The 55,703-nt window shown below is 73.9% G+C and carries 51 protein-coding genes, 7 tRNA genes and 1 pseudogene (1 of these 59 only partly in view); 42 read left to right on the forward strand and 17 right to left on the reverse strand.

Annotated features, from left to right (window positions below; genetic code table 11):
* From A2U95_RS17680 to A2U95_RS17690, 3 genes are all read left to right on the forward strand, one after another.
* Nucleotides 1–1,104, forward strand: a 1,104-nt coding sequence (locus A2U95_RS17680; RefSeq protein ID WP_166023684.1) for a glycerophosphodiester phosphodiesterase, incomplete at its 5' end; no start/stop codon positions are given.
* A 170-nt stretch (nt 1,105–1,274) separates the two neighbouring features.
* Nucleotides 1,275–1,769 carry a sigma-70 family RNA polymerase sigma factor gene (locus A2U95_RS17685; protein ID WP_166025334.1) on the forward strand — a complete coding sequence of 165 codons (495 nt, stop codon included), beginning with the start codon at nt 1,275–1,277 and terminating at the stop codon, nt 1,767–1,769.
* 45 nt (nt 1,770–1,814) lie between these two features.
* A complete protein-coding gene (locus A2U95_RS17690) occupies nt 1,815–2,357 on the forward strand; it encodes a GNAT family N-acetyltransferase (protein WP_166023686.1) in 543 nt (180 codons plus the stop codon).
* Here A2U95_RS17690 and A2U95_RS17695 read toward each other — a convergent pair.
* Nucleotides 2,339–2,758 carry a hypothetical protein gene (locus A2U95_RS17695; RefSeq protein ID WP_166023688.1) on the reverse strand — a complete coding sequence of 140 codons (420 nt, stop codon included), beginning with the start codon at nt 2,756–2,758 and terminating at the stop codon, nt 2,339–2,341. The two genes, A2U95_RS17690 and A2U95_RS17695, sit on opposite strands and share 19 nt — an antisense overlap.
* Nucleotide 2,759: 1 nt before the next feature.
* Entirely contained in the window at nt 2,760–3,119 is a 360-nt protein-coding gene (locus A2U95_RS17700; protein WP_166023690.1) for a hypothetical protein, read from the reverse strand.
* A gap of 197 nt (nt 3,120–3,316) precedes the next feature.
* Between A2U95_RS17700 and A2U95_RS17705 the strand changes: the two genes are divergently transcribed.
* From A2U95_RS17705 to A2U95_RS17745, 9 genes are all read left to right on the forward strand, one after another.
* Nucleotides 3,317–3,970 carry an HAD family hydrolase gene (locus A2U95_RS17705; RefSeq protein ID WP_166023692.1) on the forward strand — a complete coding sequence of 218 codons (654 nt, stop codon included), beginning with the start codon at nt 3,317–3,319 and terminating at the stop codon, nt 3,968–3,970.
* Nucleotides 3,971–4,367: 397 nt separating this feature from the next.
* Entirely contained in the window at nt 4,368–5,420 is a 1,053-nt protein-coding gene (locus A2U95_RS17710; protein ID WP_166023694.1) for a methionine ABC transporter ATP-binding protein, read from the forward strand.
* The gene (locus A2U95_RS17715; protein ID WP_166023696.1) at nt 5,417–6,178 is read left to right on the forward strand and encodes a methionine ABC transporter permease; all 762 of its coding nucleotides are present in this window, start codon (nt 5,417–5,419) and stop codon (nt 6,176–6,178) included. The genes A2U95_RS17710 and A2U95_RS17715 overlap by 4 nt, the downstream gene beginning before the upstream one ends.
* A 94-nt stretch (nt 6,179–6,272) precedes the next feature.
* Nucleotides 6,273–7,118, forward strand: a complete 846-nt coding sequence (locus A2U95_RS17720) for a MetQ/NlpA family ABC transporter substrate-binding protein (protein WP_166023698.1) — start codon at nt 6,273–6,275, stop codon at nt 7,116–7,118.
* Between the two features lie 159 nt (nt 7,119–7,277).
* Nucleotides 7,278–7,886 (forward strand): GNAT family N-acetyltransferase, encoded by a 609-nt coding sequence (locus tag A2U95_RS17725; protein WP_166023700.1) that lies wholly within the window; start codon nt 7,278–7,280, stop codon nt 7,884–7,886.
* 111 nt (nt 7,887–7,997) lie between these two features.
* Entirely contained in the window at nt 7,998–9,218 is a 1,221-nt protein-coding gene (gene cbiE, locus A2U95_RS17730) for a precorrin-6y C5,15-methyltransferase (decarboxylating) subunit CbiE (protein WP_166023702.1), read from the forward strand.
* 367 nt (nt 9,219–9,585) lie between these two features.
* On the forward strand, nt 9,586–13,296 hold the full coding sequence (gene cobT, locus A2U95_RS17735; RefSeq protein WP_166023704.1) for a nicotinate-nucleotide--dimethylbenzimidazole phosphoribosyltransferase: 3,711 nt from the start codon (nt 9,586–9,588) through the stop codon (nt 13,294–13,296).
* 244 nt (nt 13,297–13,540) lie between these two features.
* Complete coding sequence (gene cobA / locus A2U95_RS17740) at nt 13,541–14,782, forward strand: uroporphyrinogen-III C-methyltransferase (protein WP_166023706.1); 1,242 nt, start codon at nt 13,541–13,543, stop codon at nt 14,780–14,782.
* A 13-nt stretch (nt 14,783–14,795) separates the two neighbouring features.
* Nucleotides 14,796–15,608, forward strand: a complete 813-nt coding sequence (locus A2U95_RS17745) for a TrmH family RNA methyltransferase (protein WP_166023708.1) — start codon at nt 14,796–14,798, stop codon at nt 15,606–15,608.
* 248 nt (nt 15,609–15,856) lie between these two features.
* On the opposite strand, the gene A2U95_RS17750 is transcribed toward A2U95_RS17745, so the two are convergent.
* Nucleotides 15,857–17,185 carry a serine/threonine-protein kinase gene (locus tag A2U95_RS17750; RefSeq protein WP_166025336.1) on the reverse strand — a complete coding sequence of 443 codons (1,329 nt, stop codon included), beginning with the start codon at nt 17,183–17,185 and terminating at the stop codon, nt 15,857–15,859.
* A gap of 531 nt (nt 17,186–17,716) precedes the next feature.
* On the opposite strand from A2U95_RS17750, the gene A2U95_RS17755 reads away from it, so the two are divergent.
* Complete coding sequence (locus A2U95_RS17755) at nt 17,717–18,631, forward strand: aminoglycoside phosphotransferase family protein (protein ID WP_166023710.1); 915 nt, start codon at nt 17,717–17,719, stop codon at nt 18,629–18,631.
* Nucleotides 18,632–18,755: 124 nt separating this feature from the next.
* Nucleotides 18,756–19,022, forward strand: coding sequence for a TFIIB-type zinc ribbon-containing protein (locus A2U95_RS17760; RefSeq protein WP_166023712.1), 267 nt, complete (start codon nt 18,756–18,758; stop codon nt 19,020–19,022).
* A gap of 66 nt (nt 19,023–19,088) precedes the next feature.
* Here the strand turns inward: A2U95_RS17760 and A2U95_RS17765 are convergent.
* From A2U95_RS17765 to A2U95_RS17785, 5 genes are all read right to left on the reverse strand, one after another.
* A tRNA-Val gene (locus tag A2U95_RS17765) sits at nt 19,089–19,160 on the reverse strand.
* A 37-nt stretch (nt 19,161–19,197) separates the two neighbouring features.
* A tRNA-Val gene (locus A2U95_RS17770) sits at nt 19,198–19,269 on the reverse strand.
* A gap of 19 nt (nt 19,270–19,288) precedes the next feature.
* Nucleotides 19,289–19,360 (reverse strand) — tRNA-Val (locus A2U95_RS17775).
* A gap of 1 nt (nt 19,361) precedes the next feature.
* Nucleotides 19,362–19,435 (reverse strand) — tRNA-Cys (locus tag A2U95_RS17780).
* A gap of 38 nt (nt 19,436–19,473) precedes the next feature.
* A tRNA-Gly gene (locus A2U95_RS17785) sits at nt 19,474–19,546 on the reverse strand.
* Nucleotides 19,547–19,734: 188 nt separating this feature from the next.
* Between A2U95_RS17785 and A2U95_RS17790 the strand changes: the two genes are divergently transcribed.
* Genes A2U95_RS17790 through A2U95_RS17800 form a run of 3 tightly spaced genes read left to right on the forward strand, consistent with a single transcriptional unit; the run spans nt 19,735 to nt 22,484 of the window.
* Complete coding sequence (locus A2U95_RS17790; protein WP_166023714.1) at nt 19,735–20,787, forward strand: chorismate-binding protein; 1,053 nt, start codon at nt 19,735–19,737, stop codon at nt 20,785–20,787.
* On the forward strand, nt 20,784–21,608 hold the full coding sequence (locus A2U95_RS17795) for an aminotransferase class IV (protein WP_166023716.1): 825 nt from the start codon (nt 20,784–20,786) through the stop codon (nt 21,606–21,608). The genes A2U95_RS17790 and A2U95_RS17795 overlap by 4 nt, the downstream gene beginning before the upstream one ends.
* A 42-nt stretch (nt 21,609–21,650) precedes the next feature.
* Nucleotides 21,651–22,484 (forward strand): GNAT family N-acetyltransferase, encoded by an 834-nt coding sequence (locus A2U95_RS17800; RefSeq protein WP_166023718.1) that lies wholly within the window; start codon nt 21,651–21,653, stop codon nt 22,482–22,484.
* A gap of 60 nt (nt 22,485–22,544) precedes the next feature.
* Here the strand turns inward: A2U95_RS17800 and A2U95_RS17805 are convergent, their stop codons facing one another.
* Nucleotides 22,545–23,066: a DsbA family protein gene (locus A2U95_RS17805; RefSeq protein ID WP_166023720.1), complete on the reverse strand. Its 522-nt coding sequence runs from the start codon at nt 23,064–23,066 to the stop codon at nt 22,545–22,547.
* Between the two features lie 169 nt (nt 23,067–23,235).
* Between A2U95_RS17805 and A2U95_RS17810 the strand changes: the two genes are divergently transcribed.
* Together A2U95_RS17810 and A2U95_RS17815 are read left to right on the forward strand one after the other, a co-directional pair.
* A complete protein-coding gene (locus tag A2U95_RS17810) occupies nt 23,236–23,667 on the forward strand; it encodes a hypothetical protein (RefSeq protein ID WP_166023722.1) in 432 nt (143 codons plus the stop codon).
* Between the two features lie 239 nt (nt 23,668–23,906).
* On the forward strand, nt 23,907–24,068 hold the full coding sequence (locus A2U95_RS17815; RefSeq protein WP_166023724.1) for a hypothetical protein: 162 nt from the start codon (nt 23,907–23,909) through the stop codon (nt 24,066–24,068).
* 77 nt (nt 24,069–24,145) lie between these two features.
* Here the strand turns inward: A2U95_RS17815 and A2U95_RS17820 are convergent, their stop codons facing one another.
* Together A2U95_RS17820 and A2U95_RS17825 are read right to left on the reverse strand one after the other, a co-directional pair.
* Nucleotides 24,146–24,703: a CGNR zinc finger domain-containing protein gene (locus tag A2U95_RS17820; RefSeq protein ID WP_166023726.1), complete on the reverse strand. Its 558-nt coding sequence runs from the start codon at nt 24,701–24,703 to the stop codon at nt 24,146–24,148.
* A gap of 283 nt (nt 24,704–24,986) precedes the next feature.
* The gene (locus A2U95_RS17825; RefSeq protein ID WP_004002642.1) at nt 24,987–25,400 is read right to left on the reverse strand and encodes an SsgA family sporulation/cell division regulator; all 414 of its coding nucleotides are present in this window, start codon (nt 25,398–25,400) and stop codon (nt 24,987–24,989) included.
* Nucleotides 25,401–25,730: 330 nt separating this feature from the next.
* On the opposite strand from A2U95_RS17825, the gene A2U95_RS17830 reads away from it, so the two are divergent.
* The 4 genes from A2U95_RS17830 (at nt 25,731) to A2U95_RS17845 (ending at nt 27,207) form a co-directional block, all read left to right on the forward strand.
* The gene (locus tag A2U95_RS17830; protein ID WP_166023728.1) at nt 25,731–26,159 is read left to right on the forward strand and encodes a TIGR02611 family protein; all 429 of its coding nucleotides are present in this window, start codon (nt 25,731–25,733) and stop codon (nt 26,157–26,159) included.
* A 53-nt stretch (nt 26,160–26,212) separates the two neighbouring features.
* Nucleotides 26,213–26,284: transfer RNA gene (locus A2U95_RS17835), tRNA-Val, on the forward strand.
* 344 nt (nt 26,285–26,628) lie between these two features.
* Nucleotides 26,629–27,096, forward strand: coding sequence for an SRPBCC family protein (locus A2U95_RS17840; protein WP_166023730.1), 468 nt, complete (start codon nt 26,629–26,631; stop codon nt 27,094–27,096).
* Between the two features lie 39 nt (nt 27,097–27,135).
* Nucleotides 27,136–27,207, forward strand: a tRNA-Val gene (locus tag A2U95_RS17845).
* A gap of 106 nt (nt 27,208–27,313) precedes the next feature.
* Here the strand turns inward: A2U95_RS17845 and A2U95_RS17850 are convergent.
* The gene (locus tag A2U95_RS17850) at nt 27,314–28,039 is read right to left on the reverse strand and encodes a 3'-5' exonuclease (protein ID WP_166023733.1); all 726 of its coding nucleotides are present in this window, start codon (nt 28,037–28,039) and stop codon (nt 27,314–27,316) included.
* A 179-nt stretch (nt 28,040–28,218) separates the two neighbouring features.
* Between A2U95_RS17850 and A2U95_RS17855 the strand changes: the two genes are divergently transcribed.
* The 3 genes from A2U95_RS17855 (at nt 28,219) to thrS (ending at nt 32,239) form a co-directional block, all read left to right on the forward strand.
* Nucleotides 28,219–28,785: a DUF4365 domain-containing protein gene (locus tag A2U95_RS17855; RefSeq protein ID WP_166023734.1), complete on the forward strand. Its 567-nt coding sequence runs from the start codon at nt 28,219–28,221 to the stop codon at nt 28,783–28,785.
* Nucleotides 28,786–28,940: 155 nt separating this feature from the next.
* Nucleotides 28,941–30,161, forward strand: a complete 1,221-nt coding sequence (locus A2U95_RS17860; RefSeq protein WP_240957475.1) for a hypothetical protein — start codon at nt 28,941–28,943, stop codon at nt 30,159–30,161.
* Nucleotides 30,162–30,262: 101 nt separating this feature from the next.
* Nucleotides 30,263–32,239 carry a threonine--tRNA ligase gene (gene thrS, locus A2U95_RS17865; protein WP_166023736.1) on the forward strand — a complete coding sequence of 659 codons (1,977 nt, stop codon included), beginning with the start codon at nt 30,263–30,265 and terminating at the stop codon, nt 32,237–32,239.
* 40 nt (nt 32,240–32,279) lie between these two features.
* Here the strand turns inward: thrS and A2U95_RS17870 are convergent, their stop codons facing one another.
* Nucleotides 32,280–32,930, reverse strand: coding sequence for a potassium channel family protein (locus A2U95_RS17870; protein ID WP_166023738.1), 651 nt, complete (start codon nt 32,928–32,930; stop codon nt 32,280–32,282).
* Between the two features lie 66 nt (nt 32,931–32,996).
* Here A2U95_RS17870 and A2U95_RS17875 point away from each other — a divergent pair, with 66 nt between their 5' ends.
* Nucleotides 32,997–33,557 (forward strand): HIT family protein, encoded by a 561-nt coding sequence (locus A2U95_RS17875; RefSeq protein WP_166023740.1) that lies wholly within the window; start codon nt 32,997–32,999, stop codon nt 33,555–33,557.
* A 15-nt stretch (nt 33,558–33,572) separates the two neighbouring features.
* On the opposite strand, the gene A2U95_RS17880 is transcribed toward A2U95_RS17875, so the two are convergent.
* Nucleotides 33,573–35,192, reverse strand: a complete 1,620-nt coding sequence (locus A2U95_RS17880) for a hypothetical protein (protein ID WP_166025338.1) — start codon at nt 35,190–35,192, stop codon at nt 33,573–33,575.
* A gap of 290 nt (nt 35,193–35,482) precedes the next feature.
* Complete coding sequence (locus A2U95_RS17885) at nt 35,483–37,681, reverse strand: elongation factor G-like protein EF-G2 (RefSeq protein WP_166023742.1); 2,199 nt, start codon at nt 37,679–37,681, stop codon at nt 35,483–35,485.
* A gap of 289 nt (nt 37,682–37,970) precedes the next feature.
* Here A2U95_RS17885 and pgsA point away from each other — a divergent pair, with 289 nt between their 5' ends.
* From pgsA to A2U95_RS17960, 15 genes and pseudogenes are all read left to right on the forward strand, one after another.
* Nucleotides 37,971–38,615, forward strand: a complete 645-nt coding sequence (gene pgsA, locus A2U95_RS17890) for a phosphatidylinositol phosphate synthase (protein ID WP_166023744.1) — start codon at nt 37,971–37,973, stop codon at nt 38,613–38,615.
* Nucleotides 38,612–39,538: a phosphatidylinositol mannoside acyltransferase gene (locus tag A2U95_RS17895; protein WP_166023746.1), complete on the forward strand. Its 927-nt coding sequence runs from the start codon at nt 38,612–38,614 to the stop codon at nt 39,536–39,538. The genes pgsA and A2U95_RS17895 overlap by 4 nt, the downstream gene beginning before the upstream one ends.
* On the forward strand, nt 39,535–40,698 hold the full coding sequence (locus A2U95_RS17900; RefSeq protein WP_166023748.1) for a glycosyltransferase family 4 protein: 1,164 nt from the start codon (nt 39,535–39,537) through the stop codon (nt 40,696–40,698). The genes A2U95_RS17895 and A2U95_RS17900 overlap by 4 nt, the downstream gene beginning before the upstream one ends.
* 245 nt (nt 40,699–40,943) lie before the next feature.
* The gene (locus A2U95_RS17905; protein WP_166023750.1) at nt 40,944–41,486 is read left to right on the forward strand and encodes a LemA family protein; all 543 of its coding nucleotides are present in this window, start codon (nt 40,944–40,946) and stop codon (nt 41,484–41,486) included.
* A gap of 151 nt (nt 41,487–41,637) precedes the next feature.
* The gene (gene pdxS / locus A2U95_RS17910; RefSeq protein WP_166025340.1) at nt 41,638–42,543 is read left to right on the forward strand and encodes a pyridoxal 5'-phosphate synthase lyase subunit PdxS; all 906 of its coding nucleotides are present in this window, start codon (nt 41,638–41,640) and stop codon (nt 42,541–42,543) included.
* Between the two features lie 8 nt (nt 42,544–42,551).
* Nucleotides 42,552–43,166, forward strand: coding sequence for a pyridoxal 5'-phosphate synthase glutaminase subunit PdxT (pdxT, locus tag A2U95_RS17915; protein ID WP_166025342.1), 615 nt, complete (start codon nt 42,552–42,554; stop codon nt 43,164–43,166).
* 48 nt (nt 43,167–43,214) lie between these two features.
* Nucleotides 43,215–43,967 (forward strand): YebC/PmpR family DNA-binding transcriptional regulator, encoded by a 753-nt coding sequence (locus A2U95_RS17920; RefSeq protein ID WP_166023752.1) that lies wholly within the window; start codon nt 43,215–43,217, stop codon nt 43,965–43,967.
* A gap of 212 nt (nt 43,968–44,179) precedes the next feature.
* Nucleotides 44,180–44,701, forward strand: a pseudogene (ruvC, locus tag A2U95_RS17925) (crossover junction endodeoxyribonuclease RuvC); the annotation flags it as partial.
* A 269-nt stretch (nt 44,702–44,970) separates the two neighbouring features.
* Complete coding sequence (gene ruvA, locus A2U95_RS17930) at nt 44,971–45,582, forward strand: Holliday junction branch migration protein RuvA (protein ID WP_166023754.1); 612 nt, start codon at nt 44,971–44,973, stop codon at nt 45,580–45,582.
* 9 nt (nt 45,583–45,591) lie between these two features.
* Nucleotides 45,592–46,692 carry a Holliday junction branch migration DNA helicase RuvB gene (gene ruvB, locus A2U95_RS17935; RefSeq protein WP_166023756.1) on the forward strand — a complete coding sequence of 367 codons (1,101 nt, stop codon included), beginning with the start codon at nt 45,592–45,594 and terminating at the stop codon, nt 46,690–46,692.
* A 177-nt stretch (nt 46,693–46,869) separates the two neighbouring features.
* Nucleotides 46,870–47,310, forward strand: coding sequence for a preprotein translocase subunit YajC (gene yajC, locus A2U95_RS17940; RefSeq protein WP_166023758.1), 441 nt, complete (start codon nt 46,870–46,872; stop codon nt 47,308–47,310).
* Between the two features lie 143 nt (nt 47,311–47,453).
* The gene (secD, locus tag A2U95_RS17945) at nt 47,454–49,235 is read left to right on the forward strand and encodes a protein translocase subunit SecD (RefSeq protein ID WP_166023761.1); all 1,782 of its coding nucleotides are present in this window, start codon (nt 47,454–47,456) and stop codon (nt 49,233–49,235) included.
* Between the two features lies 1 nt (nt 49,236).
* Entirely contained in the window at nt 49,237–50,331 is a 1,095-nt protein-coding gene (secF, locus tag A2U95_RS17950; RefSeq protein ID WP_166023763.1) for a protein translocase subunit SecF, read from the forward strand.
* Between the two features lie 4 nt (nt 50,332–50,335).
* Nucleotides 50,336–50,875 (forward strand): adenine phosphoribosyltransferase, encoded by a 540-nt coding sequence (locus tag A2U95_RS17955; protein ID WP_166023765.1) that lies wholly within the window; start codon nt 50,336–50,338, stop codon nt 50,873–50,875.
* Nucleotides 50,876–51,116: 241 nt separating this feature from the next.
* The gene (locus A2U95_RS17960; RefSeq protein ID WP_166023767.1) at nt 51,117–53,648 is read left to right on the forward strand and encodes a RelA/SpoT family protein; all 2,532 of its coding nucleotides are present in this window, start codon (nt 51,117–51,119) and stop codon (nt 53,646–53,648) included.
* Nucleotides 53,649–53,724: 76 nt separating this feature from the next.
* On the opposite strand, the gene A2U95_RS17965 is transcribed toward A2U95_RS17960, so the two are convergent.
* Entirely contained in the window at nt 53,725–54,954 is a 1,230-nt protein-coding gene (locus A2U95_RS17965) for a DUF349 domain-containing protein (protein ID WP_166023769.1), read from the reverse strand.
* A 145-nt stretch (nt 54,955–55,099) separates the two neighbouring features.
* Nucleotides 55,100–55,703, reverse strand: partial view of a peptidylprolyl isomerase gene (locus tag A2U95_RS17970; protein ID WP_166023771.1) — the 3' portion only. Its footprint extends 212 nt past the window's final position; only the last 604 of its 816 coding nucleotides appear in the window; its start codon lies beyond the right edge, outside the window; it ends in the stop codon at nt 55,100–55,102.

Here is a 55,703-nt window from a genome sequence, read left to right on the forward strand (position 1 = left end):
CTGGGCGCCTCGACGGCGGCGCTCGGCACGGGCGGCACCGCCGCGGCGGCCGAGGGCGGCAAGGGCCGCGGGCGCGGCGCCCACGGGCTGCCGAAGCCCGCCGTGATCGCCCACCGCGGCGCCAGCGGCTACCGCCCCGAGCACACCTTCGGCGCGTACGACCTCGCCCTGGACATGGGCGCGGACGTCGTCGAGGCCGGCGACCTGGTGATCACCAAGGACGGTCACCTGGTCTGCCGCCACGAGCCGGAGATCGGCGGCACCACCGACGTCGCCGACCACCCCGAGTTCGCCTCCCGCCGCACCACCAAGTCCCTCGACGGCGTCGCCACCACCGGCTGGTTCGCCGAGGACTTCACGCTCGCCGAGCTGAAGACCCTGCGCGCCAAGGAGCGGATCCCGGCCAACCGCCCGCACAGCACGCTCTACGACGGCGTCTGGGAGATTCCCACCTTCGAGGAGGTGCTGCGCTGGCAGGACGCGCAGACCCGCAGGCGCGGCAAGCAGGTCTTCGTCTACCCGGAGCTCAAGCACCCCACCTACTTCCGCGAGCAGGGCCTGCCCCTGGAGGAGCGCCTCGCCAGGCTGCTGCGGCGGCACGGCAAGGACCGCAGGAACTCGCCGGTGCTGCTCCAGTCCTTCGAGCCGACCAGCATCGAGCGGATGCGGAAGCTGGTGGACAACCCGCTCGCCGTGCTGCTCTCCTCGGCCGGCAGCCGGCCCTGGGACTTCCAGCGGCAGGGCGACCCGCGCAAGGTCTCCGACCTGATCACCCCGCAGGGCCTCGCCTGGATCGCCTCCTTCGCCGACGGCATCGGCCCCACCCTCGACCTGATCGTCCCGCGCGACGCCTCGGGCAACCTGACCTCGCCGACCACCCTGGTCGCCGACGCGCACCGGGCGGGCCTGGTGCTCCACCCGTACACGATGCGCAACGAGAACCCGTTCCTGCCCGCGAACTTCCGCCGCGGCACCGAGCCGGACGCCTACGGCGACGCCTTCGGCGCCTTCGCCGCCTACTTCGACACCGGCATCGACGGCGTCTTCACCGACCAGCCGGACACCGGCCTGCTGGCCCGCGAACTCTGGCGCGCCGCCCGCTGACCCGCCCCGCCCGCTGACCCGCCCCGCGCGAGGGCTCGCGAGCGCGCGAGGGCGCGGGCGCACGGCGTCAACCCGACGCCCTGGATACCATCCCGAAGGGTGAATCCGGGCCGGTGGCGGCAACCGCCGCCGCCGGCCCGTCGTCCTGTGCCCATGTGAAGCCGGACGACATGGTGGCCGAGCTGCGCCCCCTGCTGGCCGCCGAGGCGGCGGCCGAGGCCGCGGCGGCCGGAGGCGAGGCCCGGGACCTGGAACAGGGCGTCTGGCTGCGCCTGCTGGAACGCCTGGAGCGGTCGGACCCGCCGCGCGACCCCGCCCACTGGCTGCGCCAGGCGGTGCGCGCCGAGGTCAGGGCCCTGCGCCGGGCCGCCCGCCGGGAACACGCCCTGTGCCGCGATCCGGCCGACGAGACGCGCCCGGGCCCCGAACAGCTCGCCCTCGCCTCCGCCCGCCGCCGCACCCTCCAGGACGCCGTCCGGCGCCTGCCCGGCCGCTGCCCCCGGCTGCTCGCCGCGCTCTTCTCCCCGCACGACCTCACCTACCGGGAGATCGCCCGGGAGTTGGGAATGTCACAGGGCAGTCTGGGGCCGGAACGTTCCCGATGTCTCGGATGTCTGAGACGGCTGCTCGGTCCGGAGGTTGCGCCCCGCCCGAGGCGGGGATAGGTGTGGAGGACCACTGGTGAGCAAGTGAGCGGGAGGCATGCACACATGGGCATGAGCGTGACCATCTCCAGGGCGGCCGAGCAGGACGCCGAGCAGATCTTCCGGCTCAGGTATCTGTGCTTCCAGAGCGAGGCGGCGCTCTACGGCGACCACCGCATCGGCCCGCTGAGCGAGTCCCTCGCCGACGTCCGGGGCGAGATCGCCTCCGGCGTCGTCTGCGTGGCCCGGCTGGGCGACGAGGTGATCGGCTCGGTGTACGGCCGCGTGACCGCCGACGGAGCGGGCGAGATCGACGGCCTCTGCGTCCACCCCCGCCTCCAGGGCCACGGCATCGGCGCCCGGCTGCTGCGCGCCGCCGAGGCCGCGGTGACCGAGGCCGCCCCGGTCGGCGTCTTCCGGCTCAGCGCCGGCACCCGCAGCGAGCCCGGCCTGCGGCTCTACCGCCGCCTCGGCTACCGGGCCACCGGCCGCGCCGAGGGGCCCGACGGCATCCCGCGGATCGTCCTGGAACGCGCGACGGGCGCCGGCCAGGACCCCGCCGCGCAGGACCCCGACGCCGGGACGGCGGTCTACGCGGCGACCGCCTGACGGTCCGCGGCCCGGCCCCGGACCAGCCAGTACAGCGCGGTCACCGGCAGCAGCACCGGGATGAAGAGGTAGCCCATCCCGAAGTCGGACCAGACCGTCGCGTCCGGGAAGGCCCCGGGGTCGGCCAGCGTCCAGGCGCCGACCACCAGGACGCCGAGCAGCTCGGCGGCGCAGCACACCACCGCCGCCCGCCGGGCCCGCTCGCCGCCGCGCACCAGGGTGTAGGTGATGAAGCCGTAGACCAGGCCGGCCAGCGCGGACAGCGAGTAGGCCAGCGGGGCGCGGTCGAACTCGGTGGAGATCTGGTACGCCGACCGGGAGACCGCGCCCACCACCATCACCCCGTACAGCCAGACCAGGAGGATGCCGGGCCCGGAGATCAGCTTCTGCCGCGAGGTCATCTCAGGCTCCCCAGATGTCGTAGAGCCGCACCTGCAGCACGGCCAGGACGAAACCGCCCGCGGCCACCGTGAGCGAGCCCCAGCGGGTGCGCTCGGCCAGCGACATGAACCCCGCGACCGGCACGCAGGCGAAGGCGCCGAGCAGGTAGGCCACGAAGATCACGGAGTCCTGCCCGGGCCGCTCGCCACGGGCCAGCTGCACGATGCCGACCACCAGCTGCGCGGTGGCCATCAGCGCGACCACACCCATGCCGATGAAGTGCCAGTCCTTGGTCGGCTGGTCCCGCCAGGCGGCCCAGCCGCACCAGGCGGCGAGGAGGAGTGCGGCCACGGCGGTCGCCACGGTCAGGGCTACGAGCATGCGCAGACCTTATTACGGCGGGTATGTCCCCCCGCCGCCCGCCCCCGGGGTTCCGCGCGGGCCGGGCGGGCGCCGCGCGGGCGGGGGCGGCGCCCGGGGACCCCGGGGTTCCGCGCGGGCCGGGCGGGCGCCGCGCGGGCGGGGGCGGCGCCCGGGGACGCCGCGGCGCCGCCGCACCGCCTGGTTAGGGTCGACGCATGACGACCCTCCGTGCGGACGCGCTGCTCTTCGACAACGACGGGACCCTCCTCTCCTCCCTGGACTCCGTGACCCGCTCCTGGACCGCCTGGGCCCGGGAGCACGGCGTGACCCGCGAGCAGTTCGCGCGGATCGAGCTGCACGGCCGCCCCGCCGCGGAGATCGTGCGGGACCTGCTGCCCGCGCCGCGGGTGCCCGCCGCCGTCGCCCGCATCGAGGAGATCGAGATCGAGGACGTCCCCCACGGCGGCGTCGTCCCGCTCCCCGGCACGCGGGAGTTCCTGCACGGGCTCCCCGCCGGCCGGTGGGCCGTCGTCACCTCCGCCTCCCGCCGCCTCGCCGAGGCCCGGCTCGCCCTGGTGGGCCTCGCGCCCGCCACCCTGATCGCCGCCGACGACATCACCCGCGGCAAGCCGGACCCGGAGCCCTACCTGCTCGCCGCCAAGGCGCTCGGTGTCGACCCGGCCCGCTGCCTCGTCTTCGAGGACGCCCCCGCCGGCCTCCGCTCCGGCCGGGCGGCCGGGATGCGCACGGTGGCGTTGGCCACAACCCACCCGGCGCACGAACTGGAGGCCGATCTGGTGGTGCCGGACCTCTCCGCGCTGTCCGCGCAGGTCACCCCCGACGGGATAACGGTCTCCCGGCGCGCCTGAACCGGGCCGGGACGGACCCGGGACGCGCCGTCCACGGGACAGGGTGTCCGCATGCCGGACACCCTGTCCTACTTGCCAGTGATCGTCTGATTTACTTACCCGCATGACCACGACGAGCCGCACCACCCCTGCGACCGAGGCGACCCCGACGCCCGGTGCTCGTTGTACGTGTCGAATGCGCGCCTGTTAGAGGGCCCCTGCAAGACGTTTGGCCTCGCGCCCCGAAGCGAGCCCCGCGGCCTCACCGTGCCGCCCGCGCACCACGGATCCCCCGTCCTCCCTCCGCCGCGCAGACGCGCCCGGAGCCGGAGCGACGCGCCGTGCCGCGGTCCGACCGAATGCACCCGTGACCGGGGCGCCACCCCGCCCCCGGCACTCGACAGTGACGGAAACCCCTGTGATCACCACCTCGGGTCTGACCAAGATCTACCGCTCCGGCGGCCGTGAGGTCACCGCCATCGACGGCGTCGACCTCCACGTCCGCGAAGGCGAGGTCTACGGCGTCATCGGCCAGTCCGGCGCCGGCAAGTCCTCGCTCATCCGCTGCGTCAACCTCCTCGAGCGCCCCACCTCCGGCACGGTCACCGTCGACGGCCAGGACCTCACCGCGCTCGCCGGCCGCGGCCCGCGCGCCTCCAGGGAACTGCGCGAGGCGCGCAGCCGCATCGGCATGGTCTTCCAGCACTTCAACCTGCTCTCCTCGCGCACCGTGCAGGACAACGTCGAACTTCCGCTGGAGATCCTCGGCCGCTCCGGACGCGACCGCTCCGCCAAGGCGCTGGAACTGCTCGACCTGGTCGGCCTCGCCGACAAGGCCAAGGCGTACCCCGCCCAGCTCTCGGGCGGCCAGAAGCAGCGCGTGGGCATCGCCCGTGCCCTGGCCGGCGACCCCAAGGTGCTCCTCTCCGACGAGGCCACCAGCGCACTCGACCCGGAGACCACCCGCTCCATCCTCGAGCTGCTGCGCGACCTCAACCGGCAGCTCGGCCTGACCGTGCTGCTGATCACCCACGAGATGGACGTCGTCAAGACGGTCTGCGACTCCGCCGCCCTGATGGAGCGGGGCCGCGTCGTGGAGTCCGGCACCGTCGGCGAACTGCTCGCCACCCCCGGCTCCCAGCTCGCCGCCGCGCTCTTCCCGGTCGGCGGCGACGCCTCCGGCCCGGACGGCACGGTCCTGGACATCACCTTCCACGGCGAGTCCACCGGCCGCCCGGTGATCTCCCAGCTCGCCCGCACCTACAACGTGGACGTCTCCATCCTGGGCGCCGCGGTCGACACCGTCGGCGGCGCCCAGATCGGCCGGATGCGCATCGAGCTGCCCGGCCGCTACCACGACAACGTCGTCCCCGTCGGCTTCCTGCGCGAGCAGGGGCTCCAGGTGGAGTTCGTCGGCCAGGACGCCCCGGCCGGCCCGGCCGGCACCGAAGTGAAGGAAGTGGCCAAGTGACCTGGTCCGAGATGCAGCCGCTGCTCACCCAGGCCAGCTGGGACACCCTCTACATGGTCGGCTGGTCCACCCTGATCGCGATCGTCGGCGGCCTGCCGCTGGGCGTCCTGCTGGTCCTCACCGACCGCGGTGGCCTGCTGCAGAACGTCGTCGCCAACAAGGTGATCGGCCAGATCGTCAACATCGCCCGCTCACTGCCGTTCATCATCCTGATGGTGGCGCTGATGAGCTTCACCCGGCTGATCACCGGCACCACCATCGGCCGCGACGCCGCCATCGTGCCGCTGGCCATCGGCGCCATCCCGTTCTTCGCGCGCCTCGTCGAGACCGCCGTCCGCGAGGTCGACCACGGTCTGGTCGAGGCCGTGCAGGCCATGGGCGGCAACACCTGGACGGTCGTCCGCAAGGTCCTCGTCCCCGAGGCGCTGCCCTCGCTGATCTCCTCGGCCACCACCACCGTGGTCGCGCTCATCGGCTACTCCGCGATGGCCGGCACCGTGGGCGCCGGCGGACTCGGCGACATCGCCATCCGCTACGGCTACCAGCGGTTCGAGACCGGGCTGATGTGGGTCACCGTCGCGGTCCTCGCCGTCGTCATCGCCCTCATCCAGTTCGCCGGCGACGCCGGGGCGCGCGCCCTGCACCGCCGCGGCGGACGCGGCGGACCCGCGCCCCGGCTGCGCCTGCTGAAGGCCAAGGAGCCCGACGCGGCGGCTTCCGCCGCCGACGCCACGGCCGAGGTCCGCAAGGCCGCCTAGGCCCCGCGCCCGCTCCACAGACCTCCCCGCACCACCCGACGCGGGGGAGCACCACCAGGCACGCCCCGCGTGCCGCAACGGAAAGGCACTTTTCGTGCGTAACACCGCCAAGCGTTTCAACGTCAAGATCACCACCGCCGTCCTGACCGCCGGAGCGCTCTCCCTCGGCCTGACCGCCTGCGGCAGCGGCTCCGACGACAAGGCCGCCGACGCCGACGGCCCCCTGGTCGTCGCCGCCAGCCCCGTCCCGCACGCGGAGATCCTCACCTTCGTCAAGGACAACCTCGCGAAGGAGGCCGGCCTCGACCTCGAGGTCAAGGAGTTCACCGACTACGTGACTCCCAACACGGCCACCGAGGACGGCTCGGTCGACGCCAACTACTTCCAGAACCAGCCGTACCTCGACGACTTCAACAAGAAGAACGGCACCCACATCGCGCCGGTCGTCACGGTCCACCTCGAGCCGCTCGGTCTCTACTCGCACAAGGTCAAGAGCGCCGACGACCTCAAGAGCGGCGCCACCGTCGCCGTCCCCAACGACACGGTCAACGAGGCGCGCGCCCTCAAGCTCCTGGCCGACAACGGCCTGATCGAGCTCAAGAAGGGCGCCGACAGCGCGGCCACCCCCGCCGACATCACCAAGAACCCCAAGAACCTCAAGTTCAAGGAGCTCGAGGCGGCGCAGACCCCGCGCTCCCTGGACGACGTCGACGCCGCCGTGGTCAACGGCAACTACGCCATCGAGTCCGACCTGCAGCCGGCCGAGGACGCCCTCGTCCTGGAGTCCGCGGAGAACAGCCCCTACGGCAACTTCCTCGCCGTCAAGGAGGGCTCCGAGGACGACCCGCGCGTCAAGAAGCTCGCCGAGCTGCTCACCTCTCCCGAGGTGAAGAAGTTCATCGAGGACAAGTACGCCGGCTCCGTCATCGCCTCCTTCTGAGACGGCGTCACCTCCCGACCGGCACACCGTCAGGGACGACGGGGTCCGTTCCGGCCGCACTCCGGCCGGAACGGACCCCGCCGTCCTGCCAGGTGCTTTCATGCTGCATGCTGAAGAGTTCAGCAGGTCCGAACGGTCCCCGACGCTACGGAGCGGCGCATGAACGGCACCTTCCCCGACATCTCCATCAGCACGGAACGACTGGTCCTGCGCCCGCTCGAGGAGGCGGACGTCCCCGCCTTCACCGAGATGATGAACGACGAGCAGGTCGTCGCCTGGACCTCCGTCCCGCACCCCTACACCGAGGCCCACGCACGGCGGTGGATCGGTGAGGACGCCCCCGCCGAACGCACCGAGGGCCGCGGCGTCGTCCTCGCCGTGACCGAGTTCCTCACCCAGCGCCTGGTCGGCACCCTCCACCTGCACCACACCGACTGGCGCGTCCGCTCCGCCGAGGTCGCCTACGTCGTCGCCCCCTGGGCCCGCGGCGAGGGCTACGCCACCGAGGCCACCCTGGCCGCGGCCCAATGGCTCTTCCGCGACCAGAAGTTCGAACGCCTGGAGCTGCGCACCGCCGCCGACAACGCCGCCTCCCAGCAGGTCGCCCAGAAGATCGGCTGCATCAGCGAGGGCGTCCTGCGCGGCGCCTGGATAGCCCGGGCCAAGGACGACGCCGGCGCCTGGACCGACGTGCGGACCGACCTCATCGTCTGGAGCCTGCTCCCCGAGGACTTCGAGGGCGTCGGCGAGTACGCCGACTGGGACTGAACGCCGCCCCGCCGTCCACGGGGTAACCTCACAGCGCGCCCGCGTCCGGGCCTCCCCGACCACCGGCGAAACCCCCTGCTCACCTCTGCTCACCCCTGGAGACTGACGACGATGGCCGACCGGGTCACGGTGATCGGCTGGGACGGCTCGCCGCTGACCGCCGCAGGACGCTCCGCGCTCGGCGCCGCCACCCTGGTGGCGGGAGCCCCCCACCACCTGGCGCTCCCCGAGGTGCCCCCCGCGGCCGAACGGATCCGTCTCGGCAGCCTCCCCCTGGCCGCCCGCCGGATCGCCGCCCACCGCGGCACCGCGGTCGTCCTCGCCGACGGCGACCCCGGCTTCTTCGGCGTCGTCCGCACCCTGCGCGACCCCGAGTTCGGCCTCGAGGTCGAAGTGGTCCCGGCCGTCTCCTCCGTCGCCGCGGCCTTCGCCCGCGCCGGGATGCCCTGGGACGACGCCCAGGTGGTCGTCGCCCAGCCGCGCACCCTGCGCCGGGCGGTCAACGTCTGCCGCGCCCACACCAAGGTCGCCGTCCTCACCGCCCCCGGGGCCGGGCCCGCCGAGCTCGGGCTGCTGCTCGAAGGGGCGCCCCGGACCTTCGTCGTGTGCGAGGAACTGGGCACCGACCGCGAGCAGGTGAGCGTGGTCACGTCCGACCGCGCCGCCGACCACGTCTGGCGGGACCCCAACGTGGTGATCGCCATCGGCGCCCCCACCACCGTGGAATCGGCCCCCTGGATCGCCGGCCGCGCACCCGCCGGGCCCCGCGGCTGGGTCCTGCCCGCCGACTCCTACGACGGCCCGTTCGGCGAGGCCGAGGCGGAGCCGCTGCGCGCCGCCCAGCTCTCCCGGCTCGGCCCGCACGTCGGCGACCTCGTCTGGGACATCGGCTGCGGCAGCGGCGCGTTCGCCGTCGAGGCCGCCCGCGCCGGAGCCGCCGTGATCGCCGTCGACCGCGACCCGGAGGCCTGTGCCCGCACCGAGCGCGCCGCGCGCCGGTTCGGGGTCCAGCTCCAGGTCGTCCGGGGCGCCGCCCCGCACGTCCTGGAGAACCTGCCCGAGCCGGATGTGGTGAGGATCACCGGCGGGGGAGCGGACGTGATCGCCGCCGCCGCCGACCGGCGTCCCGAGCGGATCGCCGCCCACGTCCCCACCCGGGACGCCGCCGAACTCGCGGGCCGCCGCCTGGCCGAGCGCGGCTACCGGGTCGACTGCTCCCTCCTGCAGTCCGTCACGCTGGACGCCGGGCAGTGGACCGAGAAGGGGCGGAGCGTCGGCTTCCTGCTCTGCGGTGAGCTGCTGCGCGACCGGCAGCAGGGGACGGCCCGCTGACCCGCCTCCAGTAGCGCCCCGTGATCGAACGGTGTCGGGGCGCGGGGTAGGCTGGCCGATCGTTGTACCGCGCCTGGATTTCGGTTCTCGTCGGACCATGTCCGGACAAGACCGCCGGCCGGACCGACGGGTGGGGTACGACGGCGCCGGAGGCGCGCGAGAGGGCGAGTTCCAGGACGGACCTTGCCGAATCGGCCTGCGTCGAAAGGCGGGGGACGGCGACAATGCTTGTTGACGCCTCCTCGTCCGAGTGGGCGGGTCTCTCGTGCCGCTCGACGGGCCCGCTCGTTCAACAGGACGGGCGGACCGCGCGCCGCTCCGGACGAGCAGGTCGTAAGAGGCACCAACCGATGGGCGAGGGGTACGCATGACCGACACCGGCCAGGTCCCGGGCGAGGGGCAGCCGGAGAGCGCAGGCACGGTGGAGCAGCCGGGCGTCCCCACGCCGGACTCCTACGCCTACCTCTCCGCGCCGACCGCCGAGGAGGACGACCTCCTGCTGCTGCCGGGCGCCCAGGGCGCCTGGGGCAACGAAGCGCAGCCCGGGCAGGAGGACGCCTACCCGGAGGGGGCCTACCCGGACGGCGGCCACCCCGAGGCGGCCTACCCGGAGCAGCACGCCCACGCCGGGCAGCAGGTCCATGCCGAGCAGCAGGCCTACGCGGACCAGCAGGCCTACGCCGAGCAGCAGGCGGCCGCCGGGCAGCAGGCCTACGCGGACCAGCAGGCGTACGCGGACCAGCAGGCCTACGCCGAGCAGCAGGCCTACGCGGACCACCAGGCGTACGCCGAGCAGCAGGCGGCCCACCAGGAGGCCGCCGGGCAGGCGCAGCCCGAGGCTCCGGACCAGGGCGTGGCCGAACCCGGCGCGTACGAACAGGGCGCGCACGAGTACGGCGTCCCCGGGCAGGCGCAGGACGCCCCGGCGGAGACCTCGCACGTCACCGGTGTCCACGACAGCGGCAGTTACGACCTCGGCGCCGCCGCCCAGGCGGCCGCGCCGGCCGCCCCGCGCCGCCCGCTGCACCTCGGGCCGCCCACCCCCGACGCCTCGATGAGCCCGGTCCGTTCCCTCGCCGACCGCGGTCCCGCCACCGTCGTGCGGCAGTTGGGCCAGCAGGCCGCGGCCTCCGAGTACCCCGGCGCCCAGGGCGCCGGCGCGCCCACCGGCCACTCCGCCCCGTGGGGCGGCGCGCCCACCGGGCAGACCGCGGCCGAGGCCGGCCGGCAGCCCTCCGGTGACGCCTACGCGATGGCCGGGGACGCCTACCCGGCCGACGCGTCCCTCGGCGCGGGCGCCCCCTACGCGGCCCAGGCCGAGGGCACCGGCCAGTACCCGGCCGCCGTCCACCAGCAGGCATACCCCGGGCAGGAGGCCTCCGCCGCGCAGGACACCTACGGCGGGCAGCAGGCGTTCGCCCCCCAGCAGGACGCGTACGCGGGGCAGGACGCGGCCCAGCCGCAGACGTACCCCCACGACACCCTCTCCGGCCAGGGGACCCTCGGCGGCCGGCACGGCATCGCCGTCCACGACCCGGCCGCGGCGCAGCAGGCCGCCGCCCACGGAGCCGACGCCACCGGGCAGTTCGCCCTGGCCGAGCCGCCGCTGGGCGAGTTCGTGCCCGTCGCTGGCACCGTCCCCGCCCCGCCGCACCTCGCCCCGGCCCCCGGCCACCCCTCGGCCGCCGTCGGCGAGGCGTGGCCCGCGCAGGCCCCTGCCCCGGACGCCGCCGAGCCCGTCGGCCACGCCGACCGGACGCCGGCGGAGGAGCCGGGCGCCGCCGAACAGACCGGCGCCGAGCAGGGCGTGACGGACCCTTCCGCGGCCGGGCAGCCCGCCGACGAGATTCCCGCCGGGCAGGCCGAGCAGACGGAGCAGGCCGAGCAGACGGAGCAGGCCGAACAGGCGGAGCCGACCGGGCAGCCCGCGGCGGCCCCGGCCGAGGAGTCCCCCGCCGAGGGCGCCGTCGAGCAGGCCGGGCAGCCCGCCGCCGAGCAGCCCGCGCCCGCCCCCGAGGAGGACGCCGCACCCGCCCCGGCCGCGGAACGGCCGGAGCAGCCGCACGCCCCCGAGGGCCTCGTCGCCGTCGTGCCCGCTCCCCGGGAGGGCGAGAGCCTGCCCCCGCAGCCGGCCGCGGCCGAGCCCGAGCCCGTCCAGGCCGAGGAGCCGCGGCCGGAAGCCACGCCGGCCGGGGCCGCGCAGGACGAGGAGCCGCTGCCGGAGGCGCCGGCCGCCGACACGGTCCCCGGCCAGGCCGCGCCCGTCGCCGAGGCCGCCCCCGCCGAGGCGGAGGAACACCTCGGTTCCGCCCCGGAGGCCGGGACGGAACCGGAGCCCGAGTTCCCGTCCGCCGCCCCCGGGTACGCCGAGGCCGAGCGCGAGGCCGTGCTCCGCGTGATGCGCGAGCGCCGCGACGTCCGCCAGGGCTTCCGCCCCGACCCGATCCCGCACGAGGTGCTGCGCCGCGTCCTGGAGGCCGCGCACCACGCGCCGTCCGTGGGGCACTCCCAGCCCTGGGACTTCGTCGTCATCCGCTCCGAGGAGACCCGGCAGCAGATGCACGAACTGGCCGCGCGCCAGCGCGAGGCGTACGCCAAGTCGCTGCCCAAGGGCCGGGCGAAGCAGTTCAAGCAGATGAAGATCGAGGCCATCCTCGACACCCCGGTGAACATCGTCGTCACCGCCGACCCGACCCGCGGCGGCCGCCACACCCTCGGCCGTCACACCCAGCCGCAGATGGCCCCGTACTCCGCCGCGCTCGCCGTGGAGAACCTGTGGCTCGCCGCGCGCGCCGAGGGGCTCGGCGTCGGCTGGGTCAGCTTCTTCGACGAGCGCGAGATGGTCCGCGCCCTCGGCCTGCCCGAGTACCTCGAGGTCGTCGCCTACCTGTGCGTGGGCTACGTCGACGAGTTCCCGGACGAGCCCGAGCTGGTGCAGGCCGGCTGGTCCAAGCGGCGCCCGCTGTCCTGGGCCGTCCACGAGGAGACCTACGGCCGCCGCGCCCTGCCCGGCGAGGAGCCGCACGACCTGCTGGCCGAGACCATCGCCGGGATCCGCCCGCTGGACGCCAAGGCGCTCGGCGAGGCCTGGGAGCGGCAGAAGCGGATGACCAAGCCGGCCGGCGCGCTCGGCATGCTGGAGATCATCTCCGCCCAGCTGTGCGGCCTGTCCCGGCAGTGCCCCCCGCCGATCCCCGAGCCCGCGGCCGTCGCGGTGTTCGCCGGTGACCACGGTGTCCACGCCCAGGGCGTCACGCCGTGGCCGCAGGAGGTCACCGGGCAGATGGTGGCCAACATGCTCGGCGGCGGCGCGGTCAGCAACGCCTTCGCCAACCAGGTCGGCGCGGAACTCTGCGTGGTCGACGTCGGCGTGGCCGCCGACCTGCCCGCCCAGCAGGGCTTCCTGCCCCGCAAGGTGCGCCCCGGCACCGCCGACATGACCCAGGGCCCGGCGATGACCCGCGAGGAGGCCAAGGCCGCCGTCGAGGTGGGCATCGAGACCGCCCGCGACCTGGTCGCGGCGGGCAACAAGGCCCTGCTGACCGGTGAGATGGGCATCGCCAACACCACCGCGTCCGCCGCGCTGATCTCCGTCTTCACCGGGGCCGATCCGGCCGAGGTCACCGGCCGCGGCACCGGCATCGACGACGAGACGCTGTCCCGGAAGACCGAGGTGGTCCGCCAGGCGCTCGAACTGCACCAGCCGGACCCGGCCGACCCGATCGGCGTCCTCGCCGCGATCGGCGGCCTGGAGCACGCCGCCATGGTGGGCCTGCTGCTCGGCGGCGCCTGCCTGCGCACGCCGGTCATCCTGGACGGCGTGAGCGCCGGAGCCGCCGCCCTGGTGGCCCGTGCCATCGCGCCCGAGGTGCTGGCCGCCTGCATCGCCGGCCACCGCAGCGCCGAGCCCGGCCACATCGCCGCGCTCAACAAGCTGGGCCTGCGCCCGCTGGTCGACCTGGACCTCCGCCTCGGCGAAGGCACCGGCGCCCTGCTGGCGCTGCCGCTGGTCCAGTCGACGGCCCGCGCCATGCACGAGGTGGCCACCTTCGACTCGGCCGGTGTCACCGAGAAGTAGGCAGTACCGGCCGGCGGCGTCACAGGGACCGGGGACGGGCAGGAGATCGTGCGAAGATCACACCGCCCAGCCCCGGTCCGGGCCGGCCGCACGCCATAAAATCCCCTCTGTCAGGGCAGCTCCGACGGCGCAGCTCCCACTCCTGCCGGGCACGCCCCGAAGCGGCCCGGCAGCGTCCCATGCAGCCCGCCCCCGCTCTCGGCCCCGCTCGAGCAGGGGGTACCCCAACGAGGGAGCCGCCCCCATGGCCGAACACCCCGCCTACCCCGTGGGCCTGCGCCTGACCGGCCGCCGAGTGGTCGTGCTCGGCGGCGGACAGGTCGCCCAGCGCCGCCTCCCCGCCCTGGTCGCGGCCGGCGCCGACGTCACCCTGGTCTCCCCCTCCGCCACCCCCTCCGTCGAGGCGATGGCCGACACCGGCGAGATCGCCTGGGAACGCCGCCGCTACGCCGACGGCGACCTCGAGGGCGCCTGGTACGCCGTCGTCGCCACCAGCGACCCCGAGGCCAACGCCGCCGCCTCCGCCGAGGCCGAGCGCCGCCGCGTCTGGTGCGTCCGCTCCGACGACGCCGACGCCGCCACCGCCTGGACCCCCGCCACCGGCCGCGCCGGAGGCGTCACCGTCGCCGTCCTCACCACCGAGGCCAAGGACCGCGACCCGCGCCACACCGCCGCCATCCGCGACGCCGTCGTCGAGGGCCTGCGCGACAACACCCTCGTCGCCCCGCAGCACCGCACCAAGACCCCCGGCGTCGCCCTGGTCGGCGGCGGACCCGGCGACCCCGACCTGATCACCGTGCGCGGCCGCCGCCTGCTCGCCGAGGCCGACGTGGTCATCGCCGACCGGCTCGGCCCCCGCGACCTGCTCGACGAACTCCCGCCGCACGTCGAGGTGATCGACGCCGCGAAGATCCCCTACGGGCGCTACATGGCGCAGGAGGCCATCAACAACGCCCTGATCGAGCACGCCAAGCAGGGCAAGGCCGTGGTCCGCCTCAAGGGCGGCGACCCGTACGTCTTCGGCCGCGGCATGGAAGAGGCCCAGGCGCTCGCCGAAGCCGGCATCGCCTGCACCGTGGTCCCCGGCATCTCCTCCTCCATCTCCGTCCCGGCCGCCGCCGGCATCCCCGTCACCCACCGCGGCGTCGCCCACGAGTTCACCGTCCTCAGCGGCCACGTCGCCCCCGACGACGAGCGCTCCCTGGTCGACTGGGCCGCCACGGCACGGCTCACCGGCACCCTCGTCATCCTGATGGGCGTCGACAAGATAGGCCGCATCGCCGAGACGCTGATCGCCCACGGCAAGGCCCCCGACACCCCCGTCGCCCTCGTCCAGGAAGGCACCACCAGCGCCCAGCGGCGCGTGGACGCCACCCTGGCCACCGTCGGCGAGGTGGTCCGCGCCGAGGACGTCCGGCCGCCCGCCGTCATCGTCATCGGCCCGGTGGTCGCCGTCGGCGCCCCCACGCAGAAGCCGCAGAAGTAAGGCACCGCCCCCCATGGCCGAACTCATCCCCGTCGACGACCCCGCCGACCCCCGCCTCGCCGACTACACGAACCTGACCGACGTCGAGCTGCGCCGCCGCCGCGAGCCCGCCGAGGGCCTGTTCATCGCCGAGGGCGAGAAGGTGATCCGGCGGGCCCTCGCGGGCGGCCACGGAATGCGGTCCATGATGCTCACCCCCAAGTGGGCGGGCGTGATGGGCGACCTGATCGAGGAGACGGACGCCCCGGTCCACCTGGTGACCCCCGAGGTCGCCGAACGGGTCACCGGCTACCACGTGCACCGCGGCGCGCTCGCCTCCATGCGGCGCGAGCCGCTGCGGGACGTCGCCGAGCTCCTCCCCGGGGCGCGGCGGCTGGCTGTCTTCGAGGACATCGTCGACCACGCCAACATCGGCGCCGCCTTCCGGAACGCGGCCGCCCTGGGCGTCGACGCCGTGCTGCTCACCCCGCGCTGCGCCGACCCGCTGTACCGGCGGGCGGTGAAGGTGTCGATGGGCACGGTGTTCCAGGTGCCGTGGACCCGGCTGGAGTCCTGGCCCACCGACGTCGAGCGGCTGCGCGAGGGGGGCTTCACGGTCGCCGCGCTCTGCCTCGGCGAGCGGGCCGTCACCCTGGACGAACTGGCCGCGCGCCGGGACGAGCGGCTCGCCCTCGTCTTCGGCACCGAGGGCGACGGCCTCAGCCCCCGCGTGCTCGCCGCGGCGGACCTGCACGTCACCATCCCGATGGCCGAGGGCGTCGACTCCCTCAACGTCGCCGCCGCCTCCGCGGTGGCCTTCTACGCCACGCGGCCCCGCCCGGCCTGACCCGCGCGGGCCCCGGCCCGCCGCCGGCCGGCTCCGGCGGCGGTGCCGTACGCCCCGTACGGCACCGCCCCCGGACCTCACCCGGGGGGCGCATCCGCCCGCCCCGGCGGCACGAGGCCCGCAGAACGCGAGGGCCGGCACAGCCCCCGGACCTCACCCGGGGGGCGCATCCGCCCGCCCCGGCGGCACGAGGCCCGCAGAACGCGAGGGCTCGCGCCGCCCGAGGGGCACGGAGGCCGGCAGGGAGGTCAGCGACCCGGCGGGGCGCCGCCGGCGGAGTGCCCGGCGGCGCCGGCCGAGACCGCCGGCGGCGGCGCCGTGCCCGCCGCGTCGGCAGGGCCCTGGCACCCCTGCACCGTGGCGATCCCCAGCGCCGCGAGCAGCGTGACCACCACGAACACGATCAGCCGCTGCCGCAGCAGCCGCGGATTGGCCGGCCGCAGCTTCGTCCCGCTCCGCGCCCCCGCCCCCGTCGGCGGACGCCCGGACCCCGTCGGAGGACGCCCGCCCCGCGACGGCGAACCCGCCCCGCTCCGGGGACCGCCGCCGGACGGCGGCCGGCGCCGCGCCGGGGTGGGCGAGGAACGGCGGCCCGAGGCCGAGGAGGCCGGCCCCGCGGCCCCGGAGGAGCGCACCGGCGTCCGCCCGGCCGCGGCCGAGGGTGCCGACCCGCGCGGCACCGGCGTCCGCACCGTCGCCGCGCCCGCCGTCCCGTCCCCCCGGCCCGCCGGCCGCACCTCGCCCAGCCCCTGCGCCTCCCGCGCCGCGATCTCCTTCAGCCGCAGCGACAGCTGCAGCGTCGTCGGCCGCTGCTCCGGATCCTTCGCCAGACAGGCCCGCACCAGCGGCGCCAGCGCCCCCGGAACGCCCCGCAGCTGCGGCTCCTCGTGCACCACCCGGTACAGCATGACCTCGGAACTGCCGTGCCCGAAGGGCGAGTCCCCGGTCGACGCGTACGCCAGCGTGGCGCCCAGCGCGAACACGTCGGTGGCCGGCGTGACCGCCGCCCCCCGCACCTGCTCGGGGGCGAGGAACCCCGGCGAACCGACCGCCGTGCCGACGTGCGTGAGCGTGGAGGCCCCGGTGGCCCAGGCGATGCCGAAGTCGATGATCCGGGGGCCCTTGGGGGAGAGCAGGATGTTGGACGGCTTGAGGTCCCGGTGGACCACCCCGGCCTCGTGGACCGCGACCAGCCCCTCGGACAGCGCCGCGCCGACCGCCGCGACCTCCGCCGCCGCCAGCGGACCGTCCTCGGCGACCTTGTCGTGCAGCGAGGGCCCCGGCACGTACTGCGTGGCGAACCAGGGCCGCTCGGCCTCCAGGTCCGCCGCCACCAGCCGCGCCGTGCAGCCGCCCCTGATCCGCCGCGCCGCCGACACCTCGCGGGCGAAACGCGACCGGAACTCCTGGTCCTCGGCCAGGTCCGGCCGGATCACCTTGAGGGCCACCCGCTGGCCCCGCCGGTCGGAACCCAGGTAGACCACGCCCATCCCGCCCGCGCCGAGCCGCCGGTGCAACCTGAACGAGCCGACGACGCGCGGGTCCTCGCGCCTGAGGCGCATCATCGCCATGTTCATCCCCGCTGCCCGGTCCGTCTGACGAGCCAACAGCTTACGTTTCCCGGCCGCGCCGCGCGTTCAGGCCGCGCCCGCTCACCCCTCCGGGAACGCGTTCGCGGGCTCGCGGCTGCCAAGATGCCGCCCCCGCAAGGGGTTTGGCGACCGTACCGCGACGTGAACCACGTCACTCGCCGTCCCGCCGCAGCAGATGTCCCGCCCTCCGCTTCTCCACCCTGGGAAGTAGCCGGGACCGCGGGATTCATCCGGGGGCATGACGCCCGCGGCGCGTTTCCACGACAGGATTCGGAACGTGGCCGCACAGTCGTCGTCCGAGGGTGTGGTGCCGGGGCGCCGAGCGCGTCCCGGGCCCGGAAGAGCGGTCCGGGTGGGGACACCAGCCCTGACGAACCCCGTGGGGACGGGGGTACGGCGGACGGCACCACGCCGGCGCGACGCGATCGTCGCGCCGGCGTGGGGTTTCCGGGGGCCCCGCCCCGCCAAGTCGTCTCCGGCCGCACCGTGACCGCCTGCCCGCGTACGCTCACCGCCATGCCGGCAGACCTCCACGCCCACGCCCGCGCCGCCGCCCACCCCGCCGCCCCCTGCCCCGGCTGCGCGACCGGCACCCTGGCCGACCGCCCCGACGCCACCGTGGTCCGCCACCACCGCACCGTCGCCAAGGCGCACGCCCCCGGCACCGCGCCGGAGGAACTGCGCCGCCGGCTGGCCGTGGCCGCCGCCCTGCCGGAGATCCTGCTGCCCCCGCTGACGCCCGCCCCGACCGCGCTGGACGGCCGCCAGGTGACCTGCTGGCCGCTCGGCCTCCCCGTGGACCCGCGGGATCCCGGCGCCGCCCCCTGGGAGGACGCCGCCACCCTGACCGCCCGCCTGCACCGCACCCCGCCGCCGCCCGGGCTGCCCGCCATGCGCGGCCCGCGGAAGGCGGCGCTGGCGGTGGCCCGGCTCGCCGCCGAGGCGCCCGGCCACCCCGCCGCACCCGTGCTGCTGCGCGCCTGGGCGGCCCTGCCGCCCTGGGCGCGCGCCGAGGAGCCCGCCCCGCCGGAACTGGGCGCCGCCCTCTGCCACGGCGACCTGCACCTGGGCCAGCTCGTCCGCCACCCCGCGCCGGACGGGCCGTGGCGGCTGATAGACGTCGACGACCTCGGCGTCGGCGTCCCCGCCTGGGACCTGGCCCGTCCCGCCTCCTGGTTCGCCTGCGGCCTCCTGCCGGCCGAGGAGTGGCAGCGCTTCCTGGGCGCCTACCGGGCGGCCCGGGGACCGGCCCTGCCGGCCGACGGGGACCCCTGGCCCGTGCTGGACGTCCCGGCCCGCGCCCTCACCGTCCAGACGGCCTCCCGGTCCGTCACCAAGGCCCTCCTCGCCGGACGGCCGCTGGACGGGGCGGAGGAGGCGCTGGTCGACGCCTGCGGCCGGATGACGGCCCCGCGGACCGGAGTTCTGTGACGGATCCGGCCGCCCGAGGTGCAACCGGCCGGAACCGGGGGAGAGTCCGTAGGAACGGGAGCCGAGCGGTACCGGCCGCACCCGTGGACGAACACGCACCGCGATACGAGGAGTTGATCCGTCGATGCACTGTCCGAAGTGTCACGCGCCGATGCACACCTACAACCGCAACGGGGTCCAGATCGAGCAGTGCTCGGGCTGCCGGGGAATCTTCCTGGACTACGGGGAGCTGGAGACGCTGACCCGGCTGGAGTCCCAGTGGGCCCAGCCCGCCCCGCCCCCCGCCCCCGGTGCTCCGGCCTGGGGCGCTCCGCACGGCGGGCACCACGGTGGACACCACGGTGGGCACCACCGCCCGCGCAGCTTCGGCCGGATGCTCTTCTCCTCCTGACCGCGGGAGCCGTCGGAACGCGGAAGCCCCCGTCCACCGAGGTGGACGGGGGCTTCCGTTCAGGCGTGGACGATACTGGGATTGAACCAGTGACCTCTTCCGTGTCAGGGAAGCGCTCTCCCGCTGAGCTAATCGTCCTCGGGACAGGTGCGCGGCCGGGGGCCGTGCTACCACGTGCGCGATACTGGGATTGAACCAGTGACCTCTTCCGTGTCAGGGAAGCGCTCTCCCGCTGAGCTAATCGCGCGGGGATCCTCGCGGATCAGTGGACGATACTGGGATTGAACCAGTGACCTCTTCCGTGTCAGGGAAGCGCTCTCCCGCTGAGCTAATCGTCCTTGGAGGTGGAGACGGGATTTGAACCCGTGTAGACGGCTTTGCAGGCCGTTGCCTCGCCTCTCGGCCACTCCACCAGGAGCACAGGGTCTCGGGAAGATCCCCTGCTCTTTCGAGCGGACGACGAGGCTCGAACTCGCGACCTCAACCTTGGCAAGGTTGCGCTCTACCAACTGAGCTACGTCCGCCTGTCGGTTCGGTCCGCTTCCGCGTCCCGGCGACGTGTTGAACTTTAGCCCATTCCCGGGCCAGTACAAAAACGCGTTTGCCCAGCATGCCGCGGCGGACCGCCCCGGACCCCGTTCCGGCAGGTCCCGCGGCTTCCCGGCCCGAGGGCCCGGGAAGGTTCCCCGGAGACCGACCTACACTCGGCGGAGTGCAGCACCTCCCACCCCTCGCCCGGTTCGGCGGCATGGTCGCCACCGGCCTGCTCGACGTCACCGACGACCCGGCCGCGCTCGACTCCAGCGGTTTCTGGGCCGTCGCCGCCGACTACGAGGGCCGCCTGACCTGCGCGCGTTTCGCCGACGTCCGCAGCGCCCCGGTCCCCGCTCCCGTCCCCGGCCGGTGGCCGGCGCCCGCCCCCGGCGACTGGACGTCCTCGCTCGACCGCGCCGCGTACACGGAAGGGGTCCGGCGCATCCACCGGCACATCGCGGCCGGCGAGGTCTACCAGGCCAACCTCTGCCGCGTCCTGACGGCGCCCCTCGCCCCGCACGCCGACGTCGACGACCTCACCGCCCTCCTGGCGCGCGGCAACCCCGCCCCCTATGCGGGAACGATTCGCCTCCCGGACCACGGCGTGGAGATCGCCACCGCGTCCCCGGAGCTCTTCCTCAGCCGCGACGGCCGGGTCGTGGAGTCCGGCCCGATCAAGGGCACCGGGCGGACCGAGGCCGACCTGCTGCCCAAGGACCACGCCGAGAACGTCATGATCGTCGACCTGGTCCGCAACGACCTGGGGCGCGTGTGCCGCACCGGCAGCGTCACCGTGCCCGACCTGTGCGCGGTGGAGAAGCACCCCGGTCTGGTCCACCTGGTCTCCTCGGTCCGCGGCGAGCTGCTGCCCGGGGCGGGCTGGCCGGAGCTGCTCGCCGCGGCCTTCCCGCCCGGCTCGGTCACCGGCGCCCCCAAGCGGCGCGCGCTCTCCGTCCTCGCCGCCCTGGAGCGCGGGCCGCGCGGCCCCTACTGCGGCGGCGTCGGCTGGGTGGACGCCGACCGCGGCCGGGCCGAGCTGGCCGTCGGCATCCGCACCTTCTGGATCGAACGGGACGGCGCCGGGACCGCCGTGCTGCGGTTCGGCACCGGCGCGGGGATCACCTGGGACTCCGACCCGGAACGGGAGTGGGCGGAGACCGAGCTCAAGGCGTCCCGGCTGCTCGCGGTAGCGTCGGGAACGTACGACACCAGTGGAGGGACCCTCACGTGAAGATTTGGCTCGACGGCGGGCTCAAGGACCTCGAGTCCGCCCGTGTCTCCGTCCTCGACCACGGCCTGACCGTGGGGGACGGGATCTTCGAGACGGTGAAGACGGTCGGCGGGGAGCCCTTCGCGCTCACCCGCCACCTGGACCGCCTCACCCGCTCCGCCCGGGGCCTCGGCCTGCCGGACCCGGACGCCGACGAGGTCCGCCGCGCCTGTGCCGCCGTGATCGGGGCCAACCCGCGGACCCCCCTCGGCCGGCTGCGGATCACCTACACCGGCGGCCACGGACCGCTCGGCTCGGACCGCGGCGACAAGGGCACCACGCTGGTGGTGGCGCTCGGCGAGGCCAGGCCCCGCCCCGACTCCACGGCCGTGATCACCGTGCCCTGGACCCGCAACGAGCGCGGCGCGCTCACCGGCCTGAAGACCACCTCCTACGCCGAGAACGTCGTCGCGCTGGCCCGCGCCCACGAACAGGGCGCCACCGAGGCCCTGTTCGGCAACACCGTCGGCCAGCTCTGCGAGGGCACCGGGTCCAACGTCTTCGTCGTCCTGGGCGGCGAGATCCTCACCCCGCCGCTCGCCTCCGGCTGCCTGGCCGGCATCACCCGCGAGCTGGTGGCCGAGTGGACCGGCGCCCGGGAGGCGGACCTCCCGCTGGACGTCCTGGAGCGCGCCGACGAGGTGTTCCTGACCTCCTCGCTCCGTGACGTCCAGGCCGTGCACCGCGTCGACGGCCGTGAACTTCCCGGGGCGCACGGTCCGCTGACGGCCAAGGCGATGCGGATCTTCGCCGAGCGGTCCGGCGACGACCTGGACCCGTGACCGTTGTGGCCGCGGGCGGCCGGGTGGGGTAGAACCACCGGCATGACCACCACCCTGCGGCCCATCGAGCCGTTGCAGCAGGAGGCCGACGGAACCCGGTCGCGCCGCTACCAGGTGTGCGTGAACAGCCGGCCCGTCGGCACCGTGGGCCTGAGCACCTCGGCGGTGTTCGGCGACGCGGTGGCGCACGTGCGCGACCTGCGGATCGACGAGGCGGACCGGCGGCGCGGCCGGGCCACGGTGGCCGCGCTCGCCGCCGAGGAGGTCGCCCGGACCTGGGGCTGCCGGCGGATCGAGGCGACGGTGCCGGCGGACGCCGGGGCCGCCCTGCGGCTGGCGGACGCGCTCGGCTATACCGTGCGCAACCGGAACATGGAGAAGCGGCTCGGCGGGCCCGCGCCCGAACTGCCCGCCGGAAGCCGTGCGCGGCCCATGACGCCCGAGGAGTTCGAGGCGTGGCGCGAGCTCGACGCCGTCGAGTACGCGCGGGAATGGACCGCCCGCGGGGTGACCGAGGAGGAGGCGCTGGCCAAGTCCCGCCGGGAGCAGCGCACGGTCCTGCCGGACGGGATCGCCACCGCGGGCATGGAGTTCCTCGTGCTGGAGCACGAGGGGGAGCGGGCCGGGGTCCTGTGGCTGTCGCTGGGCGCCGGGGAGACGGACCCGGCGTACGTCTACCAGGTGCGGACCGAGCCGACCGTGCGCGGCCGGGGGCACGGCCGCACGCTGATGCTCCTGGCGGAGGCGCGGGCGGCGGAGGCGGGGCGGAGCGTCGTGGGCCTCAACGTCTTCGCCGGCAACGCCCCGGCGGAACGGCTCTACGACTCCCTCGGCTACCGCACCACCCGCCACCACCTGTACAAGGTCCTGGTCTGATCCCGGCCGCCGTCCCGCGGGCGGCCGGGCCGCCCGCGGGACGGGAGCGGGGCCGCGGCGTCAGGCGGCGTCGTCCAGGAGGCGGTCGGCGACGGCCTCGACACGGGCGCGGAGGCCGTCCTGGGACGTTCCGCCGTCGAGCCGCTCACCGCCGATCACGTAGGTGGGCGTACCCGTGACCCCGATCGCCTTGCCCTCCGCATGGTCCGCGTCGACGACCAGGATGTGCCGGCCGTCCACCAGCGCCGTGTCGAACTCCTCGGCGTCCAGACCGAGTTCCCGGGCGACGTCGACCAGCAGCGCCTCCCCGCGGCGGTCCAGCTCGGCCACCCGGCCGAGCACGGCCTCGGCGTACTCCCAGCCCTTGCCCTGCTCCACCGCCTCCTCCGCGGCCTGCGCGGCGGCGAAGGCGTGCTTGTGCTTCTCCAGCGGGAAGTGCCGCAGCCGCACCTCCATCCGGTCGCCGTAGCGGGCGCGCAGCGCGCGGACGTCGTCGAGGGCGGTGCGGCAGTCGGGGCACTGCAGCTCGCACCAGACGTCGAGCACGACAGGGACGGAGGTGGCGGAGGACGTATCGCTCATGGGACCAGTCTCCCAGCCGCCGCGGGTCCCGTGCTCCCAGGGGGGCGGGCCACGGGTGCCCTAGGGGATGTCCCTGATTCCGGCCTGGAGCCGTGGCGCCGCGGCGTGCGGCGGGGGCACGATGGAGGGAGCGGCACCCACCCGCCGCCCCGTCCGTCAGGAGGCCTTGATGCTCGCCGAGACCATCTGCAGCGCGGTGTCCGTGGCCGGCCTGGGCATCGCCGCGGTCACGGCCTTCCGGCGCCGTTTCCTGACGGCCGCCCGGATCGCCGCGTACTCCCTGATCCCGATCGGCCTGGTGATGACCGGAGCGGTCGCCTGGGCCGCGGAGACCGCCTTCAGCCCCAGGGCGTGGGCCGGCTTCGGCCTGCTGGGCGCCGCCTGGCTGCTGTTCCTGCTCACCCGCCTCGTCGAGCGGCGCCGCCTGCGCAGGGCCGGGACCCCCGCCGCCGACGCGCGGCAGGCCGCGGCCGCGGCGGCCCCGCGGCGCCGTCCGGTGGGACCGGCCCCCGAGACGGGCCGTCGCACCCCCGCGGGCGGCTCCGGCGACCAGGACGACTTCAGCGACATCGAGGCCATCCTGAAGAAGCACGGCATCTGAGCCGCCCCGGCCGCCCCGGCCGCCCCGGCGGTTCGGGCCGGCCGAGCGGTCCGCGTCCTCCGCCCCTCGCCCGCGTCCCGCATATGATCCGACCACCCCGGCCGGTGATCATGCCCGGCCCCGCGACCGGTCCGAACCGGTCGGGAACCGGGCCCGTCGGCATACGGTCGGCCCACTACCGTGCAGGTCGCGCGGCGTGACCGGCCCGGCGCGGCGGGCTGCCCCATGATGGCCGCGAGATGCTGGACACGACACGGACCGGGGCCGCCTCTCCGGAAGGAGACGAGCGCGAACCCCGCGGGTGCCTCTTCGCCCTTTCCCAGCCGCCGCTGATGATCTTCCTGGCGGTGATCGGGACCCTGTTCCTCATGGCAGCGCTGCACGACCTGCTGCTGCTGTGAGCCGGCCGCGCGCGTCCCCGGCGACACCCGTCGGGGGCGGCGCTCTCAGCCCGCGCGGGACGGCCGGGCGGCCGTCCTCAGCCCGCCGCCTCCTTGCGCCGGGCCCGGTAGGCCGCGACGTGGAGCCGGTTGCCGCAGGTGCGGCTGTCGCAGTAGCGCCGCGAGCGGTTGCGCGAGAGGTCCACGAAGGCCCGCCGGCAGTCCGGGGCCTCGCAGCGCCGCAGCCGTTCCCGCTCCCCGGCGACCACGAAGAACGCCAGCGCCATCCCGCAGTCCGCGGCCAGGTGGTCGGCGACCGAGGCGCCCGGCGCGAAGTAGTGGACGTGCCAGTCGTACCCGTCGTGGTCGGTCAGCCGGGGCGTGGTGCCCGCCGCCGCGACCAGCTCGTTGATCAGGCCCGCGGCGATCCGGGTGTCCGTGGCCGCGAAGACCGCGGCGAACCGGCCGCGCAGCCGCCGCACCGCCGAGAGGTCCAGCTCGGTGAGGGTCCCCACGTCGCTGATCCGGTGACCCGCCACGAAGTCCTCGAGCGCGCCGAGGTCCGGCAGCCCGTCCGCCGCGCCGTCCTCCGGCGCGGTGTTCACCAGATCCACCACGGCGTCGAGTGCGCACCTGGTGTCATGGGTGATCAGCACGTATCGCTCCCTGCCTGGGCATCCGCGGGCCGCCCGCCGATGGTGGCCGATCGTAATGGCTTTTCGGCCGCGGGGAAGGGGGGACCGGTCGGCGGGACGCGCGGAAACGCCCCGGCGCCGTCCACCGCGGGAGGACCGCGGCGACGGCGCCGGTGCGTGCGTACGAGGTCGTGCCTGCCCGCATGAGGTTGTGCCGGCCCCGGCCGTCTCCCCGAGTGGACGGCCGAGGGTGCTCGAGCTGTGGTGCGGCCGGGGCCGGAGGCGCCCCGGGGGTCTTCCGCCCCTAGCTCTCCGCCAGGATGTGCGAGAGCTCCTGGTCGAGATCGAAGTGACGGTGCTCCGTGCCGGGTGGCACGGCGGCGTCCGTGCGCTTCAGGAAGGACTCCAGGGCCCGCGCCGGGGCCTCGAGCAGGGCCTCGCCCTCCGGAGAGCTCAGGGCGATGCAGACGACCCCCTGGCCGTGACTGCGGGACGGCCAGACACGGACATCGCCCGTGCCGGTGGGCCGGTGCAGCCCCTCGGCGAGGAGATCACGGGCGAACACCCACTCGACCGTCTCCTCGGCTCCGGTGTGGAAGGTGGCGTGCACGGCGTAGGGGTCGGCCGTGTCGTACCGCAGGCCTGCGGGGACAGGCAGTGAGGACTCGCTCGATACAACGAGGCGCAGGTGCAGCTCGCAGCTGACCGTGGTGTTCATAAGCGCCAGGGCCTTTCGCTCAGTGTGCGCTCGGGGATTCGCACGTCGGCGAAATCGACATGCCACACACGATGCCGTTGTAAACCCCTCTGAGGGTTTTGCGTGCGTTTATGTACCTCTTCTGGCCGAGGGTACTTCCATTGAGGCGACCATTCCGGTGATCACTTTCACTCGGGTAGGGTTTCCCGAGTGAATACGGGGAGTGACGAACCTGGGGGGACGCGGGGGATGCGCACGACAGCGGGCGAGGTGGAATCCGACGTGACACAGGACGATCGTGGAACCCCGGCCGACGGCACGGAAGGCGGCGCGCCGGGTACCGGTGCCACCATGAGCGAGGTGGCGGACGCGGAGGGCTCCGGCCGTCCCGGGGGGAGGCACGAGCGGGCGCTCGGCTCGCGTGCGCCCGAGTACGTCAAGCGGCGGCGGGCGCTCCACCTGAGCTGGCAGGTGGGCGTCTTCCTGGTCGGCCTGGCGGTGATCACGGCCGGCGTGCTGATGCTGGTCTTCCCCGGCCCCGGCTGGGTGGTGATCTTCGGCGGCATGGCGATCTGGGCGACCGAGTTCGTCTGGGCCCAGTTGGCGCTCCGGTGGACGAAGCGCAAGGTCACCGAGGCGGCGCAGAAGGCCCTGGACCCCAAGGTGCGGCGCCGCAACCTGGCGCTCACCGCGATCGCGCTGGTGATCGCGGCCACGCTGTGCGGCGTCTACCTGTGGAAGTTCGGCCTGGTCATGCCCTGGAACATCGACCGGCAGTGACCCGGGGTGGTGCGGAGCACCCCCTGACATGGGGTAATGTTCTCTCTGCGCCCGGGCGATTAGCTCAGTGGGAGAGCGCTTCGTTCACACCGAAGAGGTCACTGGTTCGAACCCAGTATCGCCCACCGGCGAGGAGGGTCCGGTTCCGTGGAAACACGGAACCGGACCCTCCTCCTTTTCCGCACGCGGGACGCGAGTTCAGGCTCGTGCCGGAGAATTCGGGCGGTAATTCGTCCATTGTTTCCGCGGAACGCCGCGTATTTCTCCGCGTGTTCGCGGACCCCCTTCCTCCGATTGCCCTGCGGCCGGTCAAGTCTCCGCCCGGGAGCGGTGTTTCGCCGGCCCGCCGCGAATGCGGGAAAGGGAGCCGGGGACTCCGCGGGAGGCGCGCGGCAACCGGGTCCGGGGGCCCGCGGGTTCGCCGCCCGCCCCGCGGGTGCGCGCCGAACGGGTCGTGGAGACTGGGGTCATGAGGCTGAGTGAGCTCACCCGATACCGCTTCTCCGGCCGCTGGACCCTGTCCGCGCCGCCCGGAGCCGTCTACCGGACCCTGGAGCGCGTCGACGAGTACCCCCGCTGGTGGCCCGAGGTGCGGCGGGCGGTGCGGACCGGGGAGGCGTCCGGCCGGGTGCTCGTCCGCTCGCTCCTCCCGTACGACCTGCGCCTGGACATCCGGGCCGTCCGGCAGGAGCCGGAGGCCGGCGTGCTCCAGGCGGAACTGTCGGGGGACCTGGCCGGCTGGATGCGCTGGACCGTCCGCCCGGCGGGCGCCGGAACGCTGGTCCTCCACGACCAGGACACCGACCTCACCAAACCGGTGCTGCGCCTGCTGGGCGTGCCCGGCCGCCCCCTGCTGCGGGCCAACCACGCCCTGATGATGCGCGGCGGCCGCCGCGGCCTCGAGGCGTTCCTGGCGGGCGGCGGCGAAGCGGTTTGAACGAAGGACCGTCGGGCCTGTATTGTTCAGTGCGTTCCCGGGCGATTAGCTCAGCGGGAGAGCGCTTCGTTCACACCGAAGAGGTCACTGGTTCGAACCCAGTATCGCCCACGGCACCGGAGGCGATCCGAGACCGCGACACAGCGGCCGGGTCGCCTCCGTCGTTCTTCCGGGCGGCCGGCGCGTCCGGGCGGCCGGCTGCCGGACGGCCGACGGTTCAGGCGGCCGCCGTCAGCCCCGGGCGCAGCGGCCACGACCGGTCCACCGTCTCCGGCGCCCCGCTCCGCGCGAACCACGCCTCCAGTCCCTTCGCCTGTGCCGCGTGCCAGGTCTGCTGCAGCGTGTGCAGCTCGGCCGGGGACAGCCGCTCCAGCCGCGACGCGAAGCGGCGCCCGACCGCCCGCGTGACGTCCAGGGCCGCCAGCGCGTCCGCCGCCGCGTCGTGCGCCTCGGTCAGCTCCACGCCGTAGAACTCGCACAGGTCGACCAGGGTCCGGCGCCCCTTGCGGTACCGGTCGAAGTGCTTGTCCAGCACCCGCGGGTCGATCACCCTCAGCGACGCCGAACGGAACCAGCGGTCCAGCGCGGACGCCCGGTGCCGCCGGAGCTCACGGTCCAGCAGCGTCAGGTCGAAGGGCGCGTTCATCACCACCAGCGGCCGGCCCGCGGTCGCCTGCTCGCCCAGCGCCCTGCCTATCTCGTACATCACCGGAGCCGGCCAGCGGCCGTTGCGCTCCAGGTGGTCCTGGGTGAGTCCGTGCACCGCCGTCGCCTCGGCAGGAACCGGGACCCCCGGGTTCACCAGCCAGCGCGTCACGCGCGGCCGGGTGCCCGGTGCGTCCTGCACCACCAGGGCGGCCGACACCACGCGGTCGTTCTCCACGTCCACACCCGTCGTCTCCGTGTCGAAGGCGGCCAGTGGGCCCTCGTACCAGCACGTCATGTCTCCGCAACCCCTCGCTCAACTCCCCGCACACGCAAGGCGGCAGGCGGACCGCCCGCCGTGCACCGGTGATACCCGGGCCGTTTGCGCCGTACGCCGGCCGGAGACAACAGACATACGGGACCGCGCGGTTCGGCGGCCCCGCCCTCGAACCGTCCGGCCGGAGAGGCTGTTGGGGCATGGCTACGGCGCAGCCCGAGCGCGGCGGGCTGCTGCCCGAACGCACGACGCACCGACGCGGCACACTCGCCACCACCGCCTGCATGGAGACCCTCCAGGTGGGATACCTGCACGCCGTCGCGGCCGCGGCCGGCTGCTCGCTGTCCCAGCCGTTCCCCGACAACGGCATCGACTGGCACGTCAGCCACAGCTCGCCGGGCCACACCGTGGACGACGAGGTCACCATCAAGGTCCAGCTGAAGAGCACCTACCAGACGCCGCCCCGCCCGCCGGGCCGGCACTTCTCCTTCACGCTGGACAACGGTCACCTGGCCAAGCTGGCCCGCACACCCGTCACCGTCCACAAGATCCTCGTGGTGATGCTGGTGCCCCGGGCCCGCGACCAGTGGCTGACCGCGGGGCACGACCGGCTGGACCTCAGGCACTGCTGCTACTGGGTCAACCTCGCCGGACATCCGGTCACCGGGCGCACCCGCACCACCGTGCGGGTGCCGACCGCGCGCATCTTCGACGACCGGGCGCTCTGCGACATCATGAACCGGGTCGGAAGGGGAGACATGCCGTGACGCACCGACCGATCGACGGCCCCGGCGACGGTCCCGGCGGCGTCCCCCGCCGCGGGCGCCGGGCCCGCCTCCGCCCGGCCACCGGCGCCGGGGGGACCGGGGAGGCCGGGAACACCGGGGGGACCGGGGGGACCGGGGACACGGTCCGTCCCGTGATGCCGATGCCCCGGGGGCCGCGGTGGGCCGGCGATCCGTACCCCGGCGGAGCCCTGCCCGACCCCGGGCGGGCCGACCCGGCCGTCCTCGCCGTCCTGCTGGCCCGCCACGGCTGGCGCCGCAGGGGCGGCGCCCCCGGCCGGTACGGCCGCTGGACGCCGCCCGGACCGCGGGGCGCGCGCACCAGTCTGCTCGTCCCGGAGAGCCGCGCCTTCCCCGACAGCGCCGACCTGCTGGGCGAGGCGCTGGACGCCCTCGCCCGCACCGAGGAGCCCGCCGCCCGGGAGATCCTGCTCGCCCTGGCCGTGCCCGGCGACGAGATCCGCTGGCGGCGCGACGTCCCCGACGGCCACCGGGCCGGACCCCTCGCCGCGCGCTGGACGGCGGAGGAGGAACTCCGCTCGGCCGCCCGCCACACCCTGCTCGCCGCCGCCCTCGCCGGCCGCGCCCGCACCGGCTACCACGGCGCCCGTCACCGCCGGGCCGCCGCGGCCGCCCTGGGGGACGTGCTGTTGCTCGGGGCGGCCTCCGGCGGGCGCACGCTCACCGCCTTCGCGCCCGTCGCCCCCGCCCGCCCGCTGACCGTCCGCCTCCACCGGGCGCTGCACGCGGCCCGGGAGGCCGTCGACCACCGGCGGGCCACCGGAGGGATGGACGCCTTCGACGCCGCCGTCGCCGCCGGGGTGAGCCGTGAGCTGACCGAGGCGCTGATCACCCTGGTCAAGGGCACCGAGGGAGCCGGCGTGACGATCTCCTGGGCGCCCGCCGCCGGGATCCCCGAGGGGTGCGGGCCCGACGCCGAGCCGGTCGAGTTCTCGCCCGGCGACCTGCCCGCCCTCCGCGAGGCCGGGGCCCGCTACCGGCGGGCCGAGCCCTCCGTCGCCGTGCGGCTCACCGGCACCGTGGACCGGCTGCGCCGCACCGGCGGCGACGGGGCGGGCACCGTGCGGCTGCGGGTGCTCGCCGGGGCCGAGGTCCCGCACGTGCGGGTCACCCTCGACGAGGAGGCGTACCGGATCGCCGGCCAGGCGCACCTGGTGGGGCTGCCCGTCCGGGTGGACGGCAGGCTCGACAGCCGGGCCGGCTTCCGCCGCCTCACCGGCGCCCGCGGCGTCGCCCCCGTCACCGTCGACGAGGCCGAACGCGACCGGCTGATGAAGTCCCTCCAGGAGAACCTCGACTTCTTCGAGGAGGCCTGCGGCGGGGACTGCGAGGGTTAACCGCTTCGCACGGGGTGCGCGCGGCTCGGTAGGATTCCGGTACGCGTCCGTCCGTGACGTGTCGAGACTTCCCCCAGCAGGCCTTCAGTCAGGAGAGACCGGTGTCAGACGTCCGTGTGATCATCCAACGCGATTCCGAGCGGGAAGAGCGCGTGGTGACGACGGGCACTACGGCCGCCGACCTCTTCGCCGGCGAGCGCTCGATCGTGGCCGCTCGCGTCGGGGGCGAGCTCAAGGACCTCGCCTACGAGCTGAAGGACGGCGAGAGCGTCGAGGGCGTCGACATCTCCTCCGAGGACGGTCTGAACATCCTGCGCCACTCCACCGCGCACGTCATGGCGCAGGCCGTCCAGGAGCTCTTCCCGGAAGCCAAGCTGGGCATCGGCCCGCCGGTCAAGGACGGCTTCTACTACGACTTCGACGTCGAGAAGCCGTTCACGCCCGAGGATCTCAAGGCCATCGAGAAGAAGATGCAGGAGATCCAGAAGCGCGGGCAGAAGTTCGCCCGTCGCGTGGTGACCGACGAGGCCGCCCGCGAGGAGCTCGCGGACGAGCCGTACAAGCTCGAGCTGATCGGCCTCAAGGGCTCGGCCTCCTCGGACGACGGCGCGGACGTCGAGGTGGGCGCCGGCGAGCTGACCATCTACGACAACCTCGACGCCAAGACCGGCGAGCTGTGCTGGAAGGACCTCTGCCGCGGTCCCCACCTGCCGTCGACCCGTCTGATCCCGGCGTTCAAGCTGATGCGCAACGCGGCCGCGTACTGGCGGGGCAGCGAGAAGAACCCCATGCTGCAGCGCATCTACGGCACCGCCTGGCCGTCCAAGGACGAGCTGAAGCAGTACCTGGACTTCCTCGCCGAGGCGGAGAAGCGCGACCACCGCAAGCTGGGCAACGAGCTCGACCTGTTCTCGATCCCCGAGCAGATCGGCTCCGGCCTCGCCGTCTTCCACCCCAAGGGCGGCATCGTCCGCCGCGTGATGGAGGACTACTCGCGCCGCCGCCACGAGGAGGAGGGCTACGAGTTCGTCTACACCCCGCACGCGACGAAGGGGAAGCTCTTCGAGACCTCGGGCCACCTGGACTGGTACGCCGACGGCATGTACCCGCCCATGCAGCTCGACGAGGGCGTGGACTACTACCTCAAGCCCATGAACTGCCCGATGCACAACCTGGTCTTCGACGCGCGCGGCCGGTCCTACCGCGAGTTGCCGCTGCGCCTCTTCGAGTTCGGGACGGTGTACCGGTACGAGAAGTCCGGCGTGGTGCACGGCCTCACCCGCGCCCGCGGCTTCACCCAGGACGACGCGCACATCTACTGCACCAAGGAGCAGATGGCGGAGGAGCTCGACAAGACGCTCACCTTCGTCCTGAACCTGCTGCGCGACTACGGCCTCACCGACTTCTACCTGGAGCTCTCCACCAAGGACCCCGAGAAGTTCGTCGGCTCCGACGAGGTGTGGGAGGAAGCCACCGAGACGCTGCGGCAGGTGGCCGAGAAGCAGGGTCTCCCGCTGGTGCCGGACCCGGGCGGCGCGGCCTTCTACGGCCCGAAGATCTCCGTCCAGGCGAAGGACGCGATCGGGCGGACCTGGCAGATGTCGACCGTGCAGCTCGACTTCAACCTGCCGGAGCGCTTCAACCTCGAGTACACCGCGGCCGACGGCACCAAGCAGCGGCCGGTGATGATCCACCGCGCGCTCTTCGGCTCCATCGAGCGGTTCTTCGCGGTGCTGCTGGAGCACTACGCGGGCGCGTTCCCGGCGTGGCTGGCCCCCGTGCAGGCGGTCGGCATCCCGATCGGCGACGCGCACGTGGAGTACCTCCAGGAGTTCGCCGCCGAGGCGAAGAAGAAGGGCCTGCGCGTGGAGGTCGACGCCTCCTCGGACCGCATGCAGAAGAAGATCCGCAACGCCCAGAAGATGAAGACCCCCTTCATGATCATCGTGGGTGATGAGGACATGAACGCGGGGACGGTGTCGTTCCGGTACCGCGACGGTTCGCAGGAGAACGGCATCCCGCGTGACCAGGCGATCGCCAAGCTCGTCGACGTGGTGGAGCGCCGAGCGCAGGTGTGACGCGCTCCCCGCGCCGCGGGGTTCCAGGCCCCCGGGAAGCTCAGCTTCCCGGGGGCCTCCCGCGTTCCTCGGCCGTGGCGAAGACGGCCATCAGCCACGACGCGAAGGAGCCCGTCACCGCGCCGAGCAGGGCGAGGCCGCAGGCCATCAGGGCGACCGCGACGGTCCGCCCCCCGGGCGTCACCGGGGCCACGTCGCCGTACCCGACCGTGGCCAGGGTGGCGCAGGTCCACCACACGGAGTCGCCGAAGGTGCGGATGGTGGCGCCGGGAGCGCCCCGTTCCTGCTGGTAGACGGCGAGCGCCCCGGCGAACCCGATCAGCAGCACGGACACCCCGGCGTAGAACATCACCCGTGCCTGCAGGGGGAACCGCGGCCGCCCGCGCCGCCGCACCACCGCCTCGTAGAACCGGACGATCCGCAGCGGCCGCAGCAGGGGGAGGAGCAGGACCAGCGTGTCCAGCCAGTGGGTGCGCACGAAGCGGGGGCCCTGGCCGCTGCGGCGCCAGCGGGCCGCGTAGTCGAGCGCGAAGAGCAGCCACACGGCGGCGATCACCGCGAGGGCGAGACCGTGCCACAGGTCGGGCAGCCCGCGGCTCAGGACGAGGAGGGCGTAGGCGGCGAGGAAGAGCAGCGAGGCCACGGCGAGCGGGATCTCCGCACGGTCCTCACGGGGGTCACGGGTCTCCATGGCGCCAGCCTGGCGGGCGGGCCGCCCCGTCGCCCCCGGCGACACGTTCCGTACGGGCGACGCCATATGCTGCGTGGTATGACCAGTGAGCCGGAGCTGCAGATCGGGGTGGGTTCGCCGGACGCCTTCCAGCGGCTGTGGACCCCCCACCGGATGGCCTACGTCCAGGGCGAGAACAAGCCCACCGGACCCGAGGCCGGCGACGGGTGTCCGTTCTGCTCGATCCCCGCCAAGTCCGACGAGGACGGTCTGGTGATCCGGCGCGGGACCCACGTCTACGCGGTGCTCAACCTGTACCCGTACAACGGGGGTCACCTGATGGTGGTGCCCTACCGGCACGTCGCCGACTACACCGGGCTGACCGCGGAGGAGACGGCGGAGCTGGGGGAGCTCACCAAGCAGGCGATGACGGCGCTGCGGCGCTGCTCCGGGGCGCACGGGTTCAACATCGGCATGAACCAGGGGACGGTCGCCGGGGCCGGCATCGCCGCGCACCTGCACCAGCACGTGGTGCCCCGCTGGGGCGGGGACACCAACTTCATGCCGGTCGTGGGGCACACCAAGGTGCTGCCGCAGCTGCTGGCCGACACCCGGGCGATGATCGCCGCGGCCTGGCCCTCCGCCTGACGCCGCCCGGCGGGGCTACGCGTCGTAGGTGTCCGCCTTGCGCGGCGTCGGGTCCTGCACCGCTCCGCTGACCACGGACGAGCGCGCGCCGAACCTGTCGGTGGCGACGCCGTGCTCGCGCAGCACGCCGATCACCGCCTGGTGGACAGTGCGCAGCACCGGCGTGGCCACGCGCATGGCGTCGTCGGCCATGAACCGGTGGCGCCAGGGCTGCTCCGCCCAGGCGTGGCGCAGGCCGAACGGCTCCGGGAGGGTCAGGCTGCCGCCGAGCCAGTTGAGCTGCTTGGGGAACCAGGTCAGCGGGGCGCGGGCGGCGAGGCGCACCACCTCGTCGCTGTCGACCAGCGGGAGGGTGATGGTCCGCTTCTCCCAGGGCTTGAACGCCTTGTCGACGGTCCTCTCCTTGGCCGCGGGCTTGGAGTTGAACAGGCCGTGCACCGGCCCGAGCGCGTGCCCGGTGACCTCGATGCGCAGCGTCTGGTAGAGCACGGTGACCGTCACCAGCATGGTGAGGACCAACTGCCCGTCCCAGAGGACCCACTGGACGCCCAGGTAGTGGCGGTCGCCGCTGCCGAACTGCTGACGGTTGCAGATCTGCTGTATGGCGTGCGACTTGTAGCGGAAGTTGTCGACGTCGGTGCCGTCGGGCCGGGCGACGGAGTCCGCGCCCTCGCCGACGGGGGAGACGATCCAGTGCTCCACGGAGGGCTTGGGGATGCCCTCGGTGGGCACGGGGGTGCGCTCCATCAGGGAGAGCTTGGCGTGGATGGCGCGGACCACGTCCCAGCTGCGGAAGGCGTAGATCTCCTTGCCCTCCTCGGCGGGTTCGAGGTCCTCGGCCATCTGCCAGCTGCCCCAGCGGGTCCCCATCCCGAGGACGCCCTTGGGGCCGGCGTAGAAGGTGATGTTGGACTGCTGCTCGGCGCCGAGCCGGTTGAGGCTCTGGCGGAGCTGGTCGGCCGACCCGTCGGGGGTGGAGGGCACCGCCTCGGGGACCTTGGCGCCGATGCTGCTGCCGGAGAGCAGGCTCGCCCAGCGGTCGCGTAGGTCCTTGGCGGTGGCCTCGCAGATCCGCTTGGCGACCACCCAGCCGACCACCGGGGCGATCACCGCGCCGCGCGCGTACCAGCCCCAGAAGCCGCCGAAGGGCATCTGGACGAAGAAGACCACGGCGAGCAGGCCGAAGGCGGTCAGCAGCACGGTGCCCATGCCGGAGGTCCTGCGGTTCTCCGCCTTGGCGAGGGTGGCGCGGATCTGGAAGACCAGCAGCCAGGCCAGCAGGCCGGGCAGGAAGAGCACCCCGCAGAGCAGCATCACGGCGGTGAGCCGGATGTCGCGGGTGCGGCGCAGGCCGTTGGCGGCCAGGCAGTGCACGACCACGGTCTGCGGGTCCATGCCGAAGGACTGGACGACCGGACCGCGGCCGGGCGCGAGGAGCCGGTCGACCACGGCGCGGGAGAAGGCCTCGCCGAGGTTGGGGCGGAAGATCCTCGCCCAGCTCTTGCCGGGGTTGACCTTCGACCGGTGCCACTCGTTGTCGGCGTCGAGTATCTTCTCGACCGGGTCGTCCCGGTAGGCCGCGGAGGCCAGCGCGAAGGTGGCCTTCTGCCCCTCGCCGCCGGCCGCCGGCACCATCGGCCCGAATGCGTCGCTCGACACGGTTGTTTCCGCCCCCCTGCCGCGGCGCTCCCGCGGCGGTGTGTCCTGGCCTGCCCGCACGACCGGAGGCCGGTTCGTCAGCCTATCGGCCCGGTGACGGGCCCGGTGGTCCCTCGGCGGAATCGTCCGCCCGGGACCGGCCGGTCCGGGTCCGGTCGCGCACTACACAGACTGCCCAGGACGGGGGTGTGGTCAACCCCCGTTCCGGATCGCACTGTTGCGGCGGGTCAGGGCCGCGTGTTGCGGCGGGTCAGGGCCGCGGGGGATCAGGCGGGCGCGGTCTCCTTCTCGCGCAGCCGCCGCACGACGTGCTCGGGAGCGGGCTCGTGGCGCAGGTACCGGCGGCTGAACCCGGCCGTGCCGTGGGAGAGGGAGCGCAGCTCCACGGCGTAGCGCTCGATCTCCAGCTCGGGGATCTCGGCGCGGACCAGGACCCGGCCGCCCTCGGTCTGCTCGGTGCCCAGCACCCGGCCGCGCCGGGAGGACAGGTCGCTCATCACGGCGCCCACGTACGCGTCGCCGATCAGCACGGTCACCTCGGCCACCGGTTCCAGGACGTGGATCCGCGCGTCGGCGGCGGCCTCCCGCAGGGCGAGCGCGCCGGCGGTCTGGAAGGCGGCGTCGGAGGAGTCCACCGAGTGGGACTTGCCGTCGAGGAGGGTGACGCGCACGTCGGTCAGCGGGCGCCCGGATCCGATCCCCCGGGCGGCCTGGGCGCGGACCCCCTTCTCCACGGAGGGGACGAACTGCCGGGGGACCGCGCCGCCCACCACCTGGTCGACGAACTCGACGCCGGAGCCCGCGGGCAGCGGTTCGACCCGGATCTCGCAGATGCCGAACTGGCCGTGTCCGCCGGACTGCTTGACGTGCCTGCCGCGTCCGGAGGCCGGTGCGGCGAAGGTCTCGCGCAGTGCCACCCGGTGCGGGACGACGTCGACCCGGACTCCGTAGCGGGTGCGCAGGCGCTCCAGGGCGACCTCGGCGTGGGCCTCGCCCAGGCACCACAGCACGACCTGGCCGGTGTCCCGGTCGTGCTCCAGCCGCATGGTGGGGTCCTCGCCGACGAGGCGGGACAGGCCCTCGGAGAGCCGGTCCTCGTCCGCCTTGGAGTGGGCCTCCACGGCGAGCGGGAGCAGCGGGTCGGGCAGGGCCCAGGGCTTCATCAGCAGCGGGTCGTCCTTGGCGGACAGGGTGTCGCCGGTCTCGGCGCGGGAGAGCTTGGCGACGCAGACCAGGTCGCCCGCCACGGCGTGGGTCACCGGGCGCTGCTGCTTGCCGAAGGGGCTGGTCAGGGCGGAGACGCGTTCGTCGGTGTCGTGGTCCTCGTGTCCCCGGTCGGCCAGGCCGTGCCCCGAGACGTGGACGACCGTGTCGGGGCGCAGCGTGCCGGAGAAGACGCGGACCAGGGACATCCGGCCGACGTAGGGGTCGGACGCGGTCCTGACGACCTCCGCCAGCAGCGGCCCGGAGGGGTCGCCGAGCCGCAGGTCGCGGGGCGTGCCGTCGAGGGAGGTGACCACGGGCGCGTGGCGTTCGGGCGGGGTGGGGCAGCCGCGGGTGACCAGGTCGAGGAGTTCGACCGTGCCCAGCCCCTGGCGGGCGCCGGGCGGGGCGGGCGCGGCGCACAGGACGGGGTGGAAGGAGGCGCGGGAGACGGCCTTCTCCAGGTCCTCGACCAGGGCGCCGGGGTCGAGGGCCCCGCCGCCGATGTAGCGGTCCATGAGGGCCTCGTCCTCGCTCCCGGCGATGATGCCCTCGACCAGCCGGTCACGGGCCTCCTCGATCAGCGGGATCCGGTCCGCGTCGGGGTCGTGCTCGACGCGTTCGCCGGAGGAGTAGTCGAAGAGCTTCTTGGTGAGCAGGCCGATCAGCCCGGTCACCGGTGCCTGCCCGTCGGGTCCCGCAGGCCCGCGCAACGGCAGGTAGAGGGGGAGGACGGCGTCGGGGTCGTCGCCGCCGAACGCCTCGGCGCACAGCCGGGTCATCTCCTCCACGCCGGTGCGGGCCGACTCGAGGTGCGTGACGACGATGGCGCGGGGCATGCCGACGGCCGCGCACTCGTCCCACATCGCGCGCGTGGCGCCGTCCACGCCGTCGGACGCCGAGACGACGAACAGGGCCGCGTCCGCGGCGCGCAGGCCGGCCCTGAGCTCTCCCACGAAGTCGGCGTAGCCGGGGGTGTCCAGCAGGTTGATCTTGAAGCCGTCCCAGGTGAGCGGCACCAGGGAGAGCTGCACCGAGCGGTGCCGGCGCTGTTCGATCTCGTCGTGGTCGGAGACGGTGCCGCCGTCCTCGACCCGGCCCGCCCGGTTGACCGCGCCGGCGGTCTGGGCGAGGGCCTCGACCAGCGTGGTCTTGCCCGATCCGGTGGGGCCGACCAGCACCACGTTCCGGATGGAGCCGGGGCGGTCGGCCGTCGCCGCCCCTCCGGCGGCTCCGGGGTGATGGCTGTTCCTGTCGCCCATGGTCCTGCCCTCCCGCACACGGTGGGATCGCTGGTGGCGCGGACGCACGGTCCCGAGGGCCGCCGCGGCGGCGCGAGGCGCGCGCCCGCGGTTCCCTTCGAGCTTCGCACCGTCGCCGGGACTCGTCCATCCGGGGGACGGCCGCCCCCGCGTCACCTGTCCGTGAGAAGGCCGTGGCCGGGCCGTGACCTGACCAGAGGGTGCCCCTCCTTCGGGGCGGGGAGCGCGTGGCTACGATGGGCCGGGCCGGTGGCCAGCAGGGGCGGCCGCCACGACCCTCGGGAAGGCCATGCTGAACAAGTACGCGCGTGCATTCTTCACGCGTGTTCTCACACCGTTCGCCGCGTTTCTCATCCGCCACGGCGTCAGCCCCGACACGGTCACCGTGCTGGGAACCGCCGGAGTGGTCGCGGGCGCGCTGGTCCTCTTCCCGGTGGGCGAGTTCTTCTGGGGCACGATCGTCATCACCCTGTTCGTGTTCTCGGACCTGGTGGACGGCAACATGGCCCGGCAGCTCGGCCGTTCCAGCCGCTGGGGCGCCTTCCTCGACTCCACGCTGGACCGGGTCGCCGACGGCGCGGTCTTCGGCGGCATCGCCCTCTGGTACGCGGGCGGCGGCGACAGCGTGACGCTGTGCGCGGTGGCGATCTTCTGCCTGGCCAGCGGCCAGGTGGTCTCGTACACCAAGGCGCGCGGCGAGTCGATCGGCCTGCCGGTCGCGGTCAACGGGCTGGTGGAGCGTGCCGAGCGGCTGGTGGTCACGCTGGTGGCGGCCGGGCTCGCGGGGCTGCACGCCTTCGGGGTGCCGGGCGTCGACGTGCTGCTCCCGGTCGCGCTGTGGATCGTCGCCGTGGGCAGCCTGGTCACGCTGGCGCAGCGGGTGGTCACGGTGCGCCGGGAGGCCGCCGAGGCGGATGCCGGGACCGTCTCGTGAGCGGGCCGAAGGACAAGCTCGCCGCATCCCTCTACGGGCTCGGCTGGGCCACCGTGAAGAAGCTTCCCGAGCCGGCGGCCGTGCGCCTCGGCCGGACGATCGCCGACACCGCGTGGCGCCGGCGCGGCGCGGGCGTGCTGCGCCTGGAGCGGAACCTGGCCCGGGTGGTGCCCGACGCCACGCCGGAGCGGCTCGCCGAGCTGTCCCGGGCGGGCATGCGGTCCTACCTGCGGTACTGGATGGAGTCGTTCCGGCTGCCCTCCTGGAGCAGGGAGCGGATCGCCTCCGGGGTGGAGATGAGGGACGAGGACGTCCGCCTGCTCACCGACACCCTCGCCGCCGGGCGCGGGGTGGTACTCGCGCTGCCGCACATGGGCAACTGGGACCTGGCCGGAGCCTGGGTCACCACCCACCTGGGCATCCCGTTCACCACCGTCGCCGAGCGCCTGAAGCCCGAGACGCTCTACGACCGGTTCGTCGCCTACCGCGAGGGCCTGGGCATGGAGGTGCTGCCGCACGACGGCGGCTCCGCCTTCGGGGCGCTGGCGCGGCGGCTGCGCAAGGGCGGCCTGGTCTGCCTGGTCGCCGACCGCGACCTGTCCGCCTCCGGGGTGGAGGTCGACTTCTTCGGCGAGAGGGCGCGGATGCCGGCCGGGCCGGCGCTGCTCGCCCAGCAGACCGGGGCGCTGCTGCTCCCGGCGACGCTCTGGTTCGACGACACCCCGGTGATGAAGGCGCGCCTCCACCCGCCGGTGGAGGTGCCCGCGGGCGGGACGCGGCCCGAGAGGTCCGCCGTGATGACGCAGCGCCTCGCCGACGCCTTCGCGTCCGGCATCGCCGAGCACCCGGAGGACTGGCACATGCTGCAGAGGCTGTGGCCCGCCGATCTGGACGACCGGCGGGGCGAGGGGGAGAGTGCATGAGGATCGGCATCGTCTGCCCGTACTCCTGGGACGTGCCGGGCGGCGTCCAGTTCCACATCCGCGACCTGGCGGAGTACTTCGTGCGCCAGGGCCACGAGGTGTCCGTGCTGGCCCCGGCCGACGACGACACCCCGCTGCCGCCCTACGTGGTCTCCGCCGGGCGCGCGGTACCGGTGCCGTACAACGGTTCGGTGGCGCGGCTCAACTTCGGGTTCCTCTCCGCGGCGCGGGTGCGGCGCTGGCTGCACGACGGGGCGTTCGACGTCATCCACATCCACGAGCCGGCCTCGCCCTCGCTGGGCCTGCTCGCCTGCTGGGCGGCCTCGGGCCCGATCGTGGCGACCTTCCACACCTCCAACCCGCGGTCCCGGGCGATGATCGCCGCCTACTCGATCCTCCAGGCCGCGCTGGAGAAGATCAGCGCGCGGATCGCGGTGAGCGAGTACGCCCGGCGCACGCTGGTGGAGCACCTCGGCGGTGACGCGGTGGTCATCCCCAACGGCGTCGACGTCGACTTCTTCGCCGAGGCCGAACCGGAGCCGCGGTGGCAGGGCGGGACCATCGGGTTCATAGGGCGGATCGACGAGCCGCGCAAGGGCCTGCCGGTGCTGATGCGGGCCCTGCCGAGGATCCTGGAGGCCCGGCCGGAGACCCGGCTGCTGGTCGCGGGGCGCGGCGACGAGGAGGAGGCGGTCGCCTCGCTCCCCGAGGAACTGCGGTCCCGGGTGGAGTTCCTCGGCATGGTCAGCGACGAGGAGAAGGCGCGGCTGCTGCGGTCGGTGGACCTGTACGTGGCGCCCAACACGGGCGGGGAGAGCTTCGGCATCATCCTGGTCGAGGCGCTCTCGGCGGGCGCGCCGGTGCTCGCCTCGGACCTGGACGCGTTCGCCCAGGTGCTGGACCAGGGGACGGCGGGGGAGCTGTTCGCCAACGAGGACGCGGACGCGCTGGCCGCGGCGGCGATCCGGCTGCTCGGCGACCCCGCGCGGCGGGCGGAGCTGCGGGAGCGGGGCAGCGCGCACGTCCGGCGGTTCGACTGGGCGACGGTCGGGGCCGACATCATGTCCGTCTACGAGACGGTGACCGCGGGGGCGGCGGCGGTGGCCGCCGACGACCGCGCCACGGGACTGCGGGCCCGGCTGGGCCTCGCCCGCGACTGACCCCTCCCGCGGCGGCCGCACCGCGGCGGCCGCCCCGGGGTGCGGTCCCGCCGCGGTGGCCGCCCGCCGTCGGGTCCGCCGCGGTGGCCGCCAGCGCGGTGCGTGAGCCCCCGCAGGTGGCCGAGCCGTGGTGGAGCGTGTCGCCGGGGTGGTGTGCGGGGGAGCTCCCCGCCGCCGCGGCGGACGGATGCCCGGTGGTGACCGGTCCGCGCGGGCGCCCGTGGCGGGCCGGATACGCTTCCGCGGTGACCGCAACGCTGATCTGGATCCTCGTCGCCCTCATCGCGATCGGGCTGTACCTGAGCTGGACCGCGGGCCGGCTCGACCGGCTGCACGCCCGGATCGACGCCGCCCGCGCCGCCCTGGACGCCCAGCTGCTGCGCCGCGCCTCCGTCGCCCAGGAGCTCGCCACCGCCGGCGTGCTCGACCCCGCCGCCTCGATCGTGCTGTACGAGGCAGCCCACGGGGCCCGGCAGGCCGAGGAGGAGCACCGGGAGATCGCCGAGAGTGAGCTGAGCCAGGCGTTGCGCGCGGTCTTCGCCGAGGCGCAGCAGGTCGAGGGCGTCCGCGAGGCCCACGGCGGCGAGGAGGCGGTGCGCGAACTGGCCGAGGCGGTGCGCCGCGTCCCGATGGCCCGCCGGTTCCACAACGACGCCGTCCGCGCCGCCCGCGCCCTGCGCCGGCACCGCAAGGTCCGCTGGTTCCGGCTGGCCGGCCACGCCCCGTTCCCGATGGCGTTCGAGATGGACGACGAGGCCCCCGCCGCCCTCGTGGAGCGCGTGTCCTGATCACATGAGCCGCCCGCCGCTCCCCGGGCAGGCCACGGTCTGCGCATTGGCTCTTGTCCCGGGCCCGCTCCGCGGCGTTTCCTCACAGGGACGCGGGGATCCGGTCCCCGTGTCGTCACACCACCCCTTCGTACCCCTGTGAGGCATGCTCATGTCCACCCTGAACGGCACCGCACCCGTCACCGGCACCGCCCGCGTCAAGCGCGGCATGGCGGAGCAGCTCAAGGGCGGCGTCATCATGGACGTCGTCACCCCCGAGCAGGCGAAGATCGCCGAGGACGCCGGCGCGGTCGCCGTGATGGCGCTGGAGCGCGTGCCGGCCGACATCCGCAAGGACGGCGGCGTGGCCCGGATGTCCGACCCGGACATGATCGAGGGCATCATCGAGGCCGTCTCCATCCCGGTGATGGCCAAGTCCCGCATCGGCCACTTCGTCGAGGCCCAGGTGCTGCAGGCGCTCGGCGTCGACTACATCGACGAGTCCGAGGTGCTGACCCCGGCCGACGAGGTCAACCACTCCGACAAGTGGTCGTTCACCACCCCGTTCGTGTGCGGCGCCACCAACCTGGGCGAGGCGCTGCGCCGGATCTCCGAGGGCGCGGCCATGATCCGCTCCAAGGGCGAGGCCGGCACCGGCAACGTCGTCGAGGCGGTCCGCCACCTGCGGCAGATCAAGGGCGACATCTCCCGCCTGCGCGGCCTGGACGAGCACGAGCTGTACGCCGCCGCCAAGGAGCTGCGCGCTCCCTACGAGCTGGTCCGCGAGGTCGCCGAGCTCGGCAAGCTGCCCGTGGTGCTGTTCTCCGCCGGCGGCGTCGCCACCCCGGCGGACGCCGCGCTGATGCGCCAGCTCGGCGCCGAGGGCGTCTTCGTCGGCTCCGGCATCTTCAAGTCCGGCGACCCGGCCAAGCGCGCCGCGGCCATCGTCAAGGCGACCACCTTCTACGACGACCCCAAGGTGGTCGCGGACGCCTCCCGCAACCTGGGCGAGGCCATGGTCGGCATCAACTGCGACGTGCTCCCCGAGTCGGAGCGCTACGCCAACCGCGGCTGGTGACGGCGCAGATGCCGGAGCACCACCGTCCCGTGATCGGCGTCCTGGCCCTCCAGGGCGACGTCCGGGAGCACCTCGCGGCGCTGGCCGAGGCCGGCGCCGCGGCGGTCACGGTCCGCCGCCCCGAGGAACTGGCCGCCGTGGACGGCCTGGTCGTTCCCGGGGGCGAGTCGACCGTGATCTCCAAGCTGGCCGAACTGTTCGGGCTGCTGGAGCCGCTGCGCGAGCGGGTCCGCGCCGGCATGCCGGTCTACGGGACCTGCGCCGGAATGATCCTGCTCGCCGACCGGATCGCCGATCCGCGCTCCGGCCAGCAGAGCATCGGCGGCATCGACATGACCGTGCGCCGCAACGCCTTCGGGCGGCAGAACGAGTCGTTCGAGGCGGTCCTCGACGTGACCGGCGTGGTGGGCGACCCTGTGGTGGGAGTGTTCATCCGCGCGCCCCTGGCGGAGTCGGTCGGGGAGGGCGTGGAGGTGCTCGCCCGGCACGAGGGCGCCGTGGTCGCCGTGCGCCAGGGCAACGCCCTGGCCACCGCCTTCCACCCGGAGCTCACCGGCGACAGCCGGGTGCACGCGCTCTTCACCGAGATGGTGAGGGAGAGGCGGACGGCGGGAGCCTTGTAGGATCTCTGCCGTTCGTACGGAGATGGGTTACGCGAAGGAGACAGGCAGATGTCCGGCCACTCTAAATGGGCCACGACGAAGCACAAGAAGGCCGTCATCGACGCCAAGCGCGGCAAGCTCTTCGCGAAGCTGATCAAGAACATCGAGGTCGCTGCGCGGACCGGCGGCGCCGACCCGGACGGCAACCCGACGCTGTACGACGCCATCCAGAAGGCGAAGAAGTCGTCGGTCCCCAACAAGAACATCGACTCGGCGGTCAAGCGCGGCGGCGGCCTCGAGGCCGGCGGCGTCGACTACGAGACGATCATGTACGAGGGCTACGGCCCGAACGGCGTCGCGGTGCTCATCGAGTGCCTCACCGACAACCGCAACCGCGCCGCCTCCGACGTGCGGGTCGCCATGACCCGCAACGGCGGCTCGATGGCCGACCCCGGTTCGGTGTCGTACCTGTTCAACCGCAAGGGCGTGGTGATCGTCCCCAAGGGCGAGCTGACCGAGGACGACGTCCTCGGCGCCGTCCTGGACGCGGGCGCCGAGGAGGTCAACGACCTCGGCGAGACCTTCGAGGTCATCAGCGAGGCCACCGACCTGGTCGCGGTCCGCACCGCTCTCCAGGACGCCGGCATCGACTACGACTCGGCCGACGCCAACTTCGTCCCGACCATGCAGGTCGAGCTGGACGAGGAGGGCGCGCGCAAGATCTTCAAGCTGATCGACGCGCTCGAGGACAGCGACGACGTGCAGAACGTCTACGCCAACTTCGACGTCTCCGACGAGGTCATGGAGAAGGTCGACGCCTGATCGCGGCGTTCGGCCGGAACGGCGCGTGACCGGTGCGGCGCGTGACCGGTGCCGCGCCCGGTCGGCGGCATCACGTGCGACGGCGGGCCGGCGGGACGGACACGTCCCGCCGGCCCGCCGTCCGCTTCAGGGGTCCTGTCGGTGCCGCGCGATAGCCTTCCTGCCTGCGGGAACAGGTGAACGAACGCTTGACGAGCCGGGAGGCGAACGCTGTGCGGGTACTGGGGGTGGACCCGGGACTGACCCGGTGCGGCGTCGGCGTGGTCGAGGGAGTGGCCGGGCGGCCGCTGACCATGCGCGGCGTCGGCGTCGTCCGCACGCCCACGGACGCCGAGCCCGCACTGCGGCTGGTCGCCCTGGAACAGGGGCTGGAGCAGTGGCTGGACGAGTACCGGCCGGAGTTCGTCGCCGTGGAACGGGTCTTCGCCCAGCACAACGTCCGCACCGTGATGGGCACCGCGCAGGCCAGCGCCGTCGCCATGGTCTGCGCGGCCCGGCGCGGCATCCCGGTCGCGCTGCACACCCCCAGTGAGGTCAAGGCCGCCGTCACCGGCAGCGGCCGGGCCGACAAGGCGCAGGTGGGAGCCATGGTGACGCGCCTGCTGAGGCTGGACGCCCCGCCGAAGCCGGCCGACGCGGCGGACGCGCTGGCCCTGGCCATCTGCCACATCTGGCGGGCGCCGGCGCAGAACCGCCTGCAGGTCGCGGTGGCCCGGCAGGCGCTGAGGAACCAGCACACCACGCGTACCCTCGGCCGTCCCCGGCCGGCGAAGGCCAGGCCCCCGGAGGCGTCGCCCGCCGCCGGCCCCGGACCCACCGGACCCGCGCCCGAACCCGCGCCCCCCGAGGCCGAGCGCCCCGCGCGGACCGACACCCCGCGGACCGACACCCCGCGGACCGACACCCCGCGGACCGACACGCCGCGGACCGACACCGCACAGGCCGACACCCCGCCGGACGCCTCCCCGCAGGCCGGCTCCCAGCGACAGAAAGGGCGCCCGTCATGATCGCCTTCGTGAGCGGCCCGGTCGCCGCCCTCGCCCCGGACTCCGCCGTGGTCGAGGTGGGCGGGATCGGCATCGCCGTCCAGTGCACCCCCACCACCCTCGCCACCCTCCGCCAGGGGGAGGCCGCCCGGCTGGCCACCTCCCTGGTCGTCCGCGAGGACTCGCTGACCCTCTACGGATTCGCCGACGACGACGAGCGGCAGGTGTTCGAGCTGCTCCAGACCGCCAGCGGCGTCGGCCCCCGGCTCGCCCAGGCCATGCTGGCCGTGCACACCCCCGACGCGCTGCGCCTGGCGGTGTCCTCCGGTGACGAGAAGGCGCTGACCGCCGTCCCCGGCATCGGGAAGAAGGGCGCCCAGAAGCTGCTGCTGGAGCTCAAGGACCGCCTCGGCGAGCCCGTCGGCTCCGCCCGCCCCGCCACCGCCCTCGCCGCCCGCCCGGCCGGCTGGCGCGACCAGCTGCACGCCGCGCTGGTCGGCCTCGGCTACCCGGCCCGCGAGGCCGACGAGGCCGTCGAGGCGGTCGCCCCGCAGGCCGAGGCGGAGACCGACCCGCAGGTCGGACGCCTGCTGAAGGCGGCGCTGCAGACCCTCAACCGAGCCCGCTAGGAGACCCTGGTGAACTGGGACGACAGGCCCCACGAAGACGCCGCCGCCCTCGCGCCCGAGCGGCTGGTCGGCGCGTCCGCGGACGGCGAGGAACAGGCCGTCGAGGCCGCGCTGCGCCCCAAGGACCTCGGCGAGTTCATCGGCCAGGAGAAGGTCCGCGAACAGCTCGACCTGGTGCTCCGGGCCGCCCGCGCGCGCGGCGCCACCGCCGACCACGTGCTGCTGTCCGGCGCGCCGGGACTGGGCAAGACCACCCTGTCCATGATCATCGCGGCCGAGATGGGCGCGCCGATCCGCATCACCAGCGGCCCCGCCATCCAGCACGCCGGCGACCTGGCCGCGATCCTCTCCTCCCTCCAGGAGGGCGAGGTCCTCTTCCTCGACGAGATCCACCGCATGTCGCGGCCCGCCGAGGAGATGCTCTACATGGCGATGGAGGACTTCCGGGTCGACGTGGTCGTCGGCAAGGGCCCCGGCGCCACCGCCATCCCGCTCGAGCTGCCGCCCTTCACCCTGGTCGGCGCCACCACCAGGGCCGGACTCCTCCCGCCGCCGCTGCGGGACCGCTTCGGCTTCACCGCGCACATGGAGTTCTACGCCCCGGAGGAACTGGAACGGGTCGTCCACCGCTCGGCGCTGCTGCTCGACGTGGAGATCGACGCCGACGGCGCCGCCGAGATCGCCGGCCGCTCCCGCGGCACGCCCCGCATCGCCAACCGCCTGCTGCGCCGGGTGCGCGACTACGCCCAGGTCAAGGCGGACGGCGTCATCACCCGCGACGTGGCCTCCGCCGCGCTCAAGGTGTACGAGGTCGACTCCCGCGGCCTCGACCGGCTGGACCGGGGGGTGCTGGAGGCGCTGCTCAGGCTGTTCGGCGGCGGGCCGGTGGGTCTGTCCACGCTGGCCGTGGCGGTGGGGGAGGAGCGCGAGACGGTCGAGGAGGTGGCCGAACCGTTCCTGGTCCGCGAGGGCCTGCTGGCCCGCACGCCGCGCGGCCGGGTCGCCACGCCCGCCGCCTGGGCCCACCTCGGGCTCACCCCGCCGAACGCCGCGGCGCCCGGGGCGGCGAGGTCCGGCCAAGGGGGACAAGGGGACCTGTTCGGGGCGTGACGGCGCGTGACGGCAGGTAAAGCTCGCTACGGAAGGAACCCCGGTGACATGCTGGGCGTTGTTCCATCTGCGCGGGCTCGCTTAGACTCCGCCGATGCCGCCCCTGCGGGGCGGCGCTCCGACACCCCCGTCAACAGGCCGCTCACCATCGCGGTCGTGCGAAGGAACTCCCGTCCCGTGGATATCTTGACCCTTTTCCCCATCATCATTCTCATCGGGTTCATGTTCGTGATGACCCGCTCGGCCAAGAAGAAGCAGCAGCAGGCCGCCGAGATGCGGGACTCGATGCAGCCCGGCACCGGCGTCCGGACGATCGGGGGCATGTACGCCACGGTCAAGGAGGTCAACGACGAGACCGTCCTGCTCGACGCCGGTCCCGGCGTGGAACTGCTCTTCGCCAAGAACGCCATCGGTGCCGTCCTCACCGATGACGAGTACAACCGCATCGTGCACGGCATCGAGGCCGAGCTGCAGGGCGACGTCGTTCCCGACGACGCCTCCTCCCTCACCGACGCCGACGACGCGGACGCCGGTGCCGCCGCCGACGGCAGGACCGTCGACCTCGGCAAGACGGAGGACGCGCCCAGGAAGACCGACGGCGAGTCCGACGCCAAGTAGGCACGCTCCGGCGTGGGGGGTGACCGGTCGCGCCCCGCGCACCCCGGGGGGGAACGCCCGCGTTCCGTACGGGGTCCGAACTTGTCATGGCCGCCCGCCGGCCCCAGAGGTGCGTGCGGCGGCCCGAGAGGGAGTACGAGAAGGTGGCAGCACCTAAGAAGGGCCGCAGCGCGAACGCGCCGAGCAAGCCGGGACGCGCCCTCGCCCTGATCCTGATCGCCCTGGTGGCGCTCACCGGAGGCATGTTCGCCTCCGGTCACACCACCCCGCGTCTCGGCATCGACCTGGCCGGCGGCACCAGCATCACCCTGCGTGCGGTCGCCGAGAAGGGCCAGGAGTCGGCGATCAACCCGACCAACATGGCCACGGCGGTCGACATCATGGAGCGCCGGGTCAACGGCCTGGGCGTCTCCGAGGCGGAGGTCCAGACCCAGGGCGACCGCAACATCATCGTCAACATCCCCAAGGGCACCAACTCGGAGCAGGCCCGGGACCAGGTCGGCACCACGGCGAAGCTGTACTTCCGCCCCGTGCTGCAGACGGAGCTCTCCGGGCCCGACGCGGCCGTCCCGACGCCGGGCGCCACCGACGGGGCCTCCCCGTCGGCAGAGCCCTCCGGGAAGCCCACGGGGAAGTCCACCGCGTCTCCCTCCGCCCCCGCCGCCACCGACCCGTCCGCGGAGGCGTCCCCACAGGGCCGCGCGCTGACCGAGGGCCTCAAGGCCGCCACCGGCTCGCCCTCGCCCGACGCGAGCGGCGCCCCCGAGGCCCCGGCCGAGAGCCCGGTGCCCGCCGACACCGCCGCGCCCGTCGACGCGAAGCTGCAGGAGCAGTACGCCAAGCTCGACTGCACCGACCCCGAGCAGCGCGCCATGGCCGGCGAGGGCAGCAAGCCCGGCGACTCCATCGTCGCCTGCGGCAACGGCTCGGGCCAGTGGCAGAAGTACATCCTCGGTCCCGCCGAGGTCGACGGCACCGACATCGACGACGCCCAGGCCGTCCTCAACACGCAGACCGGCGCCGGCTGGACCGTCACCATGGAGTTCACCTCCAAGGGCGGCGACAAGTTCGCCGACATCACCGGCAAGCTCGCCACCCAGCCCAGCCCGCAGAACCAGTTCGCGATCGTGCTCGACGGCGAGGTCGTCTCCGACCCGTACGTCAGCCAGGCGCTCACCGGCGGCAACGCCGAGATCTCCGGCAACTTCACCCAGCCCGAGGCGCAGTCCCTGGCGAACATGCTGTCCTACGGCGCACTGCCGCTGACCTTCGACGAGGACAGCGTCACCACGGTCACCCCGGCGCTCGGCAGCGAGCAGCTGGAGGGCGGTCTGATCGCCGGCGCCATCGGCCTCGCGCTGGTCGTGGTCTACCTGCTGACCTACTACCGCGGCCTCGGCTTCGTCGCGCTGCTGTCGCTGGCGGTCTCCGCGGTGCTGACGTACACGATCATGTCGCTGCTCGGCCCGGCCATCGGCTTCGCGCTGAACCTGCCGGCGGTCTGCGGCGCCATCGTCGCCATCGGTATCACCGCCGACTCGTTCATCGTGTACTTCGAGCGCATCCGGGACGAGATCCGCGAGGGCCGCACCCTGCGTCCGGCCGTGGAGAGGGCCTGGCCGCGTGCCCGGCGCACCGTCCTGGTCTCCGACTTCGTGTCGTTCCTCGCCGCCGCGGTCCTGTTCGTGGTGACCGTCGGCAAGGTCCAGGGCTTCGCGTTCACCCTCGGCCTGACCACCCTGCTCGACGTGGTCGTGGTGTTCCTCTTCACCAAGCCGCTGATGACGCTGCTGGCCCGCACCACGTTCTTCTCCAGCGGCCACCCCTGGTCCGGCCTGGACCCGAAGCGCCTCGGAGTGCAGCCCCCGCTGCGCCGCGGCCGTCGTTCCTCTTCCTCCGCCCTCGTCGAACCGAAGGAGGCCTGAGATGTCGAAACTCGGCAACCTCGGGGCCCGGCTCCACCGCGGCGAGGTCGGCTACGACTTCGTCGGCAACCGCAAGATCTGGTACGGCGTCTCGATCCTGATCACGATCGTCGCCGTCGCGGGCCTGTTCACCCGCGGCCTGCACATGGGCATCGAGTTCCAGGGCGGCGCCGTCTTCACCACCCCGAAGACCAGCGTCTCGGTCTCCCAGGCCGAGTCCTACGCCGAGGAGGCGTCGGGCCACGACGCCATCGTCCAGGGCCTGGGCACCGGTGGCATGCGCGTCCAGGTCGCCGGCATCGACACCGGCGCCTCCGACAAGATCAAGACGGAGCTGGCCGAGAAGCTCAAGGTCGACCCCGAGCAGATCAACGCCGAACTCGTCGGCCCCAGCTGGGGCGAGCAGATCGCCAACAAGGCCTGGCAGGGCCTGGCGATCTTCATGGTCCTGGTGGTGATCTACCTGGCCATCGCGTTCGAGTGGCGGATGGCCCTCGCCGCGCTGGTGGCACTGATCCACGACATCACCATCACCGTCGGGATCTACGCCCTGGTGGGCTTCGAGGTCACGCCGGGCACGGTGATCGGTCTGCTGACCATCCTCGGTTACTCCCTCTACGACACGGTCGTCGTCTTCGACAGCCTCAAGGAGGGGAGCCAGGGGATCACGAAGCAGACCCGCTGGACCTACCGGGACGTCGCCAACCGCTCGATCAACGGCACGCTCGTGCGGTCCATCAACACCACCGTGGTGGCGCTGCTGCCGGTGGCGGGCCTGCTGTTCATCGGCGGCGGCGTCCTGGGCGCCGGCATGCTGAACGACATCTCCCTGTCGATCTTCGTCGGCCTCGCGGCCGGCGCCTACTCGTCGATCTTCATCGCCACGCCGCTCGTCGCCGACCTCAAGGAGCGCGAGCCGGAGATGAAGGCCCTGCGCCGGCGGGTGCTCGCCAAGCGCGCGCAGGGCGGCGACGACGCGACCGCGGCGGTCGGCGCGGACGCCGGGAACACGAACGACCCGGAGGGCTCCGGGCCCGCCGTGGTCGGCCCGCGGGCCGACCGCAGCGGCGGCCGGGCCTCCGGAAGGAGGCGATGACGCCGTGACCGGCATCCAGGAGCTGCTGCTCAGCCGCATCCGCGAGATCGAGGACCACCCCGAGCCCGGCGTGAGGTTCAAGGACATCACGCCGCTGCTCGCGGACCCGGAGGCGTTCGCCGCGCTCACCGACGCGCTGGCGGACATCGCGGTGCGCACCGGGGCGACGAAGATCGTGGGCCTGGAGGCCCGCGGCTTCATCCTCGGCGCGCCGGCGGCGGTGCGGGCCGGGATCGGGTTCATCCCGGTCCGCAAGGCCGGCAAGCTGCCGGGCGCGACGCTGAGGCAGGCGTACGACCTGGAGTACGGATCGGCGGAGATCGAGGTGCACGCGGAGGACCTGTCCGCGGGGGACCGGGTGCTGGTCGTGGACGACGTGCTCGCGACGGGCGGTACGGCCGAGGCGTCGATCCAGCTGGTGCGACGCGCGGGGGCCGAGGTGGCCGGTCTCGCCGTGCTGATGGAGCTCGCGTTCCTCCAGGGCCGGGCCCGCCTGGAGCAGGCGCTCGCCGGCGCCCCCCTGACCGCCCTCCTCGTCGTCTGACCCCTCGGCCCTCCCGGGCCGCACCGGAGCCGGGCCCCGCGCCTCACCGCGCGGGGCCCGGCTCGTCACCGCCCCCGCCCGCGGCGGCGGTGAGGCTTTCTCCCCGCCGTGCGGGTGCCGTGGGAGCGGGGTGGGGAAAACGGACGCCCACCCGGCTGACGGGCGTGGGAGGGGGAACGCTCGCTACCATGGGATCTCCGGGGCCCGACCGGGTGACCCGGACCGCGCCCGAGGAGTCCTCTTGCCAGACGAGGCCCAGTCATTGACCGCCGCCCAGCCCGAGCGGGCGAGGGGCGACGCGGCGAGCCCCGCGCCGGACACCGACGCGCAGGACATCCGTGAGGAGCCGGGCGCACGGGCCGACCGCCCCCAGGAGCGGACGGCGCCGTCCGAGGAGGCCCGCACGAGGTCCGTCTCCCGCGCCACCGGCCCCGCCGGCGCCAGCAGCACCGGCACGGCCCCCTCACGCTCCGGCTCCTCCAGCCGCGTCCGGGCCCGCCTCGCCCGCCTCGGCGTGCAGCGCTCCAGCGCCTACAACCCCGTCCTGGAGCCGCTGCTGCGGATAGTGCGCGGCAACGACCCCAAGATCGAGACGGCCACGCTCCGCCAGATCGAGAAGGCCTACCAGGTCGCCGAACGCTGGCACCGCGGCCAGAAGCGCAAGAGCGGCGACCCGTACATCACCCACCCGCTCGCGGTCACCACCATCCTCGCCGAGCTCGGCATGGACCCGGCGACCCTGATGGCCGGCCTGCTCCACGACACCGTCGAGGACACCGAGTACGGCCTCGAGCAGCTGCGCCACGACTTCGGCGACACCGTGGCCCTGCTGGTCGACGGCGTGACCAAGCTGGACAAGGTCAAGTTCGGCGAGGCCGCGCAGGCCGAGACCGTGCGCAAGATGGTCGTCGCCATGGCCAAGGACCCCCGGGTCCTGGTGATCAAGCTCGCGGACCGCCTGCACAACATGCGCACCATGCGCTACCTCAAGCGGGAGAAGCAGGAGAAGAAGGCCCGCGAGACCCTGGAGATCTACGCCCCGCTGGCCCACCGGCTGGGCATGAACACCATCAAGTGGGAGCTGGAGGACCTCGCCTTCGCGATCCTCTACCCCAAGATGTACGACGAGATCGTCCGCCTGGTCGCCGAGCGCGCGCCCAAGCGCGACGAGTACCTCGCCACGGTGATCGACGAGGTCCAGGCCGACCTGCGCGCCGCCCGCATCAAGGCGACCGTCACCGGGCGGCCCAAGCACTACTACAGCGTCTACCAGAAGATGATCGTCCGCGGCCGCGACTTCGCGGAGATCTACGACCTGGTGGGCATCCGCGTCCTGGTGGACACCGTCCGCGACTGCTACGCGGCCCTCGGCACGGTGCACGCGCGATGGAACCCGGTCCCCGGCCGGTTCAAGGACTACATCGCGATGCCCAAGTTCAACATGTACCAGTCGCTGCACACGACGGTCATCGGCCCCGGCGGCAAGCCGGTCGAGCTGCAGATCCGCACCTTCGACATGCACCGCCGCGCCGAGTACGGCATCGCCGCGCACTGGAAGTACAAGCAGGAGGCCGTCGCCGGCGCCTCCAAGGTCCGCACCGACGCCCCGCGCTCCGGCGGCTCCGGCAAGGACAAGGACGCGGTCAACGACATGGCGTGGCTGCGCCAGCTCCTCGACTGGCAGAAGGAGACCGAGGACCCCGGCGAGTTCCTGGACTCGCTGCGCTTCGACCTGTCGCGCAACGAGGTCTTCGTCTTCACGCCCAAGGGCGACGTGATAGCGCTGCCCGCCGGGGCGACGCCGGTGGACTTCGCCTACGCGGTCCACACCGAGGTCGGCCACCGCACCATAGGCGCCCGGGTCAACGGCCGCCTGGTGCCGCTGGAGTCCACCCTGGACAACGGCGACACCGTCGAGGTCTTCACCTCCAAGGCCGACAACGCCGGCCCGTCCCGCGACTGGCTGGGCTTCGTCAAGTCGCCGCGCGCCCGGAACAAGATCCGCGCCTGGTTCTCCAAGGAACGCCGGGACGAGGCGATCGAGCACGGCAAGGACGCCATCGCGCGGGCCATGCGCAAGCAGAACCTGCCGATCCAGCGCATCCTCACCGGGGACTCCCTGGTCACCATCGCCCACGAGATGCGCTACCCCGACATCTCCTCGCTGTACGCCGCGATCGGCGAGGGCCACGTGGCCGCGCAGAACGTCGTGCAGAAGCTGGTCCAGGCGATGGGCGGCGAGGAGGCGGCCAGCGAGGAGATCGACGAGAGCGTGCCGCCGGCGCGCAGCCGCAAGCGCCGTTCCAGCGCCGACCCGGGCGTCGTGGTCAAGGGCGTCGACGACGTGTGGGTCAAGCTGGCGCGGTGCTGCACGCCGGTGCCCGGCGACCCGATCATCGGCTTCGTGACCCGTGGCAGCGGGGTCTCCGTGCACCGCACCGACTGCGTCAACGTGGACTCGCTCTCCCGCGAGCCCGAGCGGATGCTCGACGTGGAGTGGGCGCCGACGCAGTCCTCGGTGTTCCTGGTCGCCATCCAGGTGGAGGCGCTGGACCGCTCCCGGCTGCTCTCCGACGTCACCCGGGTCCTGTCCGACCAGCACGTCAACATCCTGTCGGCGGCCGTGCAGACCTCGCGGGACCGGGTGGCCACGTCGCGGTTCACCTTCGAGATGGGCGACCCCAAGCACCTGGGACACGTCCTGAAGGCCGTACGCGGCGTGGAGGGCGTCTACGACGTCTACCGCGTGACCTCGGCACGGCAGACCCGCTGACGCCCGCCAGGCGCGCCCGCACGGCGAAGCCCCCGGCCGCAGGGCGGCCGGGGGCTTCGCGGGCGGTCGGGCGGGATCAGCCGCCGAACTCCTGGAGGCCCTTCAGGGCCTGGTCCAGCAGGGCCTGCCGGCCCTCCAGCTCACGCTCGAGCTTCTCCGCCCTGGCGGTGTTGCCCTGCGCGCGGGCCTGCTCGATCTGACCGCGCAGCTTGTCCACGGCGGCCTGCAGCTGACCCGTCAGCCCCGCGGCGCGCGCCCGCGCCTCCGGGTTGGTGCGGCGCCACTCGGCCTCCTCGGCCTCCTGGATCGCCCGCTCGACGGCCTGCATCCGGCCCTCGACCTTCGGCCGGGCGTCCCGCGGGACGTGACCGATGGCCTCCCACCGCTCGTTGACCGAACGGAACGCGGCCCGCGCCGCCTTGAGGTCCGTGACCGGAAGGAGCTTCTCGGCCTCCTCGGCCAGCTCCTCCTTCAGCTTCAGGTTCTCCGCCTGCTCGGCGTCCCGCTCGGCGAAGACCGAGCCGCGGGCGGCGAAGAAGACGTCCTGGGCGCCGCGGAAGCGGTTCCACAGCTCGTCCTCGTGCTCGCGCTGGGCGCGGCCCGCGGCCTTCCACTCGGCCATCAGCTCGCGGTAGCGGGCGGCCGTCGGACCCCAGTCGGTCGACCCGGAGAGCGACTCGGCCTCGGCGACCAGACGCTCCTTGACCTTGCGGGCGTCCTCGCGCTGCGCGTCCAGCTGCGCGAAGTGGGCCTTGCGGCGCTTGGAGAACGCGCTGCGGGCGTGCGAGAAGCGGTGCCACAGCTCGTCGTCGGACTTGCGGTCCAGCCGCGGCAGCCCCTTCCAGGTGTCCACCAGCGCGCGCAGCCGCTCGCCGGCCGCCCGCCACTGCTCGGACCGGGCCAGCTCCTCCGCCTCGGCGACCAGCGCCTCCTTGGCGCTGCGGGCCTCCTCCGACTGCTTGGCCCGCTGCGCCTTGCGCTCCTCGCGACGGGACTCGACCGTCTCCACGAGCTTGTCCAGACGCGCCCGCAGCGCGTCCAGGTCGCCCACCGCGTGATGGGCGTCGACCTGCTCGCGCAGGTGCTCGACGGCCGCCAGGGCGTCCTTCGCGGCGAGGTCGGTGGTCCGCACCCTCCGCTCGAGGAGGCCGATCTCGACCACCAGGCCCTCGTACTTGCGCTCGAAGTAGGCCAACGCCTCGTCGGGAGAGCCGGCCTGCCAGGAACCGACGACCCTCTCGCCGTCGGCCGTACGCACGTACACGGTCCCCGTCTCGTCGACGCGGCCCCACGGGTCGCTGCTCACAGCGCCTCCTCCACATGATGCCGCGGGGGGTCTCGTGGCCCCGGGCATCCTCCACAGTTTCGTCACCGGTCAACATAGGCGACCGGCGGGTGGCCTGTCCGCATCCCGCGCGACCGAATATCGGCCCGCGGGACGGCGGCCGGACTCAGGACTTGGTGACGGTCGCCTTGTCGATGACCACCGTCGCGTTGGGGGCGCCGTCCCCCATGCCGGTGCTCTCGCCGGCCTTGGCGATCTTCTCCAGGACGGCCATGCCCTTCTCGTCGACCTTGCCGAACGGCGTGTAGTTCGGGGGCAGCGGGCTGTCCTGGTAGACCAGGAAGAACTGGCTGCCGTTGGTGTTCGGGCCCGCGTTGGCCATGGCGACGGTGCCCGCCGGGTACGTGTCCTTCTTGAGGGCGTCGGACTTCAGGTTCTCGTCCTTCAGTTCGTACCCCGGACCGCCGGAACCCGACCCCGTCGGGTCGCCGCACTGGAGCACGTAGATGCCCTGGGTCGTGAGGCGGTGGCACTTCGTGTGGTCGAAGTAGCCCTTGCCGGCGAGGAACTCGAAGGAGTTCACCGTGTGCGGGGCGCCCTCGGCGTCCAGCGCGACCGAGATCTCGCCGCAGGTGGTGTCCAGCTCCATGGTGTACTTCGCCGACTTGTCGATCTTCATCGCCGGCTCCTTGTCGAACTGGAGCTCCTCGATCTTGCCCTTGGCCGGCTTCTCGCAGGGGTCCGGCGCCTTGCTGGGCTCGGCGCTCGGG

It is taken from the genome of Streptomyces chilikensis, assembly GCF_001642695.1.
Lineage (GTDB): Bacteria > Actinomycetota > Actinomycetes > Streptomycetales > Streptomycetaceae > Streptomyces > Streptomyces chilikensis.

What these genes read in the sequence shown, in the direction of transcription:
- A2U95_RS17685 (WP_166025334.1), top strand. Translation starts at nt 1,275, where the DNA reads ATGGTGGCCGAGCTGCGCCCCCTGCTGGCCGCCGAGGCGGCGGCCGAG.
- A2U95_RS17690 (WP_166023686.1), top strand. Translation starts at nt 1,815, where the DNA reads ATGGGCATGAGCGTGACCATCTCCAGGGCGGCCGAGCAGGACGCCGAG.
- A2U95_RS17695 (WP_166023688.1), bottom strand. Translation starts at nt 2,758, where the DNA reads ATGACCTCGCGGCAGAAGCTGATCTCCGGGCCCGGCATCCTCCTGGTC.
- A2U95_RS17700 (WP_166023690.1), bottom strand. Translation starts at nt 3,119, where the DNA reads ATGCTCGTAGCCCTGACCGTGGCGACCGCCGTGGCCGCACTCCTCCTC.
- A2U95_RS17705 (WP_166023692.1), top strand. Translation starts at nt 3,317, where the DNA reads ATGACGACCCTCCGTGCGGACGCGCTGCTCTTCGACAACGACGGGACC.
- A2U95_RS17725 (WP_166023700.1), top strand. Translation starts at nt 7,278, where the DNA reads ATGAACGGCACCTTCCCCGACATCTCCATCAGCACGGAACGACTGGTC.
- cbiE (WP_166023702.1), top strand. Translation starts at nt 7,998, where the DNA reads ATGGCCGACCGGGTCACGGTGATCGGCTGGGACGGCTCGCCGCTGACC.
- cobT (WP_166023704.1), top strand. Translation starts at nt 9,586, where the DNA reads ATGACCGACACCGGCCAGGTCCCGGGCGAGGGGCAGCCGGAGAGCGCA.
- cobA (WP_166023706.1), top strand. Translation starts at nt 13,541, where the DNA reads ATGGCCGAACACCCCGCCTACCCCGTGGGCCTGCGCCTGACCGGCCGC.
- A2U95_RS17745 (WP_166023708.1), top strand. Translation starts at nt 14,796, where the DNA reads ATGGCCGAACTCATCCCCGTCGACGACCCCGCCGACCCCCGCCTCGCC.
- A2U95_RS17750 (WP_166025336.1), bottom strand. Translation starts at nt 17,185, where the DNA reads ATGAACATGGCGATGATGCGCCTCAGGCGCGAGGACCCGCGCGTCGTC.
- A2U95_RS17755 (WP_166023710.1), top strand. Translation starts at nt 17,717, where the DNA reads ATGCCGGCAGACCTCCACGCCCACGCCCGCGCCGCCGCCCACCCCGCC.
- A2U95_RS17760 (WP_166023712.1), top strand. Translation starts at nt 18,756, where the DNA reads ATGCACTGTCCGAAGTGTCACGCGCCGATGCACACCTACAACCGCAAC.
- A2U95_RS17800 (WP_166023718.1), top strand. Translation starts at nt 21,651, where the DNA reads ATGACCACCACCCTGCGGCCCATCGAGCCGTTGCAGCAGGAGGCCGAC.
- A2U95_RS17805 (WP_166023720.1), bottom strand. Translation starts at nt 23,066, where the DNA reads ATGAGCGATACGTCCTCCGCCACCTCCGTCCCTGTCGTGCTCGACGTC.
- A2U95_RS17810 (WP_166023722.1), top strand. Translation starts at nt 23,236, where the DNA reads ATGCTCGCCGAGACCATCTGCAGCGCGGTGTCCGTGGCCGGCCTGGGC.
- A2U95_RS17815 (WP_166023724.1), top strand. Translation starts at nt 23,907, where the DNA reads ATGCTGGACACGACACGGACCGGGGCCGCCTCTCCGGAAGGAGACGAG.
- A2U95_RS17825 (WP_004002642.1), bottom strand. Translation starts at nt 25,400, where the DNA reads ATGAACACCACGGTCAGCTGCGAGCTGCACCTGCGCCTCGTTGTATCG.
- A2U95_RS17830 (WP_166023728.1), top strand. Translation starts at nt 25,731, where the DNA reads ATGAGCGAGGTGGCGGACGCGGAGGGCTCCGGCCGTCCCGGGGGGAGG.
- A2U95_RS17840 (WP_166023730.1), top strand. Translation starts at nt 26,629, where the DNA reads ATGAGGCTGAGTGAGCTCACCCGATACCGCTTCTCCGGCCGCTGGACC.
- A2U95_RS17850 (WP_166023733.1), bottom strand. Translation starts at nt 28,039, where the DNA reads ATGACGTGCTGGTACGAGGGCCCACTGGCCGCCTTCGACACGGAGACG.
- A2U95_RS17855 (WP_166023734.1), top strand. Translation starts at nt 28,219, where the DNA reads ATGGCTACGGCGCAGCCCGAGCGCGGCGGGCTGCTGCCCGAACGCACG.
- A2U95_RS17860 (WP_240957475.1), top strand. Translation starts at nt 28,941, where the DNA reads ATGCCGATGCCCCGGGGGCCGCGGTGGGCCGGCGATCCGTACCCCGGC.
- A2U95_RS17870 (WP_166023738.1), bottom strand. Translation starts at nt 32,930, where the DNA reads ATGGAGACCCGTGACCCCCGTGAGGACCGTGCGGAGATCCCGCTCGCC.
- A2U95_RS17875 (WP_166023740.1), top strand. Translation starts at nt 32,997, where the DNA reads ATGCTGCGTGGTATGACCAGTGAGCCGGAGCTGCAGATCGGGGTGGGT.
- A2U95_RS17880 (WP_166025338.1), bottom strand. Translation starts at nt 35,192, where the DNA reads ATGGTGCCGGCGGCCGGCGGCGAGGGGCAGAAGGCCACCTTCGCGCTG.
- A2U95_RS17885 (WP_166023742.1), bottom strand. Translation starts at nt 37,681, where the DNA reads ATGGGCGACAGGAACAGCCATCACCCCGGAGCCGCCGGAGGGGCGGCG.
- pgsA (WP_166023744.1), top strand. Translation starts at nt 37,971, where the DNA reads ATGCTGAACAAGTACGCGCGTGCATTCTTCACGCGTGTTCTCACACCG.
- A2U95_RS17900 (WP_166023748.1), top strand. Translation starts at nt 39,535, where the DNA reads ATGAGGATCGGCATCGTCTGCCCGTACTCCTGGGACGTGCCGGGCGGC.
- pdxS (WP_166025340.1), top strand. Translation starts at nt 41,638, where the DNA reads ATGTCCACCCTGAACGGCACCGCACCCGTCACCGGCACCGCCCGCGTC.
- pdxT (WP_166025342.1), top strand. Translation starts at nt 42,552, where the DNA reads ATGCCGGAGCACCACCGTCCCGTGATCGGCGTCCTGGCCCTCCAGGGC.
- A2U95_RS17920 (WP_166023752.1), top strand. Translation starts at nt 43,215, where the DNA reads ATGTCCGGCCACTCTAAATGGGCCACGACGAAGCACAAGAAGGCCGTC.
- ruvA (WP_166023754.1), top strand. Translation starts at nt 44,971, where the DNA reads ATGATCGCCTTCGTGAGCGGCCCGGTCGCCGCCCTCGCCCCGGACTCC.
- secF (WP_166023763.1), top strand. Translation starts at nt 49,237, where the DNA reads ATGTCGAAACTCGGCAACCTCGGGGCCCGGCTCCACCGCGGCGAGGTC.